We start from the raw sequence: 57,325 nt of genomic DNA on the forward strand, positions 1-57,325 counted from the left end.
GGCAGTGCGCGCTTGGCGAGGCCCAGTTTGATGGCGAGCCACGCGCCCAGAGCGACGGCGCCCAGGAGGGCGATGCTCTGCACGGCGACCAGGATGACGGCTGCCACGATTGGCCTCCTCTCGGTCGATCGTTCTGTTTGAGCTTTGCCTCATGATCGCCGACAGTGCTGCCTGGAGTGGAATCGAGAAGTCGGCGCACGGGCAGTCGGTGCATATTCGGTACAGACGTCTGGCCAGACGGGCTTTCAGCCTTTCCGAGCGTTTCCATGTGGTGCGTATCACGGTCGAGAAATCTCCTTACGCGCAGTTGTCATTTCCGGACCGGTTTCAGGATCCCCTCGCGGGTGCTTCCGTGGCTGGCCTGGGCGTTTCGGGGCCTCCGTTTCCTTAGTCGTTCTAACGTTTCCCGGCGGTTTCCGTGACGGTGAGTCAGTCGGAAACGGTGAAAGAGGTCTGGATCGCCGATGGAAACGTGTCTGCCGTTGACAGACGTTCGCTGACAGAGCAAGATGATCGACACCAACCCGAACGGGAAGGCACGGAAACGGAGAAGGAGAAGAACGATCATGATGGCCGCCGGAAAGAACAAGGGCTGGAAGGACCGGCTCACGCCTTACACCCCGTTCGCGCTGATGTTCACCCTCATCTCTCTCGGCGTCACTGCCTGGTCCATCACCGGATTCGTCCCCGATCTCAAGGGCGCCATCGCCATAGCTGTCCTCGCTGAGGGCGCCTGGATCGTCTTCCAGGTCGCCGAGTACCGAGGCGACGAATGGGGCACGGGCCGGGTGAGGCTCGTCCACATGAGTTTCGTGATGCTGATCCTCGCCTCCGGCACCAACATCTGGCACGGAGTCAGTACCCAGGAGCCGATGCTGGCGGCCCTGGGGGGCGCGGCGCCGATCGTCGCGAAGATCTCCTGGGAGCTGGACCGTCGCACGCGGATCGACCCGACCCAGCCCACGGCAGCCGACATGGCCAAGCACTACGAGATGATCCGCAAGGCCAAGCTGAAGAACCTGGAGAACAAGACTCAGCGCGAGATCAACCGAATCGTGCAGGATGACAAGCTCCAGGCCGTCGATGACGCGTCCGACCTGGAACTGCATGTGCTGGAGCGGGGTGCGGAGATCGCCGAGAAGAAGGAGGCCATCGCCGATCAGGTCCGCCTCCGCGCGCTGGCCCGTGGGGACTTCTCCAGCCTGGAGAAGGTCACTCTGGAGCGTGTCGAGGAGACGCCGGTCGAGGTGCCCGAGAACCCCAAGCCGGACCTGAAGGCCGTCCCGGCGAAGGAGGCCCCGGGGCGCACCGTGGTCACCATGCCGGTCGGCGCCGGGCTGACGGAGTCGCAGAAGAAGCGCAAGCGGATCGCGGCCATGCTGTACCTGGAGGAGGACCGGGCCGTGGCCGAGGGGCGCCAGCCGATGACCCAGGCCGAGCTCGGTCGCCGCATGGATCCCCCGGTGAACCCCGTGCAGGTCTCGCGCTCGAAGAGCGAATGGTCGCGTGACGACATGACCGCAGAGGACTACCAGGAGGCCGCCGCCTACATGGACGCCCGTGCGGCTTCCTGAAGATCACAAAAGCGCCTCGCATCTATCCGGATGCGGGGCGCTTTTGTATGCCGTTACACGCCTTGTACAGTGCAGAGCGTGTCCGATTTTGAGAAAAATCTGCTCGAATCAGCAAGGATCCCGGATGATCCCATCGGAAACGCAGACAAACTTCGCGAAGATCTGATTGATCAGATCCTGGAACTCCAGTCCCGTTACCGCTTCAGCGGCGCCAGGCGCAGTCGCGCCTGGCTGGACACCAAGACCACGTCATGGCTGGAGCGGATGAACAACTTTCAGATCATGGCCGTCGCCACATCCATGGTTCCCGATCGGCGTCTTAACGACCGAAGGCAAACCCATCGGGTGAAGAATCCGTAATGCTTCCGTGCCTCTCCTTCGGGTGGCGTCACCCTGATCCCACCGACAGGGGAAGGCGGACAGGTGGCAGAGAAGTGCCCCAGGGGAGGGGATCACAGGCGGGGCGGCACCGGGCTATGGGCGGTCCGGTGCATCCGGTGCGGCCAGAGGCTGATTCGCCTCGTGTAGCAGTTCCCTGCACTCTTCGGTTGCACAGGGTCGACACCTCGTCATCCTGAGTGACCCAGGACACATCTTGGCATGAACACCGCAGGTCATGGCCGTGCACCCCCCAGCGCCCCCACTGTGCGCCCTTTTTCTTTCCGCCATGGTCATGCACGCTGCTCACTTAGTTGTACATCGCAGGATTCTTGCGACGGGGGACGAGATCCATGCATTTCCCAGGCAGACGTACGCGTGTTCGGACAATCCGGCCTGACGCGATCCTCTCCGGACACGGTTACGCGCATAGATGCTGTGGCTGATTCTCGCCCACGCGAGAAGGCCCCCGGCCTATGGCGAATCGGGAAACCCGACAACCCTCAACCGAAGAATGGACCACCTCATGCCGCGTGCGGCTGTCGTGGACGGCCTCGGATCCTGCCTGCCCGACCGTCCGGTCACGAATGCAGATCTGGAGTCCTTCCTCCCCACCAGTGATCAATGGATCCGCCAGCGGACAGGAATCGCCAGCCGTTACTGGGTGGCGCCAGGAACGGGTACCGGAGACCTGGCGGTGGCCGCCGGGCGGGCCGCTCTGGAATCGTCGGGACAGCTCGGCGCAGACCTGGTAATCCTGGCAACGACCACCCCCGACCATCCATGTCCGGCGACATCCCCGGACGTCGCCTCCAGGCTCGGTCTCGGCAACATTCCGGCGTTCGACCTGTCTGCCGTCTGCTCGGGATTCGTGTACGGGCTCTCCATGGCTCGGGCCGCCATACGGTCAGGCCAGCACAGTCGCGTCCTGCTGATCGCCGCCGACACCTACTCGACCATCATCAACAAAGGAGACCGCGCCACTGCCGTGATCTTCGGCGACGGAGCTGGCGCAGTGACAGTGCGCTCCGGTGACCCCGGTGAGCCTGGAGAGCTGCTGGATGCACATCTCGGCAGTGAAGGAGAGCATGCCGGTCTCATCGGCATCACAGCCGGTGGCTCCCGGATGCCGGACCCCGTGAACGCAGTCGATCCCGGTGACCGCTATTTCCGGATGCAGGGAAGCCAGGTGTACCGGCATGCAGTTCAGAGGATGACCGAGTCCTCCCGTACCGTCATGCGGCGCATGCGCTGGAGCCCTGGCGACATACGGGCCTTCATCGCCCATCAGGCCAACCAGCGCATCCTGGACGCCGTCGGGGACCGCCTGGGGATTCCACCCGGAAGGCGACTGGGGAACATCCACAAAGTCGGCAACACGGCAGCGGCTTCGATTCCGCTGGCATTTGCTGCCGCCGCCTCCGAAAACATCGTCCCAGCCGGTTCCATGACCCTCTTCACGGCATTCGGCGGGGGACTCACATGGGGAACCGTCGCCCTGACGTGGCCCCAGATCGCACAGGCGAAAACCCTGCACCTTGCAGAAACGGGGGCACTCCCGGCCCCGACCGCGAAGTGAGAGACGCGCATCGCTCGTCACCGGAAGGCATCAGGCATGAACCACCGGCACGTCGTCCATGTTTTCCCCGGGCAGGGGGACTTCGCAACAGGACCACTCCTGCGCGCCCTGCACGAACTGCCCGCCATCAAGAAGGCCGTCACCGAGGTCTTCGCCAGCATCGACCCGGTAGGGGCCGAATACGGCATCCCGTCGCTGGGGTCAGCGCTGCTGGCGCCAGACCCCCCCGATGAAACCGTTCTCGCCGACCTTGCCCCTGGGGCCCAGCAACTCGCCCTGTTCGGCTCCCAGATCGCCATCCATCAAGCCCTGAAAAGCATTGGCCTCCCGCCCGACCGGATCCTGGGGGTCTCGTTCGGGGAGATCAGCGCCCTGGCCGCCTCCGGCGTGTGTTCCATCGAAGACGGGGCACGAAGCGCCATACGTGCCGCTCGGTCCATGCTCCACTATCCCGGCGGCATGACCCTGGTGTTCGCCTCACCGGAACAGACCGAAAGGCTCATCGACCAGGCAGGGGAAGGCGGGGCGGCAATCGCCTGTGTCAATCACGGCAATGAAGTCATCATCACCTCGCCGGACTCCCGGGAACTGGACTGCCTGGAGCAGTGCGCGGCAGACAGCGGCATCCGGTCGATCCGTCTCCCGCTGCCATTCCGGTGCCACCACCCGAGTCTGGAGACCGAGGCGGAAGACCTGTGCCGGGCCATGCGGCATATCCGCATCAACTCCACCGGCATTCCTTTCTACTCGGCCGTGCATGCCCGCGCCTACACCGCAGGCGATGACCTGCTGCGACGGGTCGCCGACTCGCTGGTCAAACCCTTCGATCTCCGCTCCGCGCTCGCAGCGGCCGACCCCGGGGAACCGGCCCTGTGGCTGGAAGTGAACTCCGGTAAGGCTCTCACCCGCTCCGCCCGCCGCACACTCCGTCCGCCGCACACCCTGTATGCGCCACTCACAGACCCCGCGTTCACCTGGGAAATGCCGACCCTGGCAGGAGCAAACCCTTGACGACGGAACTCGCCCGCCTCCTCCACGGCGAATGCCCCCCATCCGCGCAGCATGCGATCAACTCGGCGCTCGTCACCGCCCGGCCCCACCGCGATGCAGGTCGCCACGGATCCATCGCCCAGATCGGCCGCCTGGCTGCCTCGCTCCCCGGAATCCGTGAACAGCACTCCGATATCGACACACTGGCCTGCCTGCTCAGTCAGACCGCCGTGGCCGACCCATCCCTGTTCATGTCCGCCCTGCTGCACTACACACTCTGCGGCGGAAGCATCGCCAACCTGGGCACAACTCAGGAAGCTCAGGTGCACCTGGATGCCCTGGACTCAGGAGCCGCCAAAGGTGTCTATCTCATCACCGAGATAGGTACCTCCGGAAGTCTCACAGGGGCCAGCACCCGTGCCGTGTACGAGCCGCGCACCCGCGAATTCGTCCTGACCACCCCCGACCCGCAGGGCCTGAAATTCTCCTCCGTCGCCCCGGACGGCGGTCCCGTCATCGCCGTGCTGTTCGCCCGGCTCATCCACGAAGGCCGCGACGAGGGGGTCTACCCGTTCATCGTGCCCCTCACCGGCACCAGCCGCCCCCTGCCCGGCGTAGAGATATCCCAGCCGTTCACCGTCAGCGCACTCCCGCTGCGATACGGGGTGATGCGCCTCCAGCGCGTGCGCATCCCTTACGGCAACTGGCTCTCCGGCGGCGGATCCATCAGCGACAGCGGGGTATTTCACGACCCGACCCCCGGCGGCGTCCGCCTCACCCGCTCACTGGCAGCCGGAGGGGCCAGCATGTACGCGACCCTTCCCTCCTCCATGGCCGCCATCGCACGAGTCGGTGCAGCACGCGCCATCCGGTATGCCGAGAACCGCTCCACTCAAGACCGGCTGACTTCCGGCGCCCGGCTCCTGTCTTACCGGACGCAGCAGGTATCGCTGTTCGGGGCTCTCGCTGACGCCATCGCCCTGACTGCTGTCGCCCGTCAGGCACGCGCGACCCTGGAACGGGAATGCGTCACCGACAGGGCTGTCCACCTCGGTCCGTGGACATCAGTTCATCCCGACGCCCCGGTGTACAAGGCGATTTCCACCGAAGGCGCAGTCCGGGTGATCCGTGAATGCCGGGAGCGGTGCGGCCTCCACGGAATGCTCGACGCAAACGAACTGTCTCCCTATCAGGGTTTGGCTGAAGCCTTCGTCACTGCTGGCGGCGACAACAGGCTCATCTTGATCGACTCGGGCATCGCCCTGGCCGAATCGCCCGACCCTCCACCGGAGGCGCCGCCACCAGGCGATGACGTTACTGCCCCCGACTGGTGGCCCTCGGTGTGCCTCGCGCACCGCACATCTCTCGCCGCCGGAACAAGGAAAGAACTGAGCCGTGCGAAAGGCCAGTGGCCGCACCTGCTGCACGAAGCGCACGCCCTGGGGCAGGCCCACGCCCATCATCTGGCCACCGAAGCGCTGAACAAGACCCTCGCATCCATCGCCGACCCCGACTTGAAGGCGGCCCTGGAGAAGCTGTCTGCCCTGTACGGCGTGATGCAGGCATGCAGGCTGGCCGGTCCGCTCGTTGCGTCCGGGGCGTTGCGGACTACCGCCGTGCGCTCCCTGATGCCAGCCGCCGTCGACCTGTGCGACCAGATCTCACCGCACCTTCCCCTCCTGTACGAAATCGGCGAGCTGTCCCACCAGCCACATGTCCCGCTGGACTCGGTCAGCTACGCCACCGCCCTTACCTCGATCATTCCCCTGTGGCACAAGGGAGGACCAGCATGACTGCCCACGATGTCGGAGATCCTTTCCGGCTTGACGGTGCCCGCGCTCTGGTGACCGGCGCCTCTCGAGGTATCGGCGCGGCGATCGCCCGCGCCCTGGCCGACGCGGGCGCCGACCTGGCGCTGGGGGCCCGCACCGAACAGGCACTGGAAGCCACTGCCCGGCACGTGTTGAGCACCGGGCACCAAGCGCACGCCGTTCCCGCCGATTTCATCGACGCGAGTGCCGCAGGGGACAGTGTGAACCGTGCGGCAGATGCCCTCGGCGGGCTCGACATTGTCGTGCATGCCGCAGGGATCCTGCCGACCTATGCCGACGGAACCCCGAAGATCGCGCCGCTCGATCAACTGAGCCTGGGCGAGTGCAACCAGGTCATGACAGTCAACACCAACGCCACGATGGCGGTGTGCCAGCAAGCCCGACCCCACCTGGCATCCGGACGGCATCCTTCGCTCACTCTTGTGTCGTCGGTTGCCGGAATCATCGGCGTGCCCGGCATGGACTCCTGCGGTGTGACCAAGGCCGCTCAGCTCTCCCTTGTGCGGACTCTCGCTGTCGGCTGGGCCCGGCAGGGTATCCGCGTCAACGCACTCACACCCGGCTGGGTCAAGACCGACATGACCGCGTTCGCGGTGAACGCGACCTCGCTGTCCGATTGGCTGATGGCGCATGTCCCGCAAGGGTGTTGGCTGGAGCCGGAGGACGTCGCACACAGCGCCGTGTTCCTCGCCTCCCGGGCAGCGGCCTGTATCACCGGTCACTCGCTCGTCATCGACGGTGCCCTGTCCATCGCCGACGGAGGGCTCGCGGGAATCCCCAAACCGGACTCCCCCTTCATCCAGGCGGGGGCACGATGAACATCGGCGTCATCGGCATGGGGACCTGCATCCCCGAACAGGAGATCTCCAACGCCGAGGTGGCTCGGTCGGCGGGCGTCACTGAGGAATGGATCGTCCGCGTCACGGGGATCAGCTCCCGCTACCGGTGCGGCCCTGATGAGGCCGCGTCCGACCTCGGGGTGAAGGCCCTCAGTGGCTGCCTGGGGGCTTCGGGTATCAGTCCCGGGCTGCTGGATCTGATCGTTGTCGCGACGTCTACACCGGACGAGATCGGACCCGCCACGGCCTGCCGGATCCAGGAGCGCCTGGGGGCACACTCGGCTGTTGCCTTCGACATGAATGCTGCCTGCTCGGGGTGGCTGTTCGGCGCCAGCGCCGTTCAGGGGTGGTTCGCCACGCACCCTGATGCCCGGTATGCGGCTGTCGTGACGGTGGATGTATACACCAAGTTCCTGGACATGTCGGACCGGTCCACGGCCGTACTGTTCTCTGACGGCTGCGTGGCAACCCTCTTCAGCAGGGTCACGACCGGCGGCATCGAGGACATCCGCCTGCACAGCAACGGAAAGATCGCGGACAGCATCCTGATCCCCGCCGGGGGTAGCCGGACTCCGGTCACGCCAGGCAGCGACCACTGGCAGCGGATCCACATGGACGGCCGGGCCATCAGAGATTTCGCCTACGACGTCTTCCCCTCGACCATCCAGGAGATCCTGGAGGGGAATGGCCTGACCCTGGACGACATCGACCTGGTTGTGGCGCACCAGCCCAACCCCGTCCTCCTGCGCCAACTCGCCGAACGAGCCCTGATCCCACCCGCCAAACTGATCGTCGCGGGAGACTCCGTGGGCAACATCGGGTGCGCCTGCACCCCCTTCGCCCTTGCGGCGGCAGCCAGCCGGAAGGGGATCCAGGAGGGCTCCCTCTTGCTTCTTGTCGCTTTCGGGGCAGGCATGACCTGGGGAGGATCGCTGCTGCGATGGAGTGGCGCCCCCGTCGTGCATCACGGCGACCAGTCGGGGCGCCGATGGGACTCCTTGCCCACCGGGGTCTGTGGCGAGAGATAAAAGAAGCCGACCGGCGAGACTCCTTTTCGCCGGTCGGCCGTTCAGTGTGGCCTCATATCGACTGACGCCGAGACCCTGGCGTCCCTGTCATACCTTGAAGCTGGAGCGGAACCTCAGCGGATGATCCCCCGGGACGACCTTCTTCGCGACCTCAATGATTCTGCCGTCCTCCAGGGAGACGATCCGTAGATCCTCCATCACTACCGTGAAGGTGCCGGACAGCATCAGTGTGCTGCGCTCCGCGTCGGTGGCCAGCCGAGCCGTCACATCCTCCGTCCCTTCGTCCAGCGGGGACCCCATGCGCTCCGCCGCCAGCTCGCGGGAGCCTCCGGGGATGGATACCGGCTCCGCCAGTTCAGGGGTGACCCGCGCTGTCTCCTGTGTGTAGTAGCTGGTCGACATCGTGGCCGGGTGGCCGTTCCTGAAGTTGACCCGGGACCTCCTGAGCACCTGCTCGCCCGGCTCGACATTCAGGCATTCGGCGATATCCGGAGGGCAGGGGATCATCCCCAGGTCCAGGATCTTCGACGTTTCCCCGACCCCGAGGGCATTGCCCGTGGCCCGCTTGGAGGCGGCACGCTCATTCAGGGTGGTGCCGTACTTGGTCCGGTCCGCGACTACGGGAGGCTTGCGGGGCCTGCGAACGACGAGGTTCTGGGCGGCAAGCAGGTCGATGACCTTGTCGGCGGTCGCCCGACCCATGGACGTCCCGCCTTCGCCGTGGAGTTCCATCAGCTCAAGACGGCCGGGCAGCTCATCTCCGGGCTTGAGGACTCCGGCGAGGATGCGGTCCCGGTAGTAGGAGGCAACTCGCTGGCTGAGCGGGGTCTTGCTGTCGGGAGACCTTTCGTTTTCCGTCACTCCTGACTCCTTCTCGTTTCTTGACCTACTCCATCGTAACTGTTGCCTAGGCGAGGGGTCGACAAGCCTTGGGCCAAAGGTTGGCAGATCCCGGCCAAAGCCGGGGCACTTGCTTGCCTAGGCTAGGCGTGGCATCCTTTAACCAACGCACGAAACTGCGAAATCTCAGTTTCGAGGAAGGGAGTTGAGTATGCCCGAGAACCGGGGTGCGGCCACGCAATACGTCGCCCCCCAGTCCGCGTAACCAGAACGGAAGGGCAAAACGTTGACGGTCACCGCCGAAAACCCCGATGGCTGGGGACCCGGCGCCGACCCCGTGGCAGCGGCTGTCGCCGTAAGGCCACGGACCGGAACCGACGTGGACACTGGCGACACGGACGTCTCGGCAGTTCCAGCAGAAACACCGCGCGGCCTCAAGGGGAAGCTCGCCGGGCTCAAGCTCAAGCGGGACAAGGTCAAGACCAAAACTTCTGACGTGAGCACCAAGGTGAACGCGGCCTACACCAAGACCGCCCCCACCCGGAAGAAGATCAACCAGGTCAAGACCTTCATCGACCCCCGCAATGGTCAGAAGTGGTCCTTCAGCTGGGCCGTATTCGGCTCCTGGGTGATCGGCCCGCAGACGGTTATCGCCGCCTACGAACGAGCGACCGGTAATCCGAACCCCTCCGACTGGGGCGTCTGGTACGGACCCGGACGATGGATGCGCGACACGATCAAGTTCGCATGGGAGAACGGCCACATGACCGCCCTGTTTGCCGGGGCACTCCTTGGCCTGCTTCCCATGCTGGTCATGTCCGCACCCGAGAGGGCGCTCAGCACCAAGCAGATGGCCTGGCTCATCTGCGGGGGACTCGGCGTCTACTTCACCGGATCCGCCCAGGCGTACCACGTCTGGCCTGCGCTCCAGGTGTGGCAGCTGTACCTCGCCGCCCTGACCGCGCTCGCCTACTACTGCGGACTCATCGCCTACAAGCGGATGAAGAAGGCGGAAGCCGCGCTCAAGGAAGCCCGGGAAAACGGGGTCTCCGAGGAAGAGATCAGCCGTATGAGCAATGGCAGCGGCCCCGTGCAGATGCTGCTGCTGATGCCTGCCGCGTCGATCTTCTCCGTGGTGCTCTACTCGCCCGGCGCAGCCTTCTAGGCAAAACACACGCTGACGCCGCCTGGGAAACCAGGCGGCTTTGGCACGACCGAAAAGGAAACTGATTGTGACCGACCTGGTGACACTTGCTGCGCTTCCGGGGCAGATGCCTTCCATCACGGTGCCGGAGAACAGCCCTCTCGGTGCCGGAACCTCGGCCACCATTGGTGTGTCGCTTCTGATCGTGGCGTACTGGTCTGCCACGACGCAGGCAGAGTGGCGCACCGCCGCTGGTGCGCAGATCGACCGGTGGACGAAGGGAAAGTTCGACTGGAAGTCCCTCTTCTACTGGTTCCTGGGTGCACTCGGCCTCACGGCCATCCTCGGGACCTCCGGCAGCACCACTGCGGACGCTGTCATCTGGATCCAGGACAACCTGATCGGCCTGAGTGCGTTCGACAAGCTCAATGAGTTCGTCAAGCTGGCGCTTTGTGTCGTTCTGCTGCGTATGGCCATCAAGCCGAGGGGCGCCGACAAGGAGAGCAGCAAGGCGAACCTCATCTGGGGCTGGATCTGCGTGATCACCCTCCCCATCGTGAGTGACTTCGGTGCCGTTGGGTCCTGTGTCGTCATGCTCCTGATGGCCCTGAAGAACAAGAACGACAGCCTGAGCGATGTCTTCTGGGGCGTCGGCTGTGGCATCATGTGGCCGCTTGGCGGCGGCATGTTCACCGAGGCGTCGCTCCAGCTCGCCAAGATCATGTCCCAGGCCGCGAGCATGGGATGGGCGTGATGGATAACACTGCCTTCCGGGTCGCCGTTCCAGTCCTCTTGATGACGGGCCTGTCTCTCTGGCTCGGAGGCAAGAAGGCTGCCTCCCGGAAAATCGGGATCACTTTTCTGGCGTTGTTCCTGGCGGCTTTCCCTCTCGGGGGTGGCGCCTGGAGCCGGGTGGGGAATCACTTTCACCACCCCTTGGCGGAGGTGAAGTCGTGAATCACCGCCTCGCGGCGGGATTTCTGGCAGTGATGCTCGGCAGTGTCGGGGCTCTGGTGTACAAGAACCAGGGCCCCGACACTGCACCGGCATCGTCCTCTATCCCGGAAACCAACGCCGCCTCGTCAGGAAAGCACGTATGCCCGAAGGGTCCTGAGGCAGCGTCGGACGAGCAGATCAATTCCTGGATCCGGCAGACCCTGACAGTCATGAAGCAGAACGAGATCCCGGGCTCTTTCGACGGCATCAAGAGGAATCTGATCCGCGAGTCGGGCTGCAAGGTGCGTGCCATAAACCTCACTGACATCAATGCGAAGAACGGTGTTCCCTCTAAGGGGCTCCTCCAGGTGATTCCTCCAACATTTGAGGCGAATCATGTTCCCGGGACGTCCAAGGACATTTACGACCCGGTGGCAAACCTCGCTGCTGCCTGCAACTATGCGGCTCACAGGTATGGATCGATCGATAACGTAAACGGTGCCTACTAGCAGGTAGATCAGGTCTCTTCGTTTGAAAAGAGGGCGCGACATGTCCGCACGTGAACATGGTGAGCGACGTTGCTATCTCGCCGGATGTCGGCTGCCCGAATGCCTGGACGCTCATTACCGCTACATGAGCCGATACGATCTTGACCGACATCGAGGAAATGCCCGCCGCGTAGACTCGAAACCTGTCAGCGACCATCTCGAAAAAATGCACGCCGCAGGGTGGAACGACAAGCGGATCGCTAGAGAAACGGGCGTCTCAGAAGGGGCAATCTGGGATCACCGACATCGGATGCACCCGGTAATCAGTCGCAAACTTTCCGATCGAATCCTGGCCCTTGATGTCACTGCACCAAGCGGGCGAGGTGGTGTCCTCATTGACTCCACCGGGACCGTGCGACGACTCAGGGCGCTGGCAAGGATGGGATACACCGCAGCACACATCGCAGAGAAAGCGAAGCTTGCGACCGGCACCATCAGTGAACTCATGAGCGGATCCCGCTCGAAAGTGAACACATCCACCGCGCTGGCCATCGCCGACCTGTACGAATCCTGGTCCGCAGCGCTTGGGCCCAGTATCCGGACCCGGCGATACGCCGAACGGAAAGGATGGGGGTCGCCGCTTACCTGGAACAACATTGACGATCCGAGCGAGAAGCCGGATTTCGGCGAACAAGTGAGCAAGTCCACCGCTCTCGCCGAAGACGGACTTGAACTCGTGGAAAAGCAGGGATACACCCGGGCTCTTGCGGCAGAACGGCTTGGCGTGAAACGCGACACTCTTGATACCGCGATCTCCCGCTACCGAAGCCGAATGCAAGAAAAGAAAACTGCCGCATAAGAGATGAGGAAGTCATGAACACCAAGGCAGGCGCCACCTTCGCCATAGCGTTTCTCGCCCTCGGCGCCTTTCAGGCCGTGACAGGAATCTTCGACGAAGAGGGTGACACACCGGCAGCTCACGCCGCTTCAAATACTTCTCCGGTGAAACCCGAGGGACACCGGCCCACCGAAGGGAAGCTCGGAACCCCCTACAAGAAGCCCGGATCGGCCTGGATCAGCGGATACCACACCGGGATCGACTTCATCGTTCCCGCTGGTACACCCGTACGTGCGGCGGACAGGGGCTCCGTCGTTTCCGCAGGATGGGGAGGCCAGTACGGCAACCAGATTGTGATTCGACACGAAGATGGCACCTATACGCAGTACGCTCATCTCTCGCGTATAGACGTACGTGCTGGATCCACCGTCACGGGAGGCAAGCAGATCGGACTCAGCGGGGCCACCGGCAACGCCTTCGGCCCCCATCTGCACTTCGAGGCACGCACGGGGCCTGACTACGGATCCGACATCGATCCCGTCGCATGGCTGAGCGACCACGGCACAACAGTTTGAGAAACGGAACCTCATGAACACCCGCGTGAAGAAGACGGCAACTTTCGTGTCCGCCATGACCGCCACCTTTGCAACGCTCGCCAATCCGGCGAACGCGGAGCCCGAAGGACGTGTCATCCAGGACCATCCAGCCTTCGAGGGATTCTCCCCCGGGGACATCGCACGGGTCGCCGTCAGTGTCCAGGCGGAAAACATGCAGGAACAGATCCGTGTCAACGAGCTGCTTCGGTTGCGAGAGGCCGCAGAGAAGACAGCAGCCCGGAAGGCCAGGGAGAACCGGATCGAGGCGGAAGCCGCCGAGGCCGCGAAGAGGAACCCTCTACGAGTGGTCGAAGCTCGTGAAGGTCTCGCGCCGCGAAACGGAACGGCGTGGGCAACGGCCCTCAACTGGGCTCAGACCAAGCTCGGTCTCCCTTACGTCTGGGGAGGAGAATCGGATGCCGAAGGCGGGTATGACTGCTCCGGCTTGACGAAGGCCGCATACTCCCGGGCCGGGGTCGCACTTCCCCGGACTGCCCAGGATCAATACTTCGCCAGCGGCGTGCACCCCAGCCAGGATCAGCTCCGACCCGGAGACCTGGTGTTCTACGGCACGCCTGGAAACATTCATCACGTCGGGATGTATACAGGCGGAGGAATGATGCTCCATGCACCGAACTCCAGGAGCCTGATCCGGTTCGACCGTATCGACTACATGGGAGATTACTTCGGCGCCACTCGCGTCGCGTAAGAAGATCAGGAACAGAAAAGGAGAAGACATATGACACCGGAACTGCTGCAAGGGGCTCTTGCCGAGCAGCGCCATCAGATCTTCGATCTGGACATGGACTCTCAGTGCATCCTGCTTCCCGGCAGGCTGCCGGATCAGATGCTGCCGCCACCCCCCGCCCGGAAGGCGATCGACATACCCCCCATCCGCAAGGCCATCGCCCCTCCGGTCGACCGGGCCAAGGTCAGCGAGGTGCGGTGAGGGGCACCACGCATGCACTTATAGGGGCCGCAGTTCCACTCGGAGCTGCGGCCCATGACGTGGGGCCTGCGCAATGCGCCGCCATGGCCGTCATATCCGCCGGATTCGCGCTCGGGCCCGACATCGACCATCCGAGGTCGACCATCAGCCGGGCCCTCCCGCGCCAGGTACACAAGGGCGCCTTATGGCTGTCGGCCAGGGCCCGAACCATCGCAACGGGAAAGGACCGGCGGAGCTTCGCCGGGCGAGCGAGTATCGGGCATGCGGTGGACCATCGGGCCCTGACGCACACCGGAGTGTGCGCGATCGCGATAGGGGTGGCGGCTGGCATTTGGTCGCTCTTCCCGTTCGGGGCGGTGATCATCACGGTTCTTGCCGCACTCGTCAGCAAGGGGCTGATCCCGAGGAAGTTCAGGAGATGGGTCTACCCGGGAGTGGTGGCGGCCGGAGGTCTTGCCTGGCTGGCCGACCTCGATCCGTGGATGGCGGGTCTGGCTGCCGGTCTTGGCTGGCTGTCGCATGTGGTCGCCGATGGATGCACTACGTTCGGGGTGCCGCTGATGTGGCCGGTCATGGTGCACGGAAAGCGGTGGTGGAGGTTCCGCTTCATGGGTTCACGGCTGGAGTCTGGAGACCCGAAGGAGTGGTGGGTTGGCTCGGGGGTAGCGGTGATTTTCATCGGGGTTCCATGTATTTTTTGACGGAGGAGAAGCTGTGACCTCGAAGGACCGGTCGTCGGTACGTTCCCTGGTGGGCGGATCGGTGGTGCTGGCACTGGTGGTATCCCGTCCAGCGATCGCCGACCAGATGGCGTCCTTCCTTCCGGGGTGGGAGTGGTGGATCTTCTGTCAGACGCTCACCACATGCCTGATCATTTTCATCGGGGTCGAAGTCGTACCGGAGGTTCTTCGGGTGAAGCGGAGAAAGCTGGACGGGTCACACGAAGGGATCCCGAGTTGAGTCAGCACGAACACGAGAAGGTGCTCGCAGACCTGGGGGCGATCGACCTGAGTGAGGTCACATGGAGCACCCCGGGTGACGGCAATCAGGCTATCGAGGTGGGTCGGCACGCGTCAGGGGCCGTCTTTCTTCGCCGCCGCGATGATCCGGAGAGGGTCCACCGGTTCACCGCCGAGGAGTGGCGGGCATTCGTCCTCGGGGCCCGCGACGGCGAGTTCGACCTGTCCTGAACGCCGGACGACACGCAGATCCGGGAAGGAGGACAGTCATGGAAACCCATAAGGTGCACGTTTACCTTCGACAGGGAATGTTCCGACCGGTACATCACTTCACCGAAGAGATCCAGGCGGCCGACGAACTGTCTGCCGCAGAGATGGCCTTCGGGGCTCACAAGGCAGCACAGCCGAAGTCGAGTGTGTACGCAGAGGTCATCTCCACTGCTCACAACGGAGCCCCGATCTACCATCGCTGCGGTGACAGGAAACTGAAAGAGAAGTCAGTTTGCTGATCGGGCATGCACGATTTTCAGCCGAAAAGCCCCCGTCATATGGCGGGGGCTTTTCGGTTTTACAGTGTGTATAAAACTGATCTCTCATGGCACACTGTCAGTGAGCAGGGGAGGAATTTGGACTAGGCGTGGACGAGACTCGCGAGAAGCGTGAGGCCCTTCAGTCACGGGTGGACAGTCTGTACGCCCGGATCGAAGTGTTGGCTGCGCGGTACGGAACCCTCATCCCGGAGGCCATGCGGAAGGAAATCGATCAAGAGGTCACGAGGAACTACCGGGAGATCCACCGGCTCAACGAAGAGATCGAAGAGCTGAAGACAAAGGAGGAGCTGGCGGCCGGGCGGCGCGAATCGAGGATCCCCGTGTGGGCTGTGGGCGCTGCGGTGTCGACGGCTGTGCTCGTCATGTCCGTTGCCGCCGGATCGTGGCCGCTGGCGATACTGGGCGTCATCGCCGCCGGATGGACCCTGGTTGACTGGGGCCGGTCCAAGTCCGGGCCCGGCAAGGACATTGAGCTGTGGCGACCTTGACCAGGGTTGACTTTGTCCGTTAGTGTCAGACACACGCCGACAACGGCAGCGATGCGAGAGAGGAGGAAGTCGTGGCCAGAACAGAACGGCTCACCATCCGGCTGGAGCCGGAAGAAAAAGTGTGGGTCCAGAGGATGGCACAAAAGGCGCGACGCAAGGACTCCGACTGGGCTCGCATTGTTTTGCTCGCCGGATTCGAGGATGACGCCGATATCGAACCGCAGCAAGTGACCCGTGACAGCGATGAGATCACCGGGGGTCACCAGGGGCGGGGGGCAAGCCTCGACGACGTGACCGAAACCCTTGTGGAATCAATCCGGAATCAGGAACAGGGATTCCGGATTGGGCAGGAAGTCCCCTCCACCCGGGACCTTGCCAAGACACTCGGAGTGAGCCACCAGACCGTGGCCTCGGCCATGTCCAGCCTCTCCGACCTCGGACTGATCCGCCGCCCGAATCCCGGATCACGGGCCACTGTCATCGCGACGCCTGAGGGCCTGGATCAGGATCCTGACCTGCCGTGCGTCGTGTGCGATCACGCCGAAGGGGTGCACGACGGGCCAGAGGCAGATGGAGGCCCCCAGTGCCAGATCTGCCCGGAAGGCAACGACCGGTATCACGCTTACACCACTGTGGCCGATACCGAGGCGGAGGAATCCTCGGCCTCGCCCGGGTGACCCCCTTTCCGGACGGGCCACTCCGTCAGACCTGAGATCATCATTCTCACGAAGTGTATGCATCCTCGTGAGGAAGCTGATGACTCAAGAAGACGTTCCATCGAATGCAGCACCCCGCCTGTTCCACCTCGTGCGGATCGAGGACGAGACCGGCGTGAGCGGGACGGGGGTGGTAGCCCATGGCATCAAGTTCATTGATGGGTCTTGTGCCATGCGCTGGATCCCCGCACCCGCTCGGTCCACGGCCGTGTATGACTCAATCGAAGACCTTGAGGCCATCCACGGTCATGGAGGAAAGACGAAAATCGCCTTCGTGGACACCCCTGGGGGCCAGCCATGATCGCGGTCCTGATCGTTCTGATCTTCTGCGTCACCCACATCGCAACCGAATGGCTCTGGCGCAGTCAGCAGCATCGCGCCGAGACTGGCGGTGAGACACCCGCCCCCCGGCGCTCACGCTGGAAGCCGAGGCACCGTTGAACCGGAATTGCCCGGGATGCGGCTCTAGCCTCACGTACATCAAGGGCGAAAACCGTATCAACCGGGCTATCGCCGTGGAAGTTGTAGGAGTTCACGCCGGGACGCTGTTTTACAGATGTCCTGACTGCGGGCACGAGTGGCACGCATGGGCGGATCCGAATGTGCAGGCCAAGGCGTTGCCGTACATGAGGAAAACGGAGAAGAAGCCGCACGGGCGCCCGGATGTCTCGCCGTCCCAGCCGGTATGGCACATCTTCTGAACCAAAGTTCACATCGATCCGAAGGCAAGGCGGACACGGTTCTCGTGTCCGCCTGTGCGTTTCTCTGGAAGTCCTATGAGAGGATGACGCGGTGGACGTCGAGATGCCCGGACAGGCAGCGATGCATCAGAAATCCTTCAAGGTCGAAGACGGCACAAGTTCCCCCGAAGGGGATCTTCGAAGCCCTGGAAAGTCGCCCCTTTCTGGAGGTCAGCGGCGGGCCTGTCTCCCTGGATCCGGGCGCAGCATCCGACCGGCGGATCAAATGCACATACATGTAGTCACATTCAACGAGGAGGGGAAACGGTGAGGGGGATCGAAGACGTCCGGGCTGCGGCAATCCAGGCGGCAGCCACCTACCTCAACGGGGCTGGTGTGACCGTCGAGGAGGTCGTGCACACCGCCGACATCATCGCCGCTTACATCGAAGGGGGAGAGGAGGGCGCCCGGCGCATGGCCTGGGAGAAAGCCCCCCGTGAAGGGGGCGGCCTGAACGCCTACGAGCAGGAAGTGCTGAACGGTACCCCGAAGGGCATGAAGGACGCCCTCCAGGACGCGCGCCGGGGAGGAGTTGCGGAGGTGCTGCTGGGGCAGATCCAGCGAATGGACGCTCCGGCCGACACGCCGAAGACCCCAGCCCGGCCCGACGTTTCACCCGAACCGCCGCAGCCGAGCCGCGACCCCCGGGCTCAGCGCCTGCTGGACGCCGCGATCAAGTCGTGTCGGCGCAAGCAGATCGAGATGGCCCTGGCTGAGGCCAAGGACGGTGGGATTGTGCAGGCGAAGGTGCTGCACAACAACAAGGAGGTCCCGCTGCGCGACGCGCTGAAGGAGCTGTGGACGCGACTCCCCAAGACAGCCCCGCAAGCCGTCGGACCCGTGTCGCGATCTACTTCGGACCGGCTTGACCTGGGGTTCTAGGTCAATCGGAGAAAAATTGAGCCTACCTGCTAGATTTTCACAGGTACACACGTTAGACTTACGGCAAGATCCCAGCGCGTGGTATGTTCCGGGAAACCCTGTTATCCCCCCGGAGAGGTGCCCAATGACCAAGCGCGGGTCAGCCCAAGTCGTCACCGACTACCTAGCCATGATGGAGAAAGAGCCCGAGGACAGCAGGGAAGCGATCACTTTCTCCGCGCAGTACCTCATGGTCAGAGACGGTGTCTCCCTTGCGGAACTCGCCGACCACCTCAAGGTGAGCCGCGACTACATGCCCACCAAGATGCGGGACGGGCGCTGGAAGTTCGAAGAACTCGACGCGATGGCCGAACTGTTCGAAGTCCACGCGGGTGACCTTCTGCATGGTCCCCAATACATCAAGAACCTGGAAGAGTCGTAACACCACGACAAAAGGGATAACCCACGGAGGGGGAAGATGAGCAAGTTCAAGCCGACCGACGAGCAGTGCGCCATCATCGATGGATCAATCAAGGGCGAGGATCTGATCGTCCAGGCCGGGGCAGGCGCGGGTAAGTCGTCGACTGTGCGGGGCGCCTGCACCGCAATGGAGGGCAAGAAGATCCTCTACCTGGTCTTCAACAAGGCCGCGCAGCTGGAGGCGCAGAAGTCCTTCCCTGGCAACACCGACTGCCGGACGGTCCATTCACTTGCTCATCGCGCCGTAGGAAGGCACTACGGCAACCGGCCGTTCAAGAAGGTGCTGGTCAAGAAGGACGTGGAACTCCTCGGCCAGTCGGACACCAAGTTCCATATCGGGGACCCCGTCGTTCCTGACGGCAACAAATTCGTCGTCTCGGGATACACCCTCGTGTCCCTGGCCCGACGGACCCTCGACCGCTTCTGCGGGAGCGCCGACAACGAGATCCAGGCGCACCACGTCCCTCTGTACCGTGACTGGAACCGCTGGTTCATCCTGCGTGCCATCATGAGCGTCGGAGAAGACGCGTTCTTCACGATGACGCCCGAGGACAAGAAGAGGCTCAAGGACGGATACTGGAAGGAATTCTCCAGGCACCAGAAGGACGTGGCCACCAGTGTCCTGCCGATCGCAAAGCAGTTGTGGAAGCGCACTACGAACCATGACTCCGAGCACTACTTCACCCCCGACATGTACCTGAAGTTGTGGGCAATGAAGGAGCCGACCCTTCCTGTTGACGCTGTCTTCGTGGACGAGGCGCAGGATTCGACGCAGCTGGTGAGGTCTCTGGTGACGCGTCAGAGCACCCAGAAGGTGGCAGTCGGAGACTCCTTCCAGCAGATGTACAAGTGGCGCGGCGCGGAGGACATCCTCAAGGACTGGCCCGGACGTGAACTCCGACTCACCCAGTCCTTCCGGTTCGGCCAGGCCGTGGCCGACCAGGCGAACCGCTGGATCGAGCTCGCCGGTGGTGACCTCACGCTTCGGGGGAACCCGGCCATCAAGTCCCGTGCGGGCGTCGACATGGATGGTTCACCCACGGCGATCCTGTGCCGGTCCAACGCGATGTGCATCGCGCATGCGATGAAGGCTCTGGATGCAGGCCGGACCGTCGGTGTTGCCGGGGGTGTCAAGCAGCTGACGTCGCTGGTGTGGGGAGCGCTGAAGCTCGTGGACGGAAAGAAGAGTGACCACCCGGATCTGTCGGACTTCACATCCTGGGAAGAGCTGGTCTCGTACTCGAAGACCCCGGACGGCCAGGAATACAAGATCCTGGTGCGGCTGATCGATGAGTACGGTAACGGCCTGGTCGACATCCTGAAGAAGGTGAGCGACGAGAACCGCGCCGAGGTTGTGGTGTCCACCATGCACAAGGCCAAGGGTCTGGAGTGGAAGCACGTCCTGATCTCGGCGCCGTATGAGCTGGAGGATGGACAGGAGGTTCCGGCTCCGACCGAGAAGATCAGCACCGAGGAATGCATGATCAACTACGTGGCGGTGACCCGGGCGCAGGAGACGCTGGACTACTTCGGCGTCTCCTGGATCGACCGCCTCATGGGAGCCGCTTAAGACCCGGCCAAACCTTCATCGGCTCATAATCGAATACTGAGCGCGGCCTGGCGACGGCAGATTCCATAATCTGCCCCATCCGGGCCGTTTTCATATCACCACCTCAGCAAGCCAGGGCTGTTCGGAGAAGTTCGAACCGTCCTGGCTTGCTGCGTACTACCGGGAGGCAGCTCATGGGGATCCGGATCAACAAAGTTCTCGGATACGGACTCACCGACGTCCGGGTTGAAGGCCAATGGCGCATCGCCGATCCTCGCGTCAACTCCAACAGTCATCTCCTGACTCACGTCGAACCAGAGCAGAGTTACCTGTCATACCTGGCGGAACTGGCCGAAGGCGGTGACTTCGATGCCGAGCTGGAGGAAGGAATGCTGCGCATGGCAGGAGAGCGGGGTGCGGTCTCGTTCGATGTGTGCACCTGGGATGCCGAGTATGGCCTGCCCAATGTCCTGGTTGTGCGCCCTGCGGATTCCCCTCAATGGCATCGACGCGACGACCCGATCGACTATGAGGAAGAGTGCGCGAAGCCAGGCGGGACCGAACCTCGAATCACCCCCACGGTTGGCGGGATCTTCCCGTATTCGGGTCTGCACATGGACACCAGGACCGGCGAACGGATCCAAGACACTACGGTCAATACCTGGCGCCAGGTCATCAATGGCAAGGCTGGTAGCGATGAAGAGCGTTCCAAGATTTTGGACATGCTCGCCCAGGTTATGGGTTACGAGAATAACGCCGAGGCTGAGCAATTCATCGCCCCATGGGTGCCTGATGATGTCCGCCGCATCTGCACCTGGGGCGGCCTGTTCACCAGTCCTGAAGTCTGCTTCCAGCTCCGTCCGATGATCTACACCTACTGGTCCTGAAGGGAACCCGGGATGGCGGCGAAGAAGAAAAGCAAAAAAGAGCTCAGCGAAGAGGAAGAGGCTCGCGTCATCGAGAAGGTTCGAGCCGATCTTGCCGAATACCGGCCGGGGATCTGGGCGGAAAAAGTGAACTACGGTCCGGCATGCGTGTGCGGACTCAGAAGGGATGTCGTGTGTCATCGGCATCCAGTATCAGCTCAAAAGGGTAAGGGGAAGGATGTCCGGGGAGAACTACCAGAGTTCGATATCAATCGAGGAGCTGCGTGAGCGCAATGCGGCATCCCAGGCCGAAGCGATCACCCGCAGGGCAGCCGAGGAGCAGGACGACGACTGACCAACAGTTGCTGGATTTTCTGAAATGAATGACTGCGCAGATCCACGCCGTGGGATGCTTGCCCTCTACCTGGCAAGGCAGGTGACCTGCATCATCATAGCTGCCTGAATGATCTGCATGAAAATATGCCTGAACGAGAGGGAAAATGGTGCAGTACGCATCTCTGGATACAGAATTTCTTCCGAACAACCTCACCCCCAGCGGCCTGATTTCCATCGGCATCACGACCCGGCATGCCTCGTACTACGCCGTCAACGCTGACATGAACGCGTTTCAGGTCTGCCAGCGGGAATGGATGGTGGAGAACGTCTGGAAGCATCTCCCGAATCACGGCGTGGGGTACCTCGACTACGACCACGAGGACGTCAAGGACTACGGAACGATCCGCGAGGAAGTCGACGCGTTCTTCCGGGGAATGGCCATCGAGCCGGACAGGGACATCACGGACTACACCACGATGCTCGTCAACCACGGGGCGCAGGACGTGGTCCGGCTGCACACCCTGTGGGACAACGACTGGAAGGTGATGCCCGCTCACATTCCCACGTACGCCGACGATGTGGCTCGCATCAAGAGGGACCTGCGACGCTCGGAGGGCGGATGCGAGCTGGCGATGTCCCTCCCTGTGCAGGATCCGGAGACACTGCACCACGCGCTGTACGACGCCGAGCATGAGCTGGCCGTGTGCGAATACATCCGCAAGCATTGGGTCACGCCATGACGCGGTCCATGCGCAAGCGGCCCGGCACTTCAAAATGGCAGGCATGCGAACGGAAAACCGGACGCTGGAACACCGAAGAGGAAGCCTGGCAGGCGGCGCGGCGCCATGCCCAGTCCAAGCCCTGGGACCTGCCGAAGGTTGCATATTTCTGCCGGTACTGCCACAAGTTCCACATTGGATCTGAGACTGGCCGCCGACAGCGCAGAAAATGACAGCACGACAGCACAGAGGCCGGGCGATACACACTCCACCCCTGTGTACCGGAAAGAGAGAGGCCACATGATCCGCGAAGACCGATTCCTTGTCTCCCGCAAGCCATTCGCCGTCGACCTCGGGAGTCTCCGTGACAGCAAGCAGACCGTCCGGGACGGAGGCACCGAACACGAGCGATACCTGTACAGCGGACAAATTGATGCAGTCTGGTACCGCCGGAAGCAGGGCGGCGTGACCTACGCCTGCCTGGGCTCGCTGGGGCTGTGGAGCCAGAACCTGCGGCGCCGCATCGAGGACATCGAAGACCCGATGCAGGTTCTGACGGCCGACCTGGACAGCCGTTACGGCGGTGACTGCTACGGCAGGTGGGACGGTGAACGGTACTGGGGCTCCCAAAAGCCGACGGAGCAGGCGCTCCACCTGGCGCTACTGGAGCCGATGCTCGCCAATTACCCGGACATCCCTGGCGGGTACTCAGGGTGGTGGACATTTTTCACCAAGAAGAAGCGCTGACCCCCCTTCAAAGCGTCCCGGGAGGGATCTCATGACCACAACAGCAACTCTCGACCAGATTCGAAGTCTGGCGAAGGAAGCTCACGCCGGACAGACCGACAAAATCGGCAGCCCTTATTTCTGGCACGTCGAGGCGGTGGCGAACGGGCTCGCCCCCTTCGGCGTGCACATGCAGATGGCCGGGCTGCTGCACGATGTCATAGAGGACACCAAGTGGACGGCGCAAGAGCTGCTTCACGCTGGCGTTCCCGGCGATGTGCTGCTGACAGTGCTGGCCGTCACGAACGTCCCCTGTTCCTACGAGGAGAAGATCCGATTCATCACCAGGAGCAGGGAAGCGACCCTGGTGAAAATCGCGGACAATGCCCACAATTCCAGAGAAGACCGAGCGAAGCATCTCCCAGAAGACAAGCGCAAGCGTCTCGCCAGGAAGTACAGTGCGGCCCGCAAAGACCTCTGGGCCGCCGTGAGCGAAGAAGAGGTACGGACGGTAGTCTCCATCGTGAACCCGTCCCTCCTGAAAGAGATCCCGGAGCACCGCACAGCGTGATCAATTCGACGGCGCATCAAGTCCCCGAGGGAATACCTTCGTACGTGGAGTTCTCCGTCCAGGCGGAACATGACATCGCCCCGGCTGCCGCATACCTCTCACAGGAGCCGTACCGGCTAAAAAGCATGATCCACCAGACGCTCATCCGGAACGAGGCGGACCCCGAAGCCACTCACGAAATCTACAACCGGTGGGTGGTCCACATCTTCGGACTGAACGTCCACTACGACACAATCCGCCACGGGGGCTTGATGGTTGTCCAGGTCGAGATCCCGCTCTTCCGGCGGCAGGCCCTCAAGCTCGCAGGGCTTGCCGCATAGCCTGCCGCCGGTCAGCTCCTGAGCCCGAGGAGCATCGAGCGTGCATATTGTCGATGGCCCGCATCGTTGGGGTGGAACACTCCACTGAAGTCATCGGACAGCTTCTCCATTCCCCACATCCAGGGATCCCGGGTGCACAGCTCATGTCCGGTGAAGTCCGGGTTCACATAGCCCCACCGGTCTCCCATTTCCCCCACCTCACGCCGGATGACCTGGTCGATCCCGTCGGCCAGGTCGTTGAGGCGATCTTTGTTTTCTTCAGGGACGGGCCACGGGCAGGCCGTTCCGTCTCCATATCCGTGCGGGTAGCCGCCCACCAGGACCCTCGTGTTCGGTCCCGTCTTTCCGTCGACAGCGCGGTATGCCTTATTGAGCCTCCCCGCAAGCTCACCTTCGACGAAGGCCGACGCCACCTTGTAGGTCTTCTCGCACAACGCCTTGACCGGGTTCACACCGCATGCGGCGACCGCCCCCAGGAACACTCCGCGATCGTTCCCCCCGATGGTCAGAGTGACCACGTCGGTGCCGGGGCCAACGGGGTCCAGTTGAGTGTTGATCAGATCATCAGTGCTGGCGTTTCCGCAGGCTGTATTTTGGAAATCCTGCGGATCTCTGATGTCGTATCCGAGGCTGCTGGCCATCAGGGATCCGTAGGAGCGATCAGATCTCCTGCATTCATCTCTCTTGGCTCCGGTGGTGCCGTTCCCTGCCGAGTAGGAGTCCCCGAGGGTGACGAACCTCGTCCCGCCGGGCTGGCCCGCCCCGGCAGGGGCGACCGAGAAGACGAGGACACCAGCTGTCGCGATGGTCACCCCGAGGGCAGCGAGAGTGGATGCAACGGGGCCCTGGAGGGCCTTTCTGATCTGACTCCGGCCAATCATCATTCACACAGGGTGACCGATACTCGACTCATGGTCATATGACCACTGACACATCGATCCCGAAATTTTTCACAGGTATCTGATATCTAGTCTATGATGTACCATAGATATTCACAGGAAGGGGCGCCCATGGAACCCGAGTACGAACCGGACTTCTCCCAGATGAAGACCGCAGACCTCGCCACTTACGCACACCAGATGAAGATCCAGGCCGAGGTTGCCGAAAAGAGGGCCGAGCGAGCCATAGAGGAACTGAAGGAACGGATCCAGGAGGAAGGGACGGCTCTCTACGGTGACACCGCCGTGGTCGCTTTCCCCACTCGCCGGTTCAGCGCCAAGAACGCTAAGGCGACCCTGACTCCAGCCCAGTACACGGCGATTTGCAAGTACAAGCCGGACTCCAAGCTCGCGAAGAAGATCCTCGGAGAGAAGAGCAAGGAGTACCAGAACTCCTGCGAGACGTACGGCTGGACACTCCGGATCCGTGATGCAACCGACGAAGACCACGAAGTTGCGCTCGGGAAGTCCGTGTTGAGCGAAACATGCGGCGTGGAAGATTCCGTACAGGATGACGAGCCTCCGTTCTAGAGTGATTCCCGTCAACCCGGAGGAAGGGGGAGCGTGAACTACACAGAGCTCAAAGAAATCCTCAACACTCGCACCGTCAGGGCATCCGCCCAGGTCGACGCCCAGACTCTCGGCGGATCTGACCGCAGTCTGCTGTTGGGCTGCACCTGTAGTCGGAATGTCTGGCATGTGTACCTGAAGGACGGCCGGATCCACCGCTTCGTGTACCGCGAAGACAAGGATGTCCGGCATGAGGCGCGGACGTCCTGGCCGATGGAGGAGCTGGTGCCGGACAAGCGGGTTTATCCGGAGTACTCGGACGCCGCCTTCTCCCGTGTGCTGGAGGGCAATGGCATCGAGGTCCCGTTCGCCAGGTTCGATGACATCAGGTACAGCCTGGCCAGGGCCCGGGAGGCGGAAGGGGTCTTCCGGGCCCCCATCAAGGCAGGCTGAAAGCATGGTCTGCGAAAAGTGCTCCTCCGTCATGTACGACCTGGGAACTCGGTACTGGTGCCGATCCTGCGGTCACAACACGAACAGGATCGCGTACGACCCGGACGAGATTCCTGAGGATGCGGGTACGAACTTCCGATCGTCACCACCCCGTATGCCGTCGCAGTCGCGGGGTGATTCACGCGAGTGGGGTTCCAAGGGGAGAGTCGCCTGACGCGCGCACAGCTACGGACCATCAACAACGAGTGATGATCCGTAGCTGTGCGTAGTCAAACATATGCGATGATCAGTGGGGGTGCAGGGCGAGCCCATCCTGGTTCACCGCTGGAGAAGACCGTCCTGACGCGCATCCCGGTAGAGGCGAACATGACGGACAGGGCGGCGCGTTGAACGACCACATCTACGTATCGATTCCGGCCGGACCCGGGTCGGGAAAAACAATCCGCCGCGCAGTCGACGCCGTACTCGCCCAGACTCACCGGAACCTCACCCTGGTCGTCGTCAACGACGGTGACCCCCGGGCATCCGAAACCCTGTGGCCCAAGCTGGCCGACATCCGCGACACCCGGCTGGTCCGTTACAACCTGCCCGACAATCGCGGCCGGTACCACGCGGATGCCGTCGTCCTCTCCGCTGTCCACGCCATCGCGCCCGACAGCTTCTTTGCGATGCACGACGCCGACGACAGGGCCCGGCCCACCTGGCTCGCCACCCAACTTGCCACCCTCAAGCGGCACAAGTCCGAAGCTGTGTTCTGCACCCATGCCGTGCACGGTTTGCACACCCGCCTTGCCCGCATGGAGCGCCCCAAGGAGTACACCGGACGGTTCACGTTCTACGCCCACATGGCAGGACTGTGGCGCACCCGGTTCATTCACGCCCTTGGCGGCCCCCGCCCGGACTTCCGTGTCGGATACGACACCATGCTCACCGGATCCGCCATGGCCACCGGGAAAGTCCGCCTCTACCGGGGTGTGCTGTATGACCGTCACCTCCAGGTCACCTCCCTGACCAAATCCCACAGCACCCGCATCGGCTCCCCGATGCGCAAGCAGGCCAAGGACTGGATGGAGAGCCGCTGGCCGAGTGTCACCCGGGCCGCCCGCACCTCACCCGAAGCCGTCGGAAAGATCCTGACGAAAGGGATTCCCGACTACGTCGCAACCGAGGTGAGCGCGCAGTCGGAAGCGCTGCGACGCCTCCTCACCGACCCCAGCCCGAACAAGACCAGGACATTCACCGTGCCGAGCCCTCGAACCCCGGTCCCCGACTGGGCCGCCGTCCTCAAGGAGACGAGCCTGTGGGGGGCCTGGGCGCTGAACCTGGAAACCGGGAAGGCGATCGTCCGGGAACTCGAAGCCCGCAGGCCACGGCGCATTCTCGAAGCCGGGTCGGGAACCTCGACCGTCCTGTTCTCCCAGTACGCCGACCGGTATGGCGCCGAAGTGATCTCCCTGGAGTCCTCCCAGGAATTCCGTGGCCGCACCCGCAAGCTCCTCGATGAACGGGGTACCGGAAGTCGCGTCGATATCCGGTACGCACCTCTCCGCCGGTCCGCCGACGGACCCTGGTACGACACCGACATCCCCGAGGGTGTCGACCTGGCCATTGTGGACGGTCCACGCGCCAAGGACGGTGGACGGCTTGCCGCCCTGTACTACCTCATGCCGAAGCTGAACCCGGGCGCCATCATCATCCTCGACGACACTGACCGAAAAAAAGAGCAGGCTGACCTGCGCGAATGGAATCGCCGGTACGGATTGGACTTCGACTTCATCCCCGGCAGCAACAGCACCGCCTCCTACGCCGTCACCCCCGATGTGGATGCGCGCAACACAGGCGGGGCCAAGGTCGTCATCACCCTGCTCACCGGACGCCGCCCGGGGCACCTCGACCACACACTGAACCGACTCCAGGCATGTGCCCCCGGCCTGCTGTCCCGGGCCCATGTCATCGCCCTGCACAACGGAGGGGACGCCGAAACCGCCCGCGTCCTCGACAAGTACAACAAGGTTATCGACGCATCCTGGACCTCGTCCGTCCTGTACGGGATCGGCGAAGCCACCTCCATGCTCGCCCAGCAGGCCGCCGCGTCCGGACGCAAATACTGGTTGCACCTGGAAGACGACTGGGCCCTGATCCCCACTACATCCGACTGGCTCGCCCAGGCCCAGCAGATTTTGCATACCCGGCCGGATGTGCACCAGGTCCGTCTGCGGCATACCTGCGAGAAAACCTTGAGCAAACACATGGTTACCGGGCGAGCCCTGAACTGGTATGACTACAGCACCTTCCACCTGTGCCGGGACACTCACTACACCCTCAATCCATCTCTGGTCCGCGTGAAGGACATCGGGAAGATCTGGCCAGCCGACGGAGAGAAAGCAGCGCAGCGACGAGCACACGTGAACCGTCTTCGCGGAGCCGCCCGGCTCACCCCCGGGGTGTTCGTTCACACCGGGGAGGACGATTCTCTGCGCGCGGAAACCCGCTGCAAGGTGTGAGGAGAAAATGTGTCCGTAGCAGTTCTCATCCCCTGGGCAGGCGACTGCCCTCACCGCAAGGTCGCCCTCGGGTACGTGCGCGAGTGGTACGAGAACAACCATCCCGGCTGGGAGATCCACGAGGGGTATGCGCAGGACGGACTCAGATGGTGTAAGGCCGAGGCCGTCGCCGACGCCCTGCGCCGGACTCGCGCGGACATTCTCGTCATCGCCGACGCCGACTCCATCGCACCGAATGTGAAAGACGCTGTCAGAGCCGTTCAGCGGGGTCATGCATGGGCCATGGCGCACCACACGGTGCACCGGCTTTCGTGGAACGCGACGATGAAAGTCCTCAATTCCACCACATGGCCACAGATCATCCCGCGAGATAAGAAACATTACGATTCCTGGCCATACATAGCGATGGCCGGAGGCGGCATCACCGTGATCCGGCGCGACGTCTACCTGGAGGCGCCCATGGATCACCGCTTCCTGGGGTGGGGGCAGGAGGACGGCGCCTGGGGGACGGCACTGAGCCGTCTGTACGGACCTCCCTGGCGGGCCGCGTACGCGCGTCTGTGGCACCTATGGCATCCGCCACAGCGCAAAGTCGCCCGGGTGCACGGCCCCCTTGGGGTGAGGGATCTTCAGCTCCAGTACCGGGGTGCCCAGTCCAATGCGTCCATGCGTGCCGTCCTGGATGAACCCCGCCGGTACGTACGGCAGGTGCTCGCGGGGAATTCACAGGCTACTTCCCCCGGAGGGGTTCGAAAGGGAGAACGGTGATGCTGTCCGCAGCCGTCCTGGTGCCCTGGGCCGGGAAGTGTCCGCACCGCCGGGCCGCTTGGGATTATGTGCGGGACTGGTACCGGATTCATCATCCGGATTGGCAGATCGTTGTGGGGGAGTCGAGAGTCGGAAGGCAGTGGTGCAAGGCGGAGGCGGTGGCGGATGCGTTGAGCAAGACCCGGGCGGAGATCCTGGTCGTTGCTGACGCCGACTGCTTGGTTCCGGGTGTGGGTGAGGCAGTCCAGGAAATCAGGGAGGGCTGCCCATGGGCGGTTCCGCATTACCGGGTGCACCGCCTGAATGAGGAGGCGACTGGCCGGGTTCTGTCCGGGGAGGCTCCGGAGGACGTGGCTGCCGGACGCAGGGTTTACACACAGTCACCGTATGTAGGGTATGCGGGTGGTGGCGTAGTCGTTGTGAGGCGGGATGTGTACTGCTCTGCACCGCTGGATCCGAGGTATCTGGGATGGGGACAGGAGGACGAGTCGTGGGCGGAAGCGCTGACGCTTCTGCATGGCGAACCGTGGCGTTCAGGTCTCCCTTTGTGGCATTTGTGGCATCCGCCGCAGCAGCGAATGACGCGGATTACAGGGTCTCACGCCTCTCGTGAACTGCGTAAACAGTATCGACGCGCGATAACAGTGAGAGGTATGGAGCGCCTGCTGGAACCTGCTGTCCGATTGGCTAAGGCAAGCCTCACCGAACAACACTCCCTGTGATTGTCTGATTCTGCTAGCGTAGTCAAGGAAAAACCCCGGGCTACGTGTGAGGACACTGCCCGGGGTTCCCTATACGAATGTGGCTCCACCTGGAAGGCGACAACCAACTACCAGTGGCACTACTGTATCTCAGGAATCCCTACTCTGCATCCTGGATCGCAGTGCGCCACAGAGAGGAAAATCTCGTGAGCGCCAGCATCAAGCGCGGACTAATGGGCGCAGATGTCTTCGGGAAGCAGTACACCCGTGTCGCAAATGAGGCAGCCCGAGATCGTCGTCTTTCCTACCGCGCATCCGGAATTCTGCTGGAACTTGCCAGTCATGCGGAAGGTTTCACGACTTCTGTGGCAGCTCTCGCCTCACGCGCCCAAGAAGGCCGCAAGGCGATCGATGTCGCCCTCAAGGAACTGGAGCAGCACGGCTACCTGACGCGCAAGCAAGTTCAGGACCCGGTGACGAAGCGCTTCGGGGGGACTGTCTACACAGTCACCGACATGCCTCAGGGTTCTCGCCTGTGGGAGGCGTACCGGACCCTGATGGGCGACACGGAAAACCCCAGGTCAGAGCCGTTGACCCCTGAGGGGGATACGGGTGAAACCGCAGGTGGGAGCCGTTATACCCTTTTCCGCGACGCGGCTCAGCGTGACGCGGTAGAGCGTGACGCGGAAAAGGCGACACATAAGAAGACCACCTCAGGAGAAGACGAAGGGCTTGTAGAAGAACAACCCATCTCTCTCTCCTCACCTCTCCCTCTTCCCGGCGCGGGTCCCGCTGGCGCGGGAGAGAGAGATGCGGCTTCGCCTCACAGCCAGCCCGTGACTGAGGCCGGTGGGCAAGGTGCGGGCATGGCGGCCTCAGGTGTCGAGGGGAACCCGATGGTGCCGCCCGAGGGGCCGCTGTGGTCCGGGGAGGAGGGGGCCTTTGCCGGGTCCTCGGTTCCGGCGGGCGGGGGATGCTCACCGTCGCTGCCGGATTCCCCGTCATCGGGTAGCCGGAAGAACCGTTCCGGCAAGCGGCACAAGCCTGCCGACTTGCTGCCCCCTGGTGCCCCCCAGGGGGCCTCCCGTGGGCCGGGGCGGGCAAAGGGGCGCCGGGAGCCGTCACGGGCCGCTGTCCGGGCGCTGAGGGCTCTGGACAAGCGCATCGAGGAGCCGCTGGCGGTGCAGCTGGCCGGGTGCGTGGATCCGCGATGGTCGGAGCAAGATCTGCTGAAGCATCTTCGGGCCTGCTACAGCCCGAAGGAGGTCAGGTCACCGAAAGCTCTCCTGGAGAAGATCCTCAGGGGGCTGCCGGACCCGGTGATGTCGGACCCGGTGGAGCCGAAGGGGCGGGTGCGTCTCGGCCGGGGTGACAGTCGGCACAAATACTGTCCGGTGTGCCAGGGGACGCAGTACGAGGAGGATCCGAACGGCAAGCTCACAGGCTTTTGGTGCGAAAACCTGGGGCACTATGGCGAGAAGTGGTTGGATCCGATGCGGTACTGGAACGATTTTCGTCCCACTCTCGGTCAGGATCGCCTGGTCCGGCGGTAACATTAACTACGGAACGTACGTACCCCACTTGGCGTGCCTGTGCGTCGTTCTGCTGACGCGGCCCCGACGTCCGACTCCTTGGCGCCGGGGCCGCGTCGCATCCGGATCCGTTGTCGGTGGCTGCTTGTAGGGTCCACCGCATGACCGGTGTAGACCTTGAAGAGAAGGCACGGATACGCGAGTTCGTGCGCGGAACAGCCCTGAAGGCGATCACTGGGTCATCGGGGAATCCTGCGCCGGACAGTGGCTTCAGCCTGATGACGTGGCTTGCCTCGGCGGTCTACGAGAAATTGGACCGCGACTTCGCCGAGGCTGCCCCAGTCGACGCCGCCGGGCCCGGCTCGCTGGCCGGTGACGTACTGTCCGGATTCAAAGGCGGCTTCGTCCGGTACTTCCCCGACAGTTCCCTGCTGCTCATCGTCCGGGTCGTCCCGGTCTCCTATATCCGTTCCGTGCGGACAGGTTTGATCTCTTCCCCTGATCTGGAGCGCTCCCGGGAGCTGGCGCATGCGATCCAGGGAGCGGGGGTTGCGTGCGAGCGGACGGCGGTGGCCTACATCCCGTTCGACTCGAACAAGGTGTCCGACATCAAGCTGGCCCCGGGGTCGGACCCCGTCGCGAAGGATCTGGTGCACGCGGTAGTGACGCGGCCCTCGGAGCGGGGCCTACAGAGGATGCCCGGTCCGAGTGACCTGGCGGACCCGTGCGATGTCTGCCTGGCCCGGAAGATTGCCCACTTCCTGGGCATCGATCCGGACCCCGAGGATGAGAACTTCTCCCTGAAGGCGTGGGTTGGAACCTCGGTACACGAAAAGCTGGAGCGGGATCTGCCGAAGGTGTACGACGGGGCGCAGCTGGAGATCACCGTCAGCATCGCGGACATCCCGGGATTGGGCCTGGTCAGCGGGCACGTGGACAGCTACTTCCCTGAGCGGCTTGCCCTCAATGACTGGAAGACCGGAGATCTGAGCGGCACGTTCGGCGTCAAGAGGATGCGAACGGATGGGGTGAAAACGGCCTATCTGCGACAGACGATGCTGTACTGCTACGGGATGCGACAGTCAGGGCTGCCGGTGGAGTGGGCGAATCTGACGTTCATACCCCGGGATTCCAACAGAGCGTCGGATATTTGGACAGCGACGTGCTCCTACCGAGAAGACGTCGCAGTTTTCGCACTGAACCGTGCAGAATCTCTAGTAGACGTGGTAAAGTCTGGGGACAGGCACACACTGGAGCCCGATCTGGAGGCTCCCTGCTTCAAGTGCGTGGTACTGCCGCGCCTCCTCGGATAGCAACGTAGAGCCGACTCGCATACACGCAGATACCCACGGACAAACTGAAAAGGAGGTGAGCTTGTGACTGCACTCGCGACGGTTGCCTCCCAGCAGCGCGGCAACCTGAACCTGATGCAGCAGGCACAGCAGAGCGGACTCGACGGCATGCTGGCACTCGCCGGAGCACTGGCCGACAACGACGTTCTCCCCGAGCAGTTCCGCAAGAACAAGGCGAACATCCTGGTCGTCATGCTGGCTGCCCAGGAACTCGGCATCGGATTCACCGCAGCCATCCAGAATTTCTACATCGTCAACGGCAGGCTCTCGATGAGCGCCGACATGATGATCTCCCTTGCCCAGAATGCCGGACACCTCATCCGGCACGAGTTCGAAGGCGAAGGGAACGACATCAAGGCCACCTGCATCCTCGTCCGGTCCGAGGACAGGAATCGGCACGCCGCCCTGGAGGACCAGCTCACCAGCGAGTCCGACAAGGACAGGATCGCCGTGCTGGAAAAAGCCATCGCCAGGCTGGAGCATCGCGTCACCTGGGGCTTCGGCGAGGTGAAGGCTGCCCGGCTGACCAGTGCCGACGCAGATGCCAATCACAACAAGTACCGCCGGGCGATGCGGCGTCACCGCGCGGATGCCGAGTGCATCCGTATGGCCTGCCCGGAGGTTCTGGGTGCCTACCGGTATACGCCGGAGGAGCTGGGCGCCAAGGTCAGCGAAGACGGAGCCCCCGTTGACTCCGTGACAGTGGAACGGGCCGACCGCCCGCAGAAGAGTTCCCAGAAGGCCGCCCACAGGGAGCCCGCCCAGGCCGCCCCGGCTTCCGCCCAGCGGGATTCCGGGACCGGAGCCGGGTTGCAGGGGTTGGATGCGCAGGGCCTGTACGACAAGGCATCCACGGCGCCGACCAGTAAGCAGCTCTTGGAGATCGCGAAGTACGCGGAGAAGGCGGGCCTCAAGGGCAAAGTCGTGAACACCGGTAACGGAAAGCGGTCGCTGAAGGCCGGACTGAACGCTCTGTACGACAGTCTCGGCTGACCAGACCTCGATCACTGACAATCAAGAAGATACCCACACAGAGAAAAGGACATACGGGAATGAGCGACGAGAAGGACATCTTCGAGGATCTGGCCGCCGAGAACTCGGACACCCCGGCCGATGGCGTCATCGACGGCGAGGTGGTTGAGGATTCCGGTGACTTCGAGTTCGAGGAGATCACCGTCACCGCCACGGCGGAGGACTTCGAGGCGGCGAAGGTCTTCAGTGGCCGGTTCGTCGAACTGGAGGACAACCAGTGGGTTCCGCTGACGATCCTCCAGGCTCGCCTGGTCAAGGGGGAGCAGGAGTGGAACAAGGGTGTTCCGCAGATCCTGATCTTCGCCGAGCACCTGGCGGACACCTACCTGAACGGGCGCAAGTACCCCTACCGGGCCTGGTGCTCCTTGGTGGAAATCAAGGCACAGAACAGCGACAACAAGCGCCGTCCAGGCGCGAAGCTGCTCGCGGCGACCGGCCTCATGCCGCCACTGGAGGAAGGTGCCGAAGCCACCAGTGTCAAGATCACCAAGGACATGGTGGCCAAGGACGTGGACGAAGAGGGCGAGGAGATCATTGTCCTCCCCGGCCTGGAGGGCAAGGAGATCATGGGGCAGATCTCCGTCAAGCCCGGGAAGATGAAGCCCGTTCTCGACGAGGACGGCAACGAGACCGGTGAAGAGCGTCCCGGCTTCCCCAAGGAGAGGCTGCGCGACATGGTTTCGGCGCTGCCGGACGACGTCATCGACGTCACCGGGAAGACCGGAGTCCGCAAGATGCGGGTCACCTACGAGACGATCGCCAACCTGATGGCCCCGATCAAGGCGGGCACCTTCGTGGAGGCGAAGCTGATCGAGGACAGCGGCGAGTTGAGCGAGGTGGCGTACCGGGCGGTGCGCACCACCCAGGGGACATGGAAGCTCGTGCATCCGAAGATGAACGAGCACCCGGGCGGCATTGAGGAGTTCGCGGACACCTTCAACTAGTCACCCGTTCAGCTCATCGGATCAGATCCCTTTAAGATCAAGGCGACCTTGCGTTCGGTGACTGTCCAAGCACGTTCGGTAAGGGCGGAGGCGATTGATGCCTCCGCCCTTACGTGTCGGCGAGTCACCCGACTGCACATCCACGCCGAAGGGGAACTCGCGCTTGAGCTTCGAATTCTTCGACCCCTCGTTCTTCGACACCCTCTTTCCGGGGGAAGCTAGCGATGGACGCGACCTCGGCTACGCGGTGCTCGCCCTCTATCCCGGCGGGAGATTCGACCCGGACCCGAAGAAGGGGCCGACCCAGCTCAGGTTCTTCTCATGGCCTTCCCAGCGGGAAGACCTCATTGCTTTTTGTCTGCACAACACGGACTTGGACATCTACACGACGCCCGCCCTGTTCAAGAAGCGCGGCAGTCGTGAGGCGAGCAACATCTCCCATCAGTGGGCCGCCTATGCCGACGCTGACAGCCTCGACCTGCGCAAGGTGAGAGCCGAGCCCACCATGATCGTGGAGACCTCGCCGGGCAGGCATCACCTGTACTGGGTGACCACCGTCAACAACACCAAGCAGCTCACCGAGATCTCCCGCGCTATCGCCTACGCACACGCTGCCGACGGGTGCGACAAGAGCGGATGGGATGCGGGTCAGCTTCTGCGCGTGCCCGGCACCGCGAACAACAAGCCGGATGTGATCGCTCGGCACGGCGACCCTTTCGAAGTGCGGCTCAAGCGCGAGCCTGGCCAGCCGTTCTCGGGTCTGTCCCGCCTCAAGGAGCTGTACCCGGCGTACGTCGCCCCGACTCCGTCACCGGCAAGCGCAGGCACGGGTACGGGTATGCCGGACCCGGGGGAGTGGCGGCGCGATCCGAAGGTCCTGGAGGAGGTCTCCCGGATCTTCCATTACGCCCCCGACATCCACAGCATGTACGTCAATCCGGTCCCCCACGGGAAACGTTCGGACACCCTGTGGAGGCTACTGTCCACCCTGTCCCGGCATGGAGCCTCCCGGCTTGCCGCGATGCATATCGCCTGGGGTGCACGATGCAACAAGTTCGCCGAGGATGGGCGCCTTCCGGACGAGCTGTGGCGGACGCTGTGCAAGGCATTCGACGATCCGTCGAACCAGCCGGTCACCACGTCCGTGGAGGTGGCCGAGCGCACCCGGCTGGACGCTTCGGAGGAGAACCCGGAGAACCGGTTCCGGAACTTTGTCTCTTCCATCTCCATCCTCCGGGACGATGAGCGGCCTGAGGTCCCTTCGGATACATTCGTTGACCACTACACGGCCTGGGCATCCACCCGGACCGACGCCCCTGCGGTGTACCACCGGGCCGGTGCCGTGACCCTGCTGACCTCGGTTTTCGGTGAATTCGGTAGCTGTCCGACCAAGTTCGATTCCAATTTGACCTTGTGGTTTCTTCTGCTCGGCCCCACGACCCGGGCCCGCAAGACCACCGCGATGATGCTGTGGGTCGACCTTCTCGCCGATCTTCAGAATGAACGGTTCACTTACCGCCCCATGTCGGACGTGACCTCCGAGGGTCTGTCGGAGATTCTGCCCAAACGCGACGGCAAGACAACCGTGTTCTATCGCGACGAAGCTCACGGATTGCTGTACGAGCTGGACGCCAAGCGGTACCTGAAGGGCTTGCAGGAACACATGACGGAGCTGTACGGCGGCCGGGTCCGCATGCGGGTGCGGGCCACCACGGGTGCTGCGGATGAGGATGACGCACCGGTAGGGAACGTCCGCACCAACTTCGTGATGTTCTTGTGCGGCACGCTCGATCAGGTTACCGACGCGCTGACCATCGACGACTACCAGTCCGGTCATCTGACCCGTTTCCTGACGGCAGAAGCCAACCCTCCGGAGCAGACTGAAGAGGAGATGTACTTCGAGCAGTTCGACGGAGCCGAGGAAGCGGAGGATGCCCACCGGCTGGCCTTGATGAGCGAACTGTCGCAGGCGCGGGAATTCTGGATGAGGAACACCAGACCAGGAAAGACCCGGAGGGTTCCCTTCACGGACGATGCCTGGCGCAGGCTCCACAAGGCAATGTTCCAGATCAAGCAGATATCCAGGGAGGGCAGTGTGGCCGAGGCCCTGAAGCCGACTGCGCACCGCATGGGTATCTCGGTTATGAAGTGCGCGGTCCTGCTGGCCATGTCGGAGCACAAGCTGAGGGTGGAGATGCGGCACATCCTCAAAGCGATCTCCCTTGCTGAGGAGTGGCTGGCCTCCACTGCCACAATCGCCGGACGCATCATGCATTCATCCCAGTCGGCTCGGCAGGAGGAAATTCTGACGATGATCCGGTCCCGGATGGATGGCGTCACGCAGCAGGAGATTTACAGCCGGTTCCGCATGAAGATGCATGAAAAGGAGATCGAGTCAGCTCTGAGCGTTCTCCTCAAGGCTGATCTGATCCGGAAGACGAACGACCTGAAGAGGGTCCGCTACGTCCGGACGCCGCGAACCTGACGGAACAGCGGAGAGGTGGGCGTGCCGTACAAGCCGACCGGCCGGGCACCTGGGAGACCACGAGGTCCGGTCACTCCTGACGGGAAACTGGCCCAGGCCCGTAAGGCCCTGCCGCACGCGAGAGCGTTCCCCGAGATGCGGCGGGCGGTGGACCGGGTGATGGCGGCTCCGGATGATGTCGTGGTCCGCAAAGACACGGCGGATATCCGAGACGTGATCGCCGAGCATCGGTACACCCCCGCCGAGCGTGGTCAGGCGCTGGCGTTCTCGTGGTGGGTGTATGTCAACCGGTTGTCCTGGCCGCGCGCGAAGCTCCGTGCGGCCATTCAGTCGATTTCCCCGATGATGTTGTTCTCGTCGTCGTTTCTCGCAGAGATGACGGGATTGCCCCGGTCGACGGTGACGAAGAACATGCTGAAACCTCCCGGGGTGTCACTGGCCCGGGTGACGGGTTCCTGTGATCCGTGGGTGATTCAGCGCCTCCTGGAGGCGACTGCGCACGGGGTCGAGGAGTACCGGCAAGTGGTTCGTGAGATCACTCTGCTGGAGTGTGTACCTAAGGCATTGATGTCCCGGATCTCAGGAGTTCCGGTCCGCGCCCTTCTCAGGCCCGACAAAGGAATGCAGTTTTTCCCGGAAGCCGCCGACTACTCTCTTGGTCATGTGTGCGGGCGGCAGGTGTATGAGCGCAGTGTTTCGCGGGAGCCCCGATGGGCCCCCAGGCCGGGAGATCAGTCCGATTCGCGTGAGGCTTTCGCGGGGTTCCGGATGACAGATCTTGTGGCTACTTCGATCCCCGTCCCGGACGATGGCGTCAGTCCGTTCTTCACCAGCATTCCCGGGCTTCCTTCAGTCCGTGGTTCCAGGGATGTCGGTCCGGCGTTCTACGAAAAGATCCGGAAATGGGAATTCACTTACCATCTTCCTGCAAAGATCTTCGGTCCCCCGGAGGGCGATTTGGCGTAAATGCCGCCGCATTTACCGGCACGCCCACCCGGGTTCACCACAGACCATAGACCCGGTCGGGGCCCCGACCGGGTCTATGGGGTTCAGCTCACGTTCAGCCGACGAAGATGTTGCCGACGTGAACGAAGACATTGACGAGCACGTTGAGGCCGTCGAACCACATAGTGCGCTCCTTGTGTGGGAAGCGGATGGAGCCGGGATCGGCGCCGACGTGAACCTAACATCATCTGACTTGCGATCAAAACTGAGGATTATCCTGCGAACAGTGCACGTAGCATGACAAGCTATGCGCCATGTCTGACTTCAAGCGTCCCTACGGGGACCTGATCGCAGTACAGAAGACTCTTCGCGGCATAGCTCACACCTCGAAACTGGATGTCGAGCTGGAATCGGATCCGGAGGAGCCGGACGACCTTGACGATCTGGCCCTCGTTCTGGCGGCCGTACGCACCAATCTCCTTCTCGTGGAAGTGGCTCTCAACGAGAAGGACCAGAACCTGAATGGTCCCGAGCTTCGCACCAGAGGCATGATCAAACAGGACATTCTGGCTGATCAGCGGATTCTGGAGCGACCCATGCCAAACGACCCGCCACGGTCCCGCGAAGAGATCGAAGCCAATCTCCGTTACGACGAATTTCAGCTCGCGCGCTCCCACTTCCCCGGCTGTGACTGAGCGGGCTTCTTTGTATCCCTCTTGTATGGGATCACCATAGAGAAACGTTCCAGCTTCTTCAGGCGCTCCTTGGCATCTTCGATGCCCGTCAGAATGGCTTCCTCAAGTTCGCCAGAAGGTGTAGGAATTCGCATAGGAACCTCGATAGAATCGGGACCATGTTTTCGGAGCCCTTCTATCTTACGTCAATGGACCCCGGCGGGATCACTGGACTGGTCACGCTGCGAATCGACAAGAAAGACTTCACTGTCGAACGTCAGCTCGGTGATCCCTACGACCCTCTGCATGGAAAAACTCCTGCCCGCACCCTCAAGTCATGGGCCGAGAACTTCCGTGACCTCCCCCAGGCCCTCCTGTATGAAGACTTCCGCCTGCATTCTCAAGGCTTCGTACCTGACCCCACCGCCCTGAATGTCATCGGCGGGGTCGAAACCTGGCTCGCGGGGACCGTGGATGTCTCCTCCCTCGCCCCACGCAAGGCTGTCCGGGCCAAGTCATCTCATAGCAGGCTTGCCGACCTCGGCGGGGCTCCCGGCTGCCCCTACGAGAAGGTCATCTCCAGGGAGCCGGTGCAGCGGTCGCGGAAGTACATGGTGACCAATGCCATCTTGGAACGTCTCGGGCTACTCGCGTACGGGCCCATGACGACGGACATCAATGACGCCTTCCGGCACGCGGTTGCCTGGCTGACCGAGCAGGGATACCGCCCTGTATGCGAACAAGCCTGGCCCCGGCAGCGGCTAGCCTCGCCCGCATGACACATTCGCCAACTGGCCTGAAGCCGCCCTGTGGAGTGGTCGCATATCCGGCACCCGAGGGCGGCTGGCGCACGGTTGTCCAGTGGGACTACGACTTCCGGTACGAGGAGATCCGCCACTTCGTCGTCAGCCGCAAACGCTGCGGCCAAGATGAGTGGGAACTGGTGGCCGAAAACGTCGACAACGATGAGCGAATGTACGTCGACACCCTTCCCGACGAAGGGGAGTACGCCTACTGTGTAGCAGCCGTTCCACGCGACGGCGGTGACCCGCTGAAAGCCTTCTCAGAGGTCATTCAAGAAGGCTTCAACGGGGACGCGCCGGTCTTCGCCTACACCTCGGCAAGCCCGGATACCGTCAAGCCCTCCGGGATCCACAAGCCCATTCGGTCCCTGGCCGAGGCGGTGTACGTCGCCTGGGACATTCAGCCCCAGGCGTCGGCCTACCTCCTGGAAGCGGTGGACGAAACCGGGGACGCCTACATGGAAGTGACCGTCACCAACCCGGACACCCCCGTGGGCCTCCTTGTCGGCTCGCACCCGAGCAGGTTCTTCACTGCACGGGTCAGCGTCCTGCGATCGCGTCCCGACGGAACGCTGTATCCGGCGGCCAGCGCCGAGCAACGCATCGAACTCGATGATGCACCCCGACCCCATCTCGGTGTCGTCGAGTTCCGGTACGACCCCGATGCCGGACTCTCCTACGGGGCAGTGCTGGCACTGACCGGCCTGGAAGGGGGGCTGCCTTTCTTGTGCGTAAACGGAGCTGAACAGGTCAGCGCCTGGACGCTGCTGGGCCACATTGGCAGTGCTGCGATGGTCGACTACGTAACCCAGGGCCGCTCCGGGGTGTCGGCGGCCCTGGCCACGCCACCGGCCTCGAACATCAGGTCTGGCCGGTAACCCGGGCCAGCCAGCGCTCCTTCTTCAGTTCGCGGTCGGCGAAGCGGTCGTTCAGCACCAGGTTCCCGGAGATGCCGTACGGCTCCTCGTAGTTGAGCGTGATCTGCTGGACCCGCAGTTTCGACAGGCTCGCCGTCCAGGGATCGTCTTCACCCAGCTGGAGCGGCTTGTACCCCGGGGCCTTGATGTAGTCGCCGGGCCTGAACTGGATGACCGGAAGCTTGGATCCTTCCCGGATATGTACCTCTTTGGTCAGCTGCGCCCGCTGGCCCTGAGGCTTGCCGTTGCCCCGCCGGGCCAGCAGGGAGGCGTTGCCGATCGAGTCGAGGGCCCGGGTGCTGGACCATCCGCCAGCGGTGACGTACTCCTCCCATGCCCCCCATGGGCCGGGGTTGTCGCCGCTGCCGACATTGCGGTACTTGGGGCCGTCGCCCTGTACGAGGATCCTGCGGGCGAGGTCTTCCCGGGTGATTTCGGCAGGTTCTTTGACGATGTCGAAGTAGGGGCGCAGGACGACAGCCTTGCCGGGGTCGCCGTCGCCGTTGGTCATGTCGCGGGCGAGGAATGTGTTCGGTTTGTAGACGTACAGGGTTCTGTTGTGCATCCGCCAGTCGCACATGCCTTTGCTGGTGAAGTCCTCCAGGATGGAGTACACGTCCTGACCGGCATCAAAGCTCAGGGTGTAGGTGTCACCCCACGCTTTTCCGGCAGAATCCTGCTTGTAGTTGAAGCTGCGGTGGATGTACCGAAGGTTGTCGCGCTTCTTCGCCTCGTCAATGAAGGCCGCCAGGATGCCGCCGACGGTGGACTTGGTGAACTTCCTGCTCCGCTTGTCCTTGGTGAACTTGTCGGTGCGGACGTTTCGGGACTTCTTCAGCATCCAGGCATAGCCCGGCATGGTGTAGGACCACTCGTCTTCGTGGTTCTCCGTGCCTGTCATCAGGGTTCCCGACTGACGCAGGTTCAAGAACCGGCAGCCAGGAAACTCTTCGTACGCCCCGTACGGATAGATGGTTCCATCCGGCTTCCTCGCCTGGGGATTGAATAGTTCCAGGGAGATCTCAACCGGGTAATTGAGAAGTTTGGCAAGCTTCGCGTTGTCGTGGTATGAGATTTCGAGTGACGGAAGGTCATTGAAGGGGATGGCGACCTGCCAGGTACTCGGCTGAAGAATGAAACCTCTCAGACTTCCGCCGGGCATGCGGACACGGAAACGCCCCTTGAGATAGTCGCCCGCCACTCAGAACCTCGCAGCCCTTGTCATGATGGCCATCTCCCTATCCACTGGTTTCCCCTTGCTGTCCGTCATCGACACGAATACCCCCGAGGTGTGGTGAATGCCAGCCTTCACGTCCTTGTCGGGGTCCGCGTCCTTCCATTCCACCTTGCAGGTCAGATTCAGTGGTCCGTTGCGGATGTACCGGTAGTCCTGCCAGGCAGCTTCGCCCTTGATGCGCTTGATGAACGAGTCGAAAGACTCATTCGGGCCCGGCCAGTCGCGCTTCTTTGAAATGTATGCGCGCATCGTGTTGGTGTCCGCATACACCCATTCGCCGTCATTGAGGTTGATGCCTGGCGGGTCCGACCAGGCGACACCTGTGTTGGACTGCTCGTCCACCAGGGACCAGGCCACCAAACCCTTGCCTCCCTGAACCCGGATGATGATGTTGACCACCGGGGCCGTGGACACCTTCGCCACCACGCACTTCTGATGGCCGCCATGCTTGGCGTAGTACTGGTAGTAGACCTTGTGTGAGCGCCACATACCGGCAGGGACATCAAAGACCACCGTTGTGGTGAGGCTCTTGTTTCCGTTCTCGAATTCCGGCGCCGACATCGACTCCAGCCGGGCATGCGCGTACTCACCCATGCTTTTGTTCCGGTCATGCGGGTCGTACTCCGGATCTTCGCTCAGATAGATACCCCGGTACCGCTCCAGCCGGACCGGCACGAACTTTCCCACACCGCACAGTCCGACGAAGTCATCCCAGCGCCTCCGCAGCATGCTGGCGGTGGATGCACGGATCTGCACCTGAAAGGTGACCTTCATCGTGTCGACCGGGTCGTGCCATACCGGCATCTGTCCATGCCAGCTGGGAATCTGCAAGTTGAACAGCCGAGGCGACACGGCGGGCGCGTACTCGGTGTCTGTCAGGAGCTTGAATCCGAGCTTCGGCTGATCGAGATTGAAGTCATTGATGAAATACCGGATACAGCCCTGCTCGCCAGTTTCCTGCTCCGGCGCATCCGGTTTCTGTGACACCGAGCGGACCGCACTCAGGAAGTCACGGAAGACCTGGGTTTTGGCGGCGTTCTCATCGCAGGCGTTGCCGGTGGACGACATCCGGTCCCGCAGGGAGCGTGTCAGCTCCAGCTGGATACCACCGGGCTGCTGATTTTTGTTGGCGATGTTCTTCGGGGACTGGTTGTCTTCTTTCTCGGCACCTTTGGGGGTGGTACTTCCCCACTCGATACCGCCGGTAGTGACATTGAACCCCTTTTTCTTCAGGGCCTCCGCCACCTCGTCCCGGTACTGGATATCCATGCCGCCGACGAAGACCTGGCCGCCCTCGGGTTCCTTGTCCCGGTCGGAGATGCCGTGATAGCTGAAAGTGAAGTACACCGCCTTCTGCATCTCTACCGCATCCGGATGCGCGAAGATGGTCGAGGGAATCCGCAGCCGCTCGTTGAACTTGTCGTGGGTTGCCACCAGGGCGAAGAAGTTCTGATTCTTCGGCGCGGCTGCCTCTTCAGCCAGATCCGACGTCATGCACTCCGCGCCACCGCCATGGATTGCGATGTGCGCGACATTGGAATCCGGATTGAGAGTCTTGTCGATCCGGTAGTCCCGTCCTTCTTTTTCGTTTGCCTCGAAGGAGGCCCAGGACTGGTGCCGGTCGGTGGCGATGGCCATGCCGCTGACCGCATCCACGAACTTGTCGAAAACGTCGGTCGTTCCCTGAGACAAGTCGCTGGCGCTGCCGGACTTCGCCATGCTGTCGCGCATGGTGCGGTTCAGCTCAATCTGCACACCGGCTTTCTGCCGGTTTTTGTTGACGATGTTGTCCTTGGATGCGTGGTCGTCCGGGCTTCCCTCGGTTCCGCCGGACTCGGCGTTGATCCTGCGGGGCTGGCGCATCACCTCAGCGCGCAGGCCCCGTTCCTTCAGCGCCTTGATGACCCAGTCACGATGCTTGGTCTGAAGCCCGCCGACCCGGATGACACCCCCCTTGGGGTCATCCTTCTGATCTCCGACGCCGTGGTAGCTGATCGAAAAGTCCACCTCGGACTGAATTTTCAGGCACTTCGGTTCATCGAACTTGGTGGACGGGATTCGCATCCGATCGTTGTGTTTTTTCTTGATCCCCGTCAGCGAGTAGATACTTTGCTCTCCGGCTTTGGCTACTGCCTGTGCCAGCTCGGTGGTGACCAGCTCCATTCCGCCGCCATGGATGGCGAGGTGCGAGTATGCGGATCCGCGCCGGGCAATCTCGATCTCGTAGTCCTCCCCCTCCTTTTCGACCCGCGTCAGTGACTTCCAGGAGCTGTAGACGTCCAGCGTGCCGGTCACCTCGGCGACAGCTTTCACGAACTTCGTGAACAGCTCCGTGGTGCCCTGCGACAAGTCCGACGCCTTCCCGGACTTGGACATCTTGTCCCGCAAGACCCGGGTCAGTTCGACATGGATGCCTTTCTTCTGCTTCGTCTTGTTGCAGATGTTCTTCGGGTTGCGGGCATCCTTGGTTCCGTTACCTCCCTCCGTGGTCTTGTCCGTGACCTTGAAGCCTGCCTTTTTCAGGGCATCGGACAGCCTCTTGACGTAGGTGTCATTGAGGCCGTTGATCCGCACCTCTTCCGTGTCGCCGGATACTCCGTGATAGCTGATCGATGTCAGCACGGAAGACTGGAGCTTCACGCATTGGGGTTCATCAAACTTAATAGCTGGGATGCGAAGCCGGTCGTTGTAGTCACTCTTCGCGGCAACGAAGGCGTAGTACTTCTGCTCGCGCTCATCAGCGCACGCCTTCGCGAGTTCTGCGGTCAGCAGCTCGGCCTTCCCGCCATGAATCGCGATGTGAGACCAGTTGGAAGGCCGGTCTTTGGCCTCGATCCGGTAGTCCGTGCCTTCTTTCTCGTTTGCCGCCAGGGACTTCCAGGACTGGTAGACATCAGCCGGGCCGGTCACCCCCATCAGCATGGAGATGATGTCGGTCCACAACTTCGTGTAGCCCTGGGAGGTGTCGTTCGCATTGCCGGACTTCACAAGCTTGTTGCGCAGCGCCCGGGACAGCTCGATGCGGACGCCCTTTTTCTCGGACGTCTTGTTGGTCAGCGCCTTGTCGCTACCCGAGCCGCCTTCCTTCGAGGCGACCTTGGCGAAGATGTCGAGCTTCTTGAATCCGTCAATGATTTTGTCGCGATGACCCTCCGACAACCCGGAAACATAGGCGAACTCGTCTGGATCATCACCTACGGGATCGCCGACCGCATGGTAGGTGATGCCCCACATGGTCTTGGTGACGATGTCCAATGCCCAGGGGGCGTCGTAGTTCGTCTCGTTGATCCGCAGCCGTTCCGAGTCCCGCTTGTCCAGGACGTTCAGGGCGGCGAAGCTCTGGCCACGCTCGGCGGATGCAGCCTTGGCCATCTCCAGCGTCAGCAGTTCGAGGCGCCCGCCATGTGGGGCGATGTGCACCCAATTGGATCGCTCCTTCTTGGCCTCGACCTCGTAGGTTTCGCCTTCGGTCTCGTTCTTTTCGAGATCCGCCCAGGACTTGTACGCCACAAATCCTCCAGATGAGTCGGACAATCAGCCTAACCTTGCCTCGGGCTAACGGTGTTCACGGAATCGGTGCGGCCTTACCTCGTAGCACTGGAGAGTGGTACGGTGGCGCATGCCTAGGCAAGAGCGAGAGAAGGAGACTCGATGAGTGAGATCGCAAATCGCGAAACGGCGTCTGGTCAGCAGGACCTGGCTCAACTGGCAGAAGCCTGGCCAGACGGGCAGGCAATGTCACCCATGGTGATTTTCGACCCGCATCGCATCAACTACTGCGCCGAATTTCGTGTAGCGCTGCTCGACCATACAGCGGATCCTCTTTCTGCCCACCTGGCCGCCGCGAAGCGTCACCTGGTCGAAGCAGCCAAGGAGGGCGCCAGGAAGAAGGCCAGGGGAGACAGCATCGAGCATGCCATCAGGAACGTGGACGAGCTGCTTGAGGCTGCACGACGCAACATAATGTGGAAGATCTGAACGAGGCGAAGCCGAGGCTGTGCGCTCACTGGACTCTTCCGGTGAGCGCATCCCGGTCCGTCACTTACTGCGCCCTGCTACGAACGCCCGTGCGCTGGCCAGCACCTTGCCCGCTTCATCGTCAGGCGCTCCCGTACCGTCGCGGCGCTTTCCTGCGATCTCCACGGCCCTGAGCAATGACTGCACATCATGCGCGATGGCTCGCGCGGGGGACTCCTCGCCCAGGTCATACTCCATCTGCTCCAGCCAGAAGGCGACAATCCCCGCCTCGTCCCGGGGAAGGGACTCACCGACCTGAAGCAGCGCCTGGGCCTGAGCGGTCCACTCCTCCCCCTCTTCCTCCACGACGAATCCGCTGCGCCTGCGTTTGCGTTCGCTCTCCGCCAGCTCCTTCTCAACCCGGGCGACCGCCTCGGGGGTCCGGCGCACCGGACCCACTTCGGGGAGTGCAGACAGCTCCGCAGCCCGAAGGCGGCGTATTTTCTGGTAGGCGCCACTCGGGCCGCTGACGCGAAGCGGGCCCGCCAGCTCGATCCAGGTCGCACCGGCATCCAGAGCCCGGTGCGCGGCGCGGATTTTGTGGAGATCCTGCTGTTGAGTGACGTACTCCCAGAGATGCACGCACAGCAGGGCTGCCTCACGGGCGAGCCGGGGGTCGCGCAGAGCTGAAGCCCGGCGCTCGCAGTACAGCAGGACTCCCCACAGTTCGTTATCGGGGGGCATGCGCTCCACGTCAGGGTCTTCGGCCTGTTCGTGGAGTATCCGGAGACGGCTTGTCAGGGATTGCGGATCCAGCGCAAGGGGCGGAGCGGGGGGCCTGCGAAGTGGCGCTTCGGCCTTCCGTTCCTTGGGGCGGCGCTGGCGGCGGGAGGGCATGCGCGCCATTGTGCCCGAATCTCAGGGGCCGTCCACCAGATCAAAAATAGTGTGTCAAGCCCCTGTCCTGGGCGTCAGGAGGAGCGGAAGCTGGCCAGGCGGAAAATCAACAACAAAGCCGCTATCGGCTGACCAGCCTCGATTCTAGCCTAGGCAAGTAAGCCTGACACCTACGGTCCGGTCACACTCCGAGGACCCCGGCTGTCCGGTGCGAGAAGCTGACGGCCGGGGTCACTACGGAGGTGCCGTCCGCCCGGCCACGGGGGGAGGCGCAGGCGGACGGCCGTTTCAGTGCCGTAAGTGGCGGCTGGGGGCATCTTGTCCACGATGGCGAGGGCACTGACATGGCGGCCATGCCTGCCCCAGCCCGCAAGCATTGACATCCTCTCCGACGAGAACGTCAACTGTCGCGCTCTGCGCGGTCACCGCTCCGTCAGAAGCCACCGTGTAGACACGCATCGTCATCCGGGGCTCTTCGTTCCGGCCCCGGGTGAGGCGGGTAAGGTCACGCATGTCGTCAACCTCCACATCGTTGATGGCCAGTACCCCCGGGCCGTTCGGAGCGGCTGCGGGGGTACCTCATGTGCGGCACGGGTTCTTCGGCGCCAACGGCCCGTACCAGGCCGGTTTTTCGTCTAGGCAACTGCGCTACAGCCCGGAGCGGTACCGTTACGGGAGCGGCGGTTTTCAAAAGCTTCAAAAGCTTTGGACGAGGGGGCGCGGCGACATGGGGCAGGAGCTCAACCTGAACCTGAGGCAACTGTTCGAGCAGACAGGATGGACCCTCGGGCACTTCGCCCGGGAGGTCAACCGGGTTGGCACCGAAGGGGGGAGACCCCGGGCGTACAGTGCGCAGACGGTTCACCAGTGGCTCAGGGGCCACTTCCCGAAGACTGAGGCCCGCCCGTTGATCCTGGAAGCTCTCTCCCGGAAGCTGGGCCGCTCAGTCACTCATGCCGAGGCGGGGTTCCCGGCACCGGAATCCACTTCGGCGAAGCCGAATACCGTTGAAGGATTGATCGATCTGGGTATGCAGGATATGGATCCCTCGCGTCGCAGCGTAATAAGCGCCAGCCTCTTTTCCGTCGCGCTCACGGTGCCCGGATGGCCGGACGTGGTCGGCAGAATGGAATCCGTTCAAGCCGGTGAAACTCGACGCGTCGGAACGCCCGAGGTGGAAATGGTCACAGCCATGACAGAGAGGCTGTCCGCACTGGATGACGAATTCGGCGGTCGGCATGCCAGGCCGATGGCTGCCGCCTTTCTGGTGAATGCCGTTGCGCCGTATTTACGGGCTCCGGCATCAGATGCTGTGCGCAGGAAAATGATGGGTGCTGCTTCTTTTCTCTGCTATTTAACAGGATGGATGGCAGTAGACGAAGGGCTTCACGGGTTGGCTCAGCGTTATTACGTGAAGGGCCTGGAGCTAGCCGGAGCAAGCGACAACCATTCCACCTATTGCCACATCCTGCGTGGCATGTCAGTGCAAGCCACAGACCTGGGCAACGGGTCCCCCGCAGTGCGTCTGGCAGATGCCGCCGCTGCCGCAGCACCGAACGCCACACCCCGCATGCGCGCCTTTCTGGCGGGACAGCAGGCGCATGCCCATGCGGTACGAGGAGATAAGAGGGCGGCTTATCACTTTCTCCGGGAGACCGACTCTGCGATAGAGAAGGCGGAAAGTACGGCGCGTACTTTCGGTGGATACTCACCAGCCACTTTGGCTTACCATGAAGCCCAGGTTAGAAATGCCCTTGGCGACACAAAAGGGAGCATAGATTCCCTTCGACACCATTTCCGTCTTCGTGTCAGCGGCAATGAAAGCAGGCGGAGTGGAATGCGGTTCACTTCCATGCTGGCCGAAAGGCAATTGAAAGCTGGTCACCTGGAGGCGGCGTGCGCCAACTGGAGCAAGGTTCTTGATGAATACCCCACGATAAAATCAGGCCAGGTGGATCAGCACATGGTGACCATGCTCCACTCCCTGCATCCCCACCTCAAGAACCGAACGGCGCGAGAGCTGCACGAACGTGCGCGGTTCGTAATTCCCAATTCACTGGCCATCTGACCGCTTTCGACGGCAGAGCAGAAGTCGGCTGAGGCCGGACCGGCGTCAGCTCCGGGCGGGTCTGCGTCACGTCACCTTTTGTCCTCGGTAACCAGTAGTCGCTGGACAATATCGACGACTCTCTGCACTTGGAACCCCGTAGCCATCAAGACCTGCTCCGCTGCCGCCAAGGCGTTGACGTCGGGCGCACCGTTGAGGGTTCGGCAGGTGACGAAGACAGAAGAATCCGGGTCTTCACTGTCGACAGTGAAGGTGCCCCTCAGCCCCCCGCGCCCGGGAAGTTCTTTCCAGACGAGGCCCGCGTCGATCAAGGTTTGCACGACCCGGGAGCCCAGAGTGCCGGGTCGGACAGCAAGGGCTCCGCGTACCTTCCAGCCCAGCGGGGTGAGTCGGCGGTCGTCAGCGCTGATCAAGCCGTGGCGGTGCAAGAGAACGGCCGTTCGGGCGGCGCAGGTAACGTAGCCGCCAATGGCGTCACGCAAAGCATTTTGGGTGGGGGGCTGGCTTACCTTCCTCTCGATCTGCTCATACTCGCCGACAGTGAGCTGGGTCTGACGCGGTACAACCACAGAGTCCTCTTGCTGTCGAGGCAGATGGTCAGCGGATGATCGTTTCGAGCGGAACGGACCATCCCCGGTGGCCGCCACGTGGGCCGGTGACCTCACCCACGTGCACCAACTCGATCCTGGCGACCGGTGCCTCCTCGGTCTCGCCGCCCTCCCACACCGAACGAGCCATATGCGGCACAGTGGTGAGGAGCCGGACCGCATCGAAGATGTTGTCGGCGGTGAGATAGTCGGGCCCATCGGTGCCGGGCGTGAGGCGTAGCGCCGCGCCGCCAGCACTGTAGGCGTGCACTTCGTAGTGGCGGCTCTCGCTGGAGGGCACGGCTCTCCTTCGGTGAATCGTTCCCGGTCGCGATCATCGAGACCATCGCGCACCAGGCTCAAACGATATGGATGGGCTTCAGGTGGCCATGTTTATCCCGGGCCATCAGCACCTTGCTCTTGGTCTCGTCTCCGTGTCGCCGGACAGGTTGGTCACCGTCGCACCTCGCTCTCGCCGTCGAGCGGTTCCAGAAGATCGAACGCCTCGTCCATCCGGCCATCGAGCCAGGCCAGGGCGTAGTCACCAAGCTTGTCCCTGTTGAGCCAACCGCGCTGCTCGGCGATGAAACCGGGGTAGTCCCAGGCGCCTTCGCCGTGCATCGCCGAGGTGCCGTTTTTGTCGACCCGATCAAGACGCGAGGGTGGAAAACCGTACTCGATGGCCTCACTGCGGGCCCACGCCCCGGCAGGCTTCTCGCAGACCCGGGACCAGCCGATGTAGAGGTCCCGGTCAGGTGCGGCTTTGAGGAGGAGGCAGCGCAGGCGAGGGTCCTGCATGGCCTTCTGCTCGGCAAGTTCATCGGCGCTCTGTCCAGTGATGTCGCTCACGACTCTCCTGTGTGTGGTGTCGACGGCCATAGTCATGGCGTCAGTCACGAACGTGCTCGGATTGCTTCGGCTGCGCCGTCGGTTCCGTCCTCATAGAACCGATTGAAGAGGCCACCTGTCAGTCCCCTGTAGACCGCACTGCCCTGGCTGGAGCCGCCTGGCATGACCTGGTTCATCTCGTTGGGCGCCTGCCTTCCGAGGAGCAGCGCCAGATACGCGGCCTCATCGTGAGAGAGGTCGACGAGGACACGCTCCGGCATCTCCTCGTCGTCGAGGTCAATTCGTCTTACCTTCATGCCTCATCCCTTCGACGGCCAGGTTCAGTCCAGTGCGTGGCTTGATCGGCGCGGCGACAGGCTATCGGGGCACTTCGAAATTCGTCCGCACGACGGGGAGGCTGCCTTCTGCTGCCGCCTTGACCCCTACGAGGAGCCTGCGGGGATTGAACGTCGAAGGTGCCCAGACGCGGAAGCCGTCTGTTCCTCGACTGATCCGCACCTCCACCGTGCCGGACTTCGACTCACTGATGCTCTTCTCTGGGTTGAGCCAGACACGCCCTTCCGGGTCGAGGAACATCGCCCACGGGACGGTGTACGCGGTCCTCCCGACGGGGAGATCCGCAATCCGCTGGTTGTTCCCCTCCTGTTCCATCTCCTTCAGGTAGGCGGTCTTCTCCCATAGATCCAACCCGGCCTCGATGAGCAGGCGCAGCGCCTCGGCTTCCGGCATGGTCTTGTTGCCTTTGGGGTTCCGCTCACGGTAGGCCGCCACGCGGGCCAGGGTCTGCTCGCTGAGGTTGACCTTGCGCTTCGGGCCGATTGCCGGGCGACCGCCGACAGCGGGCCTCGCCTCCCCGGGCTTGCCGAAGTACTTCTCAACGGCATCGTGGTGCCCCTCCGTCAGGAGCCACTGCCTGGCCTCTTCGCCGGAGATGTACCAGCACTTGGTCGGGCGGTTCGGCCCGTCCTTGCTGTGCTGCACCCCGACCCACTCGTGCCGCACCCACTGACCGTCCTCGGTGCGGTGCAGCTCCTTGACTTCCCGCGTCTCTGCCGTGCTGGGCCTCGTTGCTGAGCGTGTGTCCCAGCACGGTGTCTGCGGGCTGGCCGCGCTCACAAACGTCTCGGCGGAGGCGTTGTCGAAGCGCCCGACCCACTGAGCGCCACAGATCTCGTCGTACTCGTAGACGTCGATGCGCCCCACAGTGGAGCCCTCCCATCGGTTTAAGGTACCTAAAACTTTGCCCGAAGTTTTGGGGCCCGTCAACCTCTGCCTCCGGCTTCTTTCACACTCTGTGAAAGATTGACATGTTCATGTGTGAGGGAATCGAACAAGCATGTTACTTTCCCTAACTGTCCTTAGGGAAAGCTATACTGAGGGCCTGTCGGCAAGGAGAAGGAGAGCGTCGTGGACGCAGAGCAGTGGAACGCCAACCACCCGGTCGGCACCCCGGTGATGGCCTACCCCGGCGCCCGTCCGGAGGGGCACCCCAGCGAAAGGCGGCTCCAGACCTGCACCCGCTCCAGGGCGTGGACGCTCGGCCACGGTGAGCCCATCGTGAAGGTCGACGGTCACGCGGGTGGCATCGCCCTCACCCATGTCGACGTGATCTCCGCGATGAACGACGACGTGTACGAGACGCGCCTACTGACCAAGGAGACCCTGCCTGCGCTCGACGACTGGCTCGACAGGGCCGGGGTGTTCGCCAAGCCATGCATGCGGTATCTGGGCGGTGACCTCATCACGGTCGGGCTGCGCTTCAACGAGGGGGCAGGCCGCATCATCGCTTACTTTGGCGACACCATCGTCCGCCACACCGATGGAACCCACACCGTCCGCCGGGTGGTCGAGCCGAGCGAGGCGCCATGACCACTCCCGACGCGGACGGCTGGCACTATGGCCCGGACGGGGAGTCCCTGCCTGGCTTCATCGAAGGAACCGCCTTCCAGCCCCCGGAGGTGCTTGACCACCTCGACGCATGGGGCACCCCTCACCCCGGCGACCTGCGGGACTGCCAGGAATGCCGGGTCGCGTCAAGTCTCACCAGTTCCGGCGGGGGTGCCGCATGACCGCCGTATCGAGTGCTATGCGGCGCGCTCAGAACGAAGCACGTGACACGGCCCCTCCGGGACATCCTCGCGGCGCTGGTAGTGCGAGTGCCTGGGGACACAGAAACCACAGACCGGGATCTCGTCACATACTTCCGCTCCGTCTTCCAGCCATCCGACTTCGCGGTACACGATGCTGTGCAGCGCAATCCGCTCGCCTTCGTTGTTCCGTGTCATCGTCGCCACCACCTGAACGAGGAGTTCTCTTGAGCATCCCGGATTACGTCGTTGTACGCCCGGCGTCCGACCTACCGCCAGGATTCCTGCCACCGGACCTTGACGGCGTGTGGCTCGACCGGCAGGAGTTCGATGGGTGCGACCTGGCGTTCGGTCATGGAGGTGCCATCGCCGTTGCTACGGGCCGCTTCGAGGTCCGCGAGTCCGATGGCGCCGTCGCCGAGGTCTTCGAGGTGCGCCCGTGAGCGAGCCGCTTGAACCAGAGCGTAATCCCGACCTGAAGTCCATCGCCGAGAACATGCGCAAGGTCGGCCAAGCCTTTGAGCGCGTTGGCGAATCGGCGAAAGCTGCGGTAAGTGCACAGAACGGGCTTGTCATCGCTGGTCATCCAGATTTGAATGCGTTGAATCTGGAACTGAACAACCTCTACGGCAACAGCTTTGAATAGGGCGCCCCTGCGTGTGGGTTCATATGGGCGAAAAATGCGACAGTTCCCGCGCCGAGACCAAGGTGCACTCCTGACAGATCCGGCCGATAAGCCCGAGCACCCCGTGCTCTACCTGACAAAGACATGGCTTTTCACATGGGAACAGCACCGGCCCGGCGGATGCCGTTGCATCTGCCGTCTCTACCACGACGGCCAAGGGGCGTGTACGACAGCCGCCGAGCCGGGTCATCTGCTCCGTGTGGTCACACCCGGAGCTTCGGGGCAAGGTTACGAGGCCGACATCACTGACGCTCTTCCGGTATGCACCCACTGTTATGCCGCCCTTGCTCCGCTCAGTGAACCGCCGACCGGCCCCACCCCGGGTGGCGCCGGATGAGCGAGCTGCCTGCCATCCCGATTGGTGACGATGTCGTCGATGTCGAGCTGCTTGACGACGATGAATCGAATCTCCCTGCCACACCCTTCGACATCAACCGGCAGCTCACACCCGAAGCCGCCGAGTCCATGGCCAACTCGGGCCGGGTCAACACTCGGCGGACTTACACCGAGCGGTGGACGGCGTTCGCCAACTGGTGCCTGAAGAACGATGGCCGGACCCCGGGGCCGCCCACCACCGAGGAGAATCTGATCTCTTATGTGGATTATCTCTGCCGGAAGTGGGTTGATCCCGGCACGGTCCGCCTGACCGTGGCCGCCATCCGGTGGATGAATGCCCGCGCCGGTCACAAGGACACCCCCAGCCAGGAGGCGGCCCTCCAGCGGTACGCGGATCACCGGCATCAGTGGAACGAGGCTGGGTACGAGCAAAAATCTTCGCCCCCACTGGCCCTCGTCCGGCTGCGCGCGATGGTGGCCTGTTGCCCGGAGGACACCCTCGCCGGTCTGCGCAACACTGTCCTGCTCATGCTCGGCTACTACATGCGGGCCCGCCGGTCCGAGCTGGCCAAGCTGCGGATCAATGACATCAAATTCGTTACACCAAAGCTTATCGTCGCCCGGAAGCGGGTGAGCAAGAACGATAAAGAGGGCGGTAAAGAATACGAAATTGATGACCCACGGTGTGTACGGGCTGTCCGAAAGTGGATTGACGCTCTCGTGGAACTTGGCGAAGGCGGATGGAATATGCCGCTTCTGCGTAACGTGAACAAGTGGGATCAGGTCAGGCCGATCGGAAAGAAAGGAGGCTATGGCCTTACCCCTGTCGCCATCAACTTGATCGTCAAGCGCCTCGCCCGCCAGGCCAAACTTGATGTAGCTGATGATGTGACAGCTCACGGGCTCCGGGCCGGTGTGCCAACTGACCTGGGGGCTAAGGGATATTCGGCAGCGGACATCAAGGCAATCACTGGTGACTGGAAGAGCACAGAACAGGTGGATAAGTACCGGAAGATCGGCCGCAGGATGGCGGGAGTACGATCCGATGAAGGACGCCACTCTGAAGCATTGAGCATGCTCAGGTTCGATAACGACGAACCGGGCGAAGAAAGGGAATAGAGCCGTGGGGAAGAAAGCCGCTTCAGCGTCCCGCCACTCACGTGGACTGAAGGCGAATGAAGTCACTGAGATTTTCGCCGAAGCGCTCCAGGGGCGGGAAGATGCGATCCGGAGCAGGCATCAATGGCTTGTTCCCATGCTGGATCAGATGTCTTCAGGGAAAAAGATCACTCCTGTTTCGAAGCCGGGAATCAGCGACGCTGATTACGCACACTACGTGGACATGTCTGCACAGGTAGGCGTGTACCGGATGTGGGCGAAGAACGGGCGTGTGACCTATGACCTCAACGATTATCTGGCACAGGAACTCTATCGATCAACCTACGACAAGCTGCCCGGTAACATTTTCGCTCACCTTTCTCACATCAACCCCCTGGTCGTCCTGCCGGAACCCTGGCCGATCACCCTGAATTCCAACGAGGGGCTGGTCCGTGGATTCTTCGTCTACGGATTCAACAGCAACCCTGACCAGCAGACGTTTACCAATGAAGACATTGAAGGTCTGGGTCTGCTGATGGTTATCGACCTCCTCGACCTGGATACCGGGGAAGTCCGGGGCCAGGCATATATGCGGCTTTATATTCCAACAAGCCTTAAAGAGTTCACCTTCGAAGACGCGGTTCAATTCGCAGGCGAACGAGTCGAAGCTATGTATATCCCGGATGACCCGAAGCAAAGAAGCCGTGTATGGAATCTCATCGAAGAAATCCTCAGGCCCGCCCTCGGGATTCTCATTTACCTGTGCTGCGATAACCGGGATGCCGTGGAACCTCAGGCCGTTAAACCCTCAACCGTCAAACGCGGCAAGAAGGCGCCCAGTGACCGGAACCCCTTCTGGGTGGAAATCGGCTGGAGGATCGGCCCACGGCTGCACGCGGCTCGCAGGGCAGCCGGGCGGACCGCGCCTGGACCTGGGACCCCCTCCGGAGTACAGCGGGCCGCACATCAGCGCGCAGGGCACTTCCACAAGTTCCGCGTGGGACCCGGACGCCCCAACCAGCGCACCCAGTTCATCACCAGGTGGCTCATGCCCCACTGGGTCGGCCTCGGAGAGCTGCCCGAGGACATGGACCCCATCACCACCGTGGTCGCCGTCGACCCGCAGCGACATGACCCGCTCCGCCGCCGGGGACTCAAGGCCCGGCGACCTCTCCATCCGAAGAAGTGATGCTGACTTTGATCCGGCTCCGCAGATCGGCCACCTCGGCTACCTGGGAATATTGAGCAGCTTCGTCATGGAGTTCAATGAGGCGATCCGCCACACGTTTGGAATTGATCATTCCGAACAGGGTCAACGCCAAGCCGGTCTCCTGGTGTGCGCCGCCGACCTCACTGGCGACCAAGTGTGTTCGGGCGAGGGCGAGATGGTCGAATGCTTTTGACCGCGTGCGATGTTCAGGGCGCAGATTAAGGGCTCGACCCAGGAGGTCGAGAGATTTATCGGCTCGCCGAGTGCGGTGAGAACCCTCGCTTTTCCTCGCGGCGATCTGATGGGCGACCCCCAGAGTGGCGGAGAGCTCAGCGGCATCGAAGAAAGCCATGTGGGGTGGCTCCTCGGCCGGGTCGATCAGGGTGAAAAGTTCTTCAGCCCGACCAGCCGCCCGCTCGCTTTCGTCCAGGTGTCCCAGGATGGCATTGAGGCGGGATTCAAGGGCGGCGAGCATGGACTTGGTCGCTGGAGAGATTTGCCTGCGTCCTCCGTATTGAGCGAGAGCAACGAGGTCCAGGGCGTCGCTGTAGTGCGCAAGATGGGACATCTGGCGAGCCATGCACTGAAGAATGTGAGCCCCAACTGCCTTGTCTGCACCCTCGGATGCTGCGTGGAGGGCAGTGATGAACAGCTTTTGCGCACTCTGGTGCATACCGGCGTCAAAACTCATCCACCCAGCCACACTGCCAAGATCGGCGACGGCGGAGAACAGTTCACGGCCGGTGGCTTCGGTGTAAGAGCAGGAATCGAGTATGGCGGTTGCATCGACCAACTGAGCAATAACGGCCCGGCGGGAGAGTGCGCCACCATGGCGGTTGTCGACGTCACGGAATATCTCGGTGACAGCCTTGATGCCAGCGACTTCCCTCCTCCCGACACGTCCGGCTGGCGCATCTCCGGCAGGACGCTCGATCAGTTCAGAAGGGGTTGCTGTGGCCCACTGGTGCAGGGGATCAAGGAGGTTCTTCCCACGAACGGATCGCCCTGGAGCGAATGGGGGAAGAGCATGCTACCTACAACCAGATTTCGCAGCAGATGTGGGGTCTGCCCATCCATGCCCCCTACCTCGACACCCCAGTTGTAGACGCCTGCCTGGCTGTTCCTGGCTGGGATCGCAAGCCCTTGGGTGACTTCAAGCCCCTCGCTCGCGCCGCACTCACCCCTATGGTGCCCAGGTTTCTTCTCGACCGGCGCACCAAAACCCCCATGGATGCCAGTTTCCACCTGGGCCTCCGTGCCAATATCCCCACCCTGCGCATCATCCTGGGTGATTCCCGGCTGGCCGCCTCCGGGCTCATTCATCCCACCGCCATACGGGCCGCACTGGAAAGCGCCGCGCGTGGCGAACACGCTCCTGTCAGCGCCTTGCATTACCTCATTGCCGCTGAGCTGTGGCTCGCCACCCTGGATACCCGCCGCGAACGCTGGTGGGAAACTACGCCATCCTCAGCGCGACTCCGGAGTCCGGGACTTACAGAACAGACCCCAGAGGGCAGGTTGGCATGAGCGGTGTCCACTTCACCGAAACGGTCCACGGTACCGCCATCCTGGACACTCGGACCGGTTCAGGTCGATGGCGCACTCTTGACCCGGTCGGTACCCAACTGTGGAATCTGATCACCGACGGCACTCCTGCGCACGTCGCTATCGACATCGTGACTTCCTACTGGGCAGCCCGTGGCAACAACGCAGTCGAAGTGCGCGCGGACCTCGGTCGTGTTGTTGCCGAACTCTCCCGGGCCCAGCTCCTGGGGCCTGCCGTGCGCACCCTGCCCCCCAGCGGCAAACGCATCGTGCGTACCGCCACCACAGACGCCGACCGCACTCGGGGTCGCATTGCCG

At 62.7% G+C, this 57,325-nt stretch carries 66 protein-coding genes and 1 pseudogene (2 of these 67 running past the window's edge); 55 read left to right on the forward strand and 12 right to left on the reverse strand.

All coding sequences use genetic code 11. The features are described from left to right. Positions 1-107, reverse strand: partial view of a hypothetical protein gene (locus tag IEJ02_RS12150; protein WP_191064827.1) — the beginning only. The gene continues 409 nt to the left of window position 1, outside the view; the window shows 107 of its 516 coding nt (coding positions 1-107); its start codon is at positions 105-107; its stop codon lies off the left edge, out of view. A 459-nt stretch (positions 108-566) separates the two neighbouring features. On the opposite strand from IEJ02_RS12150, the gene IEJ02_RS12155 reads away from it, so the two are divergent. From IEJ02_RS12155 to IEJ02_RS12185, 7 genes are all read left to right on the forward strand, one after another. Continuing rightward, positions 567-1,574: a hypothetical protein gene (locus tag IEJ02_RS12155; protein ID WP_191064828.1), complete on the forward strand. Its 1,008-nt coding sequence runs from the start codon at positions 567-569 to the stop codon at positions 1,572-1,574. A 78-nt stretch (positions 1,575-1,652) separates the two neighbouring features. Beyond that, on the forward strand, positions 1,653-1,934 hold the full coding sequence (locus IEJ02_RS12160; protein ID WP_191064829.1) for a hypothetical protein: 282 nt from the start codon (positions 1,653-1,655) through the stop codon (positions 1,932-1,934). Positions 1,935-2,466: 532 nt separating this feature from the next. After that, positions 2,467-3,531 (forward strand): beta-ketoacyl-ACP synthase III, encoded by a 1,065-nt coding sequence (locus tag IEJ02_RS12165; RefSeq protein ID WP_223863699.1) that lies wholly within the window; start codon positions 2,467-2,469, stop codon positions 3,529-3,531. A 36-nt stretch (positions 3,532-3,567) separates the two neighbouring features. Then, entirely contained in the window at positions 3,568-4,542 is a 975-nt protein-coding gene (locus tag IEJ02_RS12170; protein WP_191064830.1) for an acyltransferase domain-containing protein, read from the forward strand. Continuing rightward, positions 4,539-6,314 carry an acyl-CoA dehydrogenase family protein gene (locus IEJ02_RS12175; RefSeq protein ID WP_191064831.1) on the forward strand — a complete coding sequence of 592 codons (1,776 nt, stop codon included), beginning with the start codon at positions 4,539-4,541 and terminating at the stop codon, positions 6,312-6,314. Before IEJ02_RS12170 ends, IEJ02_RS12175 begins: the two co-directional genes overlap by 4 nt. Further along, complete coding sequence (locus IEJ02_RS12180) at positions 6,311-7,171, forward strand: SDR family NAD(P)-dependent oxidoreductase (RefSeq protein ID WP_191064832.1); 861 nt, start codon at positions 6,311-6,313, stop codon at positions 7,169-7,171. Before IEJ02_RS12175 ends, IEJ02_RS12180 begins: the two co-directional genes overlap by 4 nt. Continuing rightward, a complete protein-coding gene (locus tag IEJ02_RS12185) occupies positions 7,168-8,220 on the forward strand; it encodes a 3-oxoacyl-ACP synthase III family protein (RefSeq protein WP_191064833.1) in 1,053 nt (350 codons plus the stop codon). The genes IEJ02_RS12180 and IEJ02_RS12185 overlap by 4 nt, the downstream gene beginning before the upstream one ends. An 87-nt stretch (positions 8,221-8,307) precedes the next feature. Here IEJ02_RS12185 and IEJ02_RS12190 read toward each other — a convergent pair whose 3' ends face one another. Then, entirely contained in the window at positions 8,308-9,081 is a 774-nt protein-coding gene (locus tag IEJ02_RS12190) for a GntR family transcriptional regulator (RefSeq protein ID WP_191064834.1), read from the reverse strand. A gap of 358 nt (positions 9,082-9,439) precedes the next feature. Between IEJ02_RS12190 and IEJ02_RS12195 the strand changes: the two genes are divergently transcribed. From IEJ02_RS12195 to IEJ02_RS12300, 24 genes and pseudogenes are all read left to right on the forward strand, one after another. Further along, positions 9,440-10,225, forward strand: a complete 786-nt coding sequence (locus IEJ02_RS12195) for a hypothetical protein (RefSeq protein WP_191064835.1) — start codon at positions 9,440-9,442, stop codon at positions 10,223-10,225. A 67-nt stretch (positions 10,226-10,292) separates the two neighbouring features. Beyond that, positions 10,293-10,958, forward strand: coding sequence for a hypothetical protein (locus IEJ02_RS12200; RefSeq protein WP_191064836.1), 666 nt, complete (start codon positions 10,293-10,295; stop codon positions 10,956-10,958). Positions 10,959-11,343: 385 nt separating this feature from the next. Then, positions 11,344-11,649 (forward strand): annotated as a pseudogene (locus tag IEJ02_RS12205) (transglycosylase SLT domain-containing protein); the annotation flags it as partial. A gap of 40 nt (positions 11,650-11,689) precedes the next feature. Further along, complete coding sequence (locus tag IEJ02_RS12210) at positions 11,690-12,487, forward strand: hypothetical protein (RefSeq protein ID WP_191064837.1); 798 nt, start codon at positions 11,690-11,692, stop codon at positions 12,485-12,487. A gap of 14 nt (positions 12,488-12,501) precedes the next feature. Continuing rightward, entirely contained in the window at positions 12,502-13,041 is a 540-nt protein-coding gene (locus IEJ02_RS12215; protein WP_191064838.1) for a M23 family metallopeptidase, read from the forward strand. 13 nt (positions 13,042-13,054) lie between these two features. Continuing rightward, a complete protein-coding gene (locus IEJ02_RS50365; RefSeq protein WP_191064839.1) occupies positions 13,055-13,771 on the forward strand; it encodes a C40 family peptidase in 717 nt (238 codons plus the stop codon). A gap of 30 nt (positions 13,772-13,801) precedes the next feature. Beyond that, positions 13,802-14,011 carry a hypothetical protein gene (locus IEJ02_RS12225; RefSeq protein ID WP_191064840.1) on the forward strand — a complete coding sequence of 70 codons (210 nt, stop codon included), beginning with the start codon at positions 13,802-13,804 and terminating at the stop codon, positions 14,009-14,011. Next, positions 14,008-14,712 carry a metal-dependent hydrolase gene (locus tag IEJ02_RS12230; RefSeq protein WP_191064841.1) on the forward strand — a complete coding sequence of 235 codons (705 nt, stop codon included), beginning with the start codon at positions 14,008-14,010 and terminating at the stop codon, positions 14,710-14,712. The genes IEJ02_RS12225 and IEJ02_RS12230 overlap by 4 nt, the downstream gene beginning before the upstream one ends. Positions 14,713-14,725: 13 nt before the next feature. Next, positions 14,726-14,971, forward strand: a complete 246-nt coding sequence (locus IEJ02_RS12235; protein ID WP_191064842.1) for a hypothetical protein — start codon at positions 14,726-14,728, stop codon at positions 14,969-14,971. After that, on the forward strand, positions 14,968-15,201 hold the full coding sequence (locus IEJ02_RS12240; protein WP_223863701.1) for a DUF397 domain-containing protein: 234 nt from the start codon (positions 14,968-14,970) through the stop codon (positions 15,199-15,201). The genes IEJ02_RS12235 and IEJ02_RS12240 overlap by 4 nt, the downstream gene beginning before the upstream one ends. 38 nt (positions 15,202-15,239) lie before the next feature. Continuing rightward, on the forward strand, positions 15,240-15,479 hold the full coding sequence (locus IEJ02_RS12245; RefSeq protein WP_191064843.1) for a hypothetical protein: 240 nt from the start codon (positions 15,240-15,242) through the stop codon (positions 15,477-15,479). Positions 15,480-15,607: 128 nt separating this feature from the next. Next, positions 15,608-16,009, forward strand: coding sequence for a hypothetical protein (locus IEJ02_RS12250; RefSeq protein WP_191064844.1), 402 nt, complete (start codon positions 15,608-15,610; stop codon positions 16,007-16,009). Between the two features lie 71 nt (positions 16,010-16,080). Further along, positions 16,081-16,686, forward strand: a complete 606-nt coding sequence (locus IEJ02_RS12255) for a GntR family transcriptional regulator (RefSeq protein WP_191064845.1) — start codon at positions 16,081-16,083, stop codon at positions 16,684-16,686. 79 nt (positions 16,687-16,765) lie between these two features. Next, positions 16,766-17,026 carry a hypothetical protein gene (locus IEJ02_RS51365; RefSeq protein ID WP_498067030.1) on the forward strand — a complete coding sequence of 87 codons (261 nt, stop codon included), beginning with the start codon at positions 16,766-16,768 and terminating at the stop codon, positions 17,024-17,026. A 136-nt stretch (positions 17,027-17,162) separates the two neighbouring features. Next, positions 17,163-17,426: a hypothetical protein gene (locus IEJ02_RS50745; RefSeq protein WP_369075646.1), complete on the forward strand. Its 264-nt coding sequence runs from the start codon at positions 17,163-17,165 to the stop codon at positions 17,424-17,426. 306 nt (positions 17,427-17,732) lie between these two features. Further along, complete coding sequence (locus IEJ02_RS12260; RefSeq protein WP_191064846.1) at positions 17,733-18,347, forward strand: hypothetical protein; 615 nt, start codon at positions 17,733-17,735, stop codon at positions 18,345-18,347. A gap of 124 nt (positions 18,348-18,471) precedes the next feature. Beyond that, positions 18,472-18,768 (forward strand): hypothetical protein, encoded by a 297-nt coding sequence (locus IEJ02_RS12265; RefSeq protein ID WP_191064847.1) that lies wholly within the window; start codon positions 18,472-18,474, stop codon positions 18,766-18,768. A 36-nt stretch (positions 18,769-18,804) separates the two neighbouring features. Next, positions 18,805-20,376 (forward strand): UvrD-helicase domain-containing protein, encoded by a 1,572-nt coding sequence (locus IEJ02_RS12270; RefSeq protein ID WP_191064848.1) that lies wholly within the window; start codon positions 18,805-18,807, stop codon positions 20,374-20,376. A gap of 173 nt (positions 20,377-20,549) precedes the next feature. Beyond that, on the forward strand, positions 20,550-21,242 hold the full coding sequence (locus IEJ02_RS12275; RefSeq protein WP_191064849.1) for a hypothetical protein: 693 nt from the start codon (positions 20,550-20,552) through the stop codon (positions 21,240-21,242). A 12-nt stretch (positions 21,243-21,254) separates the two neighbouring features. After that, complete coding sequence (locus IEJ02_RS12280; RefSeq protein ID WP_191064850.1) at positions 21,255-21,509, forward strand: hypothetical protein; 255 nt, start codon at positions 21,255-21,257, stop codon at positions 21,507-21,509. 212 nt (positions 21,510-21,721) lie between these two features. Next, positions 21,722-22,297, forward strand: a complete 576-nt coding sequence (locus IEJ02_RS12285; RefSeq protein WP_191064851.1) for a 3'-5' exoribonuclease — start codon at positions 21,722-21,724, stop codon at positions 22,295-22,297. 279 nt (positions 22,298-22,576) lie between these two features. Further along, entirely contained in the window at positions 22,577-23,023 is a 447-nt protein-coding gene (locus IEJ02_RS12290) for a hypothetical protein (RefSeq protein ID WP_191064852.1), read from the forward strand. A gap of 31 nt (positions 23,024-23,054) precedes the next feature. Then, positions 23,055-23,573, forward strand: a complete 519-nt coding sequence (locus IEJ02_RS12295) for a phosphohydrolase (RefSeq protein ID WP_191064853.1) — start codon at positions 23,055-23,057, stop codon at positions 23,571-23,573. Positions 23,574-23,617: 44 nt separating this feature from the next. Continuing rightward, positions 23,618-23,893 carry a hypothetical protein gene (locus tag IEJ02_RS12300; protein ID WP_191064854.1) on the forward strand — a complete coding sequence of 92 codons (276 nt, stop codon included), beginning with the start codon at positions 23,618-23,620 and terminating at the stop codon, positions 23,891-23,893. An 11-nt stretch (positions 23,894-23,904) separates the two neighbouring features. Here the strand turns inward: IEJ02_RS12300 and IEJ02_RS12305 are convergent, their stop codons facing one another. After that, a complete protein-coding gene (locus tag IEJ02_RS12305) occupies positions 23,905-24,705 on the reverse strand; it encodes an SGNH/GDSL hydrolase family protein (protein WP_191064855.1) in 801 nt (266 codons plus the stop codon). 198 nt (positions 24,706-24,903) lie between these two features. Here IEJ02_RS12305 and IEJ02_RS12310 point away from each other — a divergent pair, with 198 nt between their 5' ends. The 13 genes from IEJ02_RS12310 to IEJ02_RS12370 all read left to right on the forward strand — a co-directional run bounded on the left by IEJ02_RS12310 (position 24,904) and on the right by IEJ02_RS12370 (position 40,412). Next, positions 24,904-25,362, forward strand: coding sequence for a hypothetical protein (locus IEJ02_RS12310; protein WP_191064856.1), 459 nt, complete (start codon positions 24,904-24,906; stop codon positions 25,360-25,362). A 33-nt stretch (positions 25,363-25,395) separates the two neighbouring features. Continuing rightward, positions 25,396-25,794 carry a hypothetical protein gene (locus tag IEJ02_RS12315; RefSeq protein ID WP_191064857.1) on the forward strand — a complete coding sequence of 133 codons (399 nt, stop codon included), beginning with the start codon at positions 25,396-25,398 and terminating at the stop codon, positions 25,792-25,794. Between the two features lie 386 nt (positions 25,795-26,180). Continuing rightward, positions 26,181-28,298 carry a glycosyltransferase gene (locus IEJ02_RS12320; protein WP_191064858.1) on the forward strand — a complete coding sequence of 706 codons (2,118 nt, stop codon included), beginning with the start codon at positions 26,181-26,183 and terminating at the stop codon, positions 28,296-28,298. 9 nt (positions 28,299-28,307) lie between these two features. Continuing rightward, entirely contained in the window at positions 28,308-29,066 is a 759-nt protein-coding gene (locus tag IEJ02_RS12325) for a hypothetical protein (RefSeq protein ID WP_191064859.1), read from the forward strand. Positions 29,067-29,973: 907 nt separating this feature from the next. Then, positions 29,974-31,320, forward strand: coding sequence for a helix-turn-helix domain-containing protein (locus tag IEJ02_RS12330; protein WP_191064860.1), 1,347 nt, complete (start codon positions 29,974-29,976; stop codon positions 31,318-31,320). Positions 31,321-31,460: 140 nt separating this feature from the next. After that, positions 31,461-32,612: a hypothetical protein gene (locus IEJ02_RS12335; protein ID WP_191064861.1), complete on the forward strand. Its 1,152-nt coding sequence runs from the start codon at positions 31,461-31,463 to the stop codon at positions 32,610-32,612. A 63-nt stretch (positions 32,613-32,675) separates the two neighbouring features. Next, complete coding sequence (locus tag IEJ02_RS12340; RefSeq protein ID WP_191064862.1) at positions 32,676-33,644, forward strand: hypothetical protein; 969 nt, start codon at positions 32,676-32,678, stop codon at positions 33,642-33,644. A gap of 59 nt (positions 33,645-33,703) precedes the next feature. Then, complete coding sequence (locus IEJ02_RS12345) at positions 33,704-34,627, forward strand: hypothetical protein (protein ID WP_191064863.1); 924 nt, start codon at positions 33,704-33,706, stop codon at positions 34,625-34,627. A 163-nt stretch (positions 34,628-34,790) separates the two neighbouring features. After that, the gene (locus IEJ02_RS12350) at positions 34,791-37,112 is read left to right on the forward strand and encodes a DNA-primase RepB domain-containing protein (RefSeq protein ID WP_191064864.1); all 2,322 of its coding nucleotides are present in this window, start codon (positions 34,791-34,793) and stop codon (positions 37,110-37,112) included. A 147-nt stretch (positions 37,113-37,259) separates the two neighbouring features. After that, complete coding sequence (locus IEJ02_RS12355; RefSeq protein ID WP_191064865.1) at positions 37,260-38,078, forward strand: hypothetical protein; 819 nt, start codon at positions 37,260-37,262, stop codon at positions 38,076-38,078. A 293-nt stretch (positions 38,079-38,371) separates the two neighbouring features. Next, positions 38,372-38,752, forward strand: a complete 381-nt coding sequence (locus IEJ02_RS12360; protein ID WP_191064866.1) for a hypothetical protein — start codon at positions 38,372-38,374, stop codon at positions 38,750-38,752. A 158-nt stretch (positions 38,753-38,910) separates the two neighbouring features. Then, on the forward strand, positions 38,911-39,510 hold the full coding sequence (locus IEJ02_RS12365; RefSeq protein WP_191064867.1) for a hypothetical protein: 600 nt from the start codon (positions 38,911-38,913) through the stop codon (positions 39,508-39,510). Beyond that, positions 39,507-40,412, forward strand: a complete 906-nt coding sequence (locus IEJ02_RS12370) for a hypothetical protein (protein ID WP_191064868.1) — start codon at positions 39,507-39,509, stop codon at positions 40,410-40,412. The genes IEJ02_RS12365 and IEJ02_RS12370 overlap by 4 nt, the downstream gene beginning before the upstream one ends. Here the strand turns inward: IEJ02_RS12370 and IEJ02_RS12375 are convergent. Together IEJ02_RS12375 and IEJ02_RS12380 are read right to left on the reverse strand one after the other, a co-directional pair. Beyond that, a complete protein-coding gene (locus IEJ02_RS12375; protein ID WP_191064869.1) occupies positions 40,396-41,652 on the reverse strand; it encodes a hypothetical protein in 1,257 nt (418 codons plus the stop codon). The two genes, IEJ02_RS12370 and IEJ02_RS12375, sit on opposite strands and share 17 nt — an antisense overlap. Next, entirely contained in the window at positions 41,653-45,198 is a 3,546-nt protein-coding gene (locus tag IEJ02_RS12380) for a poly-gamma-glutamate hydrolase family protein (protein ID WP_191064870.1), read from the reverse strand. A gap of 141 nt (positions 45,199-45,339) precedes the next feature. Here IEJ02_RS12380 and IEJ02_RS12385 point away from each other — a divergent pair, with 141 nt between their 5' ends. After that, positions 45,340-45,666 carry a hypothetical protein gene (locus IEJ02_RS12385; protein WP_191064871.1) on the forward strand — a complete coding sequence of 109 codons (327 nt, stop codon included), beginning with the start codon at positions 45,340-45,342 and terminating at the stop codon, positions 45,664-45,666. A gap of 60 nt (positions 45,667-45,726) precedes the next feature. On the opposite strand, the gene IEJ02_RS12390 is transcribed toward IEJ02_RS12385, so the two are convergent. Further along, entirely contained in the window at positions 45,727-46,398 is a 672-nt protein-coding gene (locus IEJ02_RS12390) for a hypothetical protein (protein ID WP_191064872.1), read from the reverse strand. 871 nt (positions 46,399-47,269) lie between these two features. Between IEJ02_RS12390 and IEJ02_RS12395 the strand changes: the two genes are divergently transcribed. After that, entirely contained in the window at positions 47,270-48,610 is a 1,341-nt protein-coding gene (locus tag IEJ02_RS12395; protein ID WP_191064873.1) for an NsdA family TPR-like regulatory protein, read from the forward strand. A gap of 71 nt (positions 48,611-48,681) precedes the next feature. Here the strand turns inward: IEJ02_RS12395 and IEJ02_RS12400 are convergent, their stop codons facing one another. From IEJ02_RS12400 to IEJ02_RS12420, 5 genes are all read right to left on the reverse strand, one after another. Next, entirely contained in the window at positions 48,682-49,179 is a 498-nt protein-coding gene (locus tag IEJ02_RS12400) for a hypothetical protein (protein ID WP_191064874.1), read from the reverse strand. Between the two features lie 28 nt (positions 49,180-49,207). Then, entirely contained in the window at positions 49,208-49,498 is a 291-nt protein-coding gene (locus IEJ02_RS12405; RefSeq protein WP_191064875.1) for a hypothetical protein, read from the reverse strand. A 152-nt stretch (positions 49,499-49,650) separates the two neighbouring features. Further along, on the reverse strand, positions 49,651-50,046 hold the full coding sequence (locus IEJ02_RS12410; RefSeq protein WP_191064876.1) for a hypothetical protein: 396 nt from the start codon (positions 50,044-50,046) through the stop codon (positions 49,651-49,653). 44 nt (positions 50,047-50,090) lie between these two features. After that, on the reverse strand, positions 50,091-50,342 hold the full coding sequence (locus IEJ02_RS12415) for a hypothetical protein (protein ID WP_191064877.1): 252 nt from the start codon (positions 50,340-50,342) through the stop codon (positions 50,091-50,093). A 61-nt stretch (positions 50,343-50,403) separates the two neighbouring features. After that, entirely contained in the window at positions 50,404-51,249 is an 846-nt protein-coding gene (locus IEJ02_RS12420) for a hypothetical protein (protein ID WP_191064878.1), read from the reverse strand. A gap of 204 nt (positions 51,250-51,453) precedes the next feature. Between IEJ02_RS12420 and IEJ02_RS12425 the strand changes: the two genes are divergently transcribed. From IEJ02_RS12425 to IEJ02_RS12450, 7 genes are all read left to right on the forward strand, one after another. After that, complete coding sequence (locus IEJ02_RS12425) at positions 51,454-51,915, forward strand: hypothetical protein (RefSeq protein ID WP_191064879.1); 462 nt, start codon at positions 51,454-51,456, stop codon at positions 51,913-51,915. After that, positions 51,912-52,115, forward strand: coding sequence for a hypothetical protein (locus tag IEJ02_RS12430; RefSeq protein ID WP_191064880.1), 204 nt, complete (start codon positions 51,912-51,914; stop codon positions 52,113-52,115). Before IEJ02_RS12425 ends, IEJ02_RS12430 begins: the two co-directional genes overlap by 4 nt. Before the next feature lie 245 nt (positions 52,116-52,360). Next, positions 52,361-52,576: a hypothetical protein gene (locus IEJ02_RS12435; RefSeq protein WP_191064881.1), complete on the forward strand. Its 216-nt coding sequence runs from the start codon at positions 52,361-52,363 to the stop codon at positions 52,574-52,576. Beyond that, entirely contained in the window at positions 52,573-52,779 is a 207-nt protein-coding gene (locus tag IEJ02_RS12440) for a hypothetical protein (RefSeq protein WP_191064882.1), read from the forward strand. Before IEJ02_RS12435 ends, IEJ02_RS12440 begins: the two co-directional genes overlap by 4 nt. A 34-nt stretch (positions 52,780-52,813) precedes the next feature. After that, entirely contained in the window at positions 52,814-53,155 is a 342-nt protein-coding gene (locus tag IEJ02_RS50750; protein WP_223863703.1) for a DUF6372 family protein, read from the forward strand. Next, positions 53,152-54,273, forward strand: coding sequence for a tyrosine-type recombinase/integrase (locus IEJ02_RS12445; RefSeq protein WP_191064883.1), 1,122 nt, complete (start codon positions 53,152-53,154; stop codon positions 54,271-54,273). Before IEJ02_RS50750 ends, IEJ02_RS12445 begins: the two co-directional genes overlap by 4 nt. A gap of 4 nt (positions 54,274-54,277) precedes the next feature. After that, positions 54,278-55,441 carry an AcrVA2 family anti-CRISPR protein gene (locus IEJ02_RS12450; RefSeq protein WP_191064884.1) on the forward strand — a complete coding sequence of 388 codons (1,164 nt, stop codon included), beginning with the start codon at positions 54,278-54,280 and terminating at the stop codon, positions 55,439-55,441. Here IEJ02_RS12450 and IEJ02_RS12455 read toward each other — a convergent pair. Next, a complete protein-coding gene (locus tag IEJ02_RS12455) occupies positions 55,407-56,432 on the reverse strand; it encodes an NsdA family TPR-like regulatory protein (RefSeq protein WP_498067031.1) in 1,026 nt (341 codons plus the stop codon). The two genes, IEJ02_RS12450 and IEJ02_RS12455, sit on opposite strands and share 35 nt — an antisense overlap. 44 nt (positions 56,433-56,476) lie before the next feature. Between IEJ02_RS12455 and IEJ02_RS12460 the strand changes: the two genes are divergently transcribed. Both IEJ02_RS12460 and IEJ02_RS12465 read left to right on the forward strand, forming a co-directional pair. Further along, a complete protein-coding gene (locus tag IEJ02_RS12460; protein ID WP_191064886.1) occupies positions 56,477-56,989 on the forward strand; it encodes an asparagine synthase-related protein in 513 nt (170 codons plus the stop codon). Then, positions 56,986-57,325: the 5' portion of a lasso peptide biosynthesis B2 protein gene (locus IEJ02_RS12465; protein ID WP_191064887.1), read on the forward strand. It continues 374 nt past the right edge of the window; the window shows 340 of its 714 coding nt (coding positions 1-340); it begins with the start codon at positions 56,986-56,988; the stop codon falls past the right edge of the window. Before IEJ02_RS12460 ends, IEJ02_RS12465 begins: the two co-directional genes overlap by 4 nt.

Source organism: Streptomyces sp. 5-10 (assembly GCF_014712245.1).
Taxonomy (GTDB): Bacteria; Actinomycetota; Actinomycetes; order Streptomycetales; family Streptomycetaceae; genus Streptomyces; species Streptomyces violaceusniger.

Coding starts and splice junctions, on each gene's coding strand:
- IEJ02_RS12155 (WP_191064828.1), top strand. CDS start 567: ATGATGGCCGCCGGAAAGAACAAGGGCTGGAAGGACCGGCTCACGCCT.
- IEJ02_RS12165 (WP_223863699.1), top strand. CDS start 2,467: ATGGACCACCTCATGCCGCGTGCGGCTGTCGTGGACGGCCTCGGATCC.
- IEJ02_RS12170 (WP_191064830.1), top strand. CDS start 3,568: ATGAACCACCGGCACGTCGTCCATGTTTTCCCCGGGCAGGGGGACTTC.
- IEJ02_RS12180 (WP_191064832.1), top strand. CDS start 6,311: ATGACTGCCCACGATGTCGGAGATCCTTTCCGGCTTGACGGTGCCCGC.
- IEJ02_RS12185 (WP_191064833.1), top strand. CDS start 7,168: ATGAACATCGGCGTCATCGGCATGGGGACCTGCATCCCCGAACAGGAG.
- IEJ02_RS12210 (WP_191064837.1), top strand. CDS start 11,690: ATGTCCGCACGTGAACATGGTGAGCGACGTTGCTATCTCGCCGGATGT.
- IEJ02_RS12215 (WP_191064838.1), top strand. CDS start 12,502: ATGAACACCAAGGCAGGCGCCACCTTCGCCATAGCGTTTCTCGCCCTC.
- IEJ02_RS50365 (WP_191064839.1), top strand. CDS start 13,055: ATGAACACCCGCGTGAAGAAGACGGCAACTTTCGTGTCCGCCATGACC.
- IEJ02_RS12225 (WP_191064840.1), top strand. CDS start 13,802: ATGACACCGGAACTGCTGCAAGGGGCTCTTGCCGAGCAGCGCCATCAG.
- IEJ02_RS12245 (WP_191064843.1), top strand. CDS start 15,240: ATGGAAACCCATAAGGTGCACGTTTACCTTCGACAGGGAATGTTCCGA.
- IEJ02_RS51365 (WP_498067030.1), top strand. CDS start 16,766: ATGACTCAAGAAGACGTTCCATCGAATGCAGCACCCCGCCTGTTCCAC.
- IEJ02_RS12265 (WP_191064847.1), top strand. CDS start 18,472: ATGACCAAGCGCGGGTCAGCCCAAGTCGTCACCGACTACCTAGCCATG.
- IEJ02_RS12270 (WP_191064848.1), top strand. CDS start 18,805: ATGAGCAAGTTCAAGCCGACCGACGAGCAGTGCGCCATCATCGATGGA.
- IEJ02_RS12275 (WP_191064849.1), top strand. CDS start 20,550: ATGGGGATCCGGATCAACAAAGTTCTCGGATACGGACTCACCGACGTC.
- IEJ02_RS12280 (WP_191064850.1), top strand. CDS start 21,255: ATGGCGGCGAAGAAGAAAAGCAAAAAAGAGCTCAGCGAAGAGGAAGAG.
- IEJ02_RS12285 (WP_191064851.1), top strand. CDS start 21,722: ATGGTGCAGTACGCATCTCTGGATACAGAATTTCTTCCGAACAACCTC.
- IEJ02_RS12290 (WP_191064852.1), top strand. CDS start 22,577: ATGATCCGCGAAGACCGATTCCTTGTCTCCCGCAAGCCATTCGCCGTC.
- IEJ02_RS12295 (WP_191064853.1), top strand. CDS start 23,055: ATGACCACAACAGCAACTCTCGACCAGATTCGAAGTCTGGCGAAGGAA.
- IEJ02_RS12310 (WP_191064856.1), top strand. CDS start 24,904: ATGGAACCCGAGTACGAACCGGACTTCTCCCAGATGAAGACCGCAGAC.
- IEJ02_RS12335 (WP_191064861.1), top strand. CDS start 31,461: ATGACCGGTGTAGACCTTGAAGAGAAGGCACGGATACGCGAGTTCGTG.
- IEJ02_RS12345 (WP_191064863.1), top strand. CDS start 33,704: ATGAGCGACGAGAAGGACATCTTCGAGGATCTGGCCGCCGAGAACTCG.
- IEJ02_RS12360 (WP_191064866.1), top strand. CDS start 38,372: ATGTCTGACTTCAAGCGTCCCTACGGGGACCTGATCGCAGTACAGAAG.
- IEJ02_RS12365 (WP_191064867.1), top strand. CDS start 38,911: ATGTTTTCGGAGCCCTTCTATCTTACGTCAATGGACCCCGGCGGGATC.
- IEJ02_RS12370 (WP_191064868.1), top strand. CDS start 39,507: ATGACACATTCGCCAACTGGCCTGAAGCCGCCCTGTGGAGTGGTCGCA.
- IEJ02_RS12385 (WP_191064871.1), top strand. CDS start 45,340: ATGAGTGAGATCGCAAATCGCGAAACGGCGTCTGGTCAGCAGGACCTG.
- IEJ02_RS12395 (WP_191064873.1), top strand. CDS start 47,270: ATGGGGCAGGAGCTCAACCTGAACCTGAGGCAACTGTTCGAGCAGACA.
- IEJ02_RS12415 (WP_191064877.1), bottom strand. CDS start 50,342: ATGAAGGTAAGACGAATTGACCTCGACGACGAGGAGATGCCGGAGCGT.
- IEJ02_RS12430 (WP_191064880.1), top strand. CDS start 51,912: ATGACCACTCCCGACGCGGACGGCTGGCACTATGGCCCGGACGGGGAG.
- IEJ02_RS50750 (WP_223863703.1), top strand. CDS start 52,814: ATGCGACAGTTCCCGCGCCGAGACCAAGGTGCACTCCTGACAGATCCG.
- IEJ02_RS12445 (WP_191064883.1), top strand. CDS start 53,152: ATGAGCGAGCTGCCTGCCATCCCGATTGGTGACGATGTCGTCGATGTC.
- IEJ02_RS12460 (WP_191064886.1), top strand. CDS start 56,477: ATGGGGGAAGAGCATGCTACCTACAACCAGATTTCGCAGCAGATGTGG.